This window comes from Lutibacter sp. HS1-25, assembly GCF_004121075.1.
Lineage (GTDB): Bacteria > Bacteroidota > Bacteroidia > Flavobacteriales > Flavobacteriaceae > Lutibacter.
This window is the reverse complement of the sequence record NZ_RHLN01000001.1, coordinates 288,358-337,001: the sequence shown is the minus strand read 5'-3', so window position 1 is coordinate 337,001 and position 48,644 is coordinate 288,358. Positions and strand designations below refer to the sequence as shown.

Below are 48,644 nucleotides of genomic sequence, written 5' to 3'. Positions count from 1 at the left end.
GAAGTTGACCCTGAAACAAAAAAATTACTGCAAATTACCAAAGAAAGTTTGTACGAAGGCATTCGTGAATTTAAAGCTGGAAACCGCGTTGGAGATGTAGGATATGCCATACAAAATTACTGTGAAAAACACGGTTACGGAATTGTACGCGAATTGGTTGGACACGGATTGGGAAAAACAATGCACGAAGATCCTGAAATGCCAAACTACGGCCAAAGAGGAAGAGGGAAAAAATTTGTTGAAGGAATGGTTGTTGCAATTGAACCTATGGTAAATTTAGGAACTCACCAGATAAATCAACTAAAAGATGGCTGGACCATTTTAACAAAAGATGGAAAACCAAGTGCTCATTTTGAACACGATGTTGCCATTGTTAACGGAAAACCTGAATTGCTGTCTACTTTTAAATATATTTATGAAGCTTTAGGAATTGAAAGTACTGAAGAAGACGAATTTAGACAATAGATTTTAATGCCAATTTTTAAAACTGTTTTAAACACCATACCAAGACCTTTACTTATTAAAATGAGTTATTGGGTGCGTCCTGTAATTTCATTTTATTTAAAAGGAAATACCTATACAGATCCTATTGATGGTAAAAGTTTTAAAAAGTTTTTACCTTATGGTTATGGCGAACAACGCCCAAATGTTTTGTCGCCCAGCACACTATCATTAGAACGCCATAGGTTAATTTGGTTGTATTTAAAAAATGAAACCGATTTTTTTACAGCTTCAAAAAAAGTGCTGCATATGGCACCAGAACAATGCTTTTTAAAATTGTTTAAGCAGCAACAAAACTTAGATTATATTACAGCCGATTTGTATTCTCCAATTGCAGATGTAAAAGCTGACATTTGCGATTTGCCTTTTGAAGAAAATACTTTTGACATTGTTTTTTGCAACCATGTTTTAGAACATATTGAAGATGATAAAAAAGCGATGAGCGAATTGTATCGTGTTTTAAAACCTGGCGGAATGGGCATATTTCAAATTCCGCAGGATTTGAGTTTAGACAAAACTTACGAAGATTTTACAATTACATCTAAAGAAGAGCGCAAAAAACATTTTGGGCAATACGATCACGTTCGCGTATACGGAAAAGATTATTTTGACCGTTTACGCGCTGTTGGATTTAATGTAAATGAAGTTGATTACTCTAAAACACTTTCAACAGATTTGGTTGAAAAATACTGTTTGGTTAAAGGTGAAATTTTACCTGTTTGCACTAAATAGCCTGCATTTTTAAATGAGGCGAAGTATAGGTTTTCATTTCATCATTTTCATCAACATAAATTAAAAATACTTTTAATTCTGGGTGATTTTTTAAAAACTGCAATGTTTTTTCTAAGCCCATAGCCATACAAGCTGTTGCATAACCGTCAACATCGGCACAATCAGATTTTGCAATTACCGAAGCACTTAACAAATTACTTTCAGAGGCATAACCTGTTTTGGTATTGATGGTATGTACATATTTTTTACCATCGGCTGTGGTTCTGTATTTTCTATAATTGCCTGAAGTTGCAATAGATTCGTTATTTAACTGAACAATAGATGCAAAAGAACGCGTTCCATCTTCGTTAGGATTTTCAATAGCAATGCGCCACGCTAAGTTTTTTTCGTTTACACCTCTGGCTCTTATTTCACCACCAATTTCGACCATATAATTTTCAATGTTGTATTGCTCAAAAAGTCGCCCAACCATATCAACCAAATACCCTTTTCCAATGGCATTAAAATCGAAATAAATTTCAGGATACAATTTATGCACTTTTCCGTTTTTCAAACTAACTTTATCAAAACCAACATATTTTAACAATTGATTAATTTTAAGTGAATCTAAATCTTCAATAGCTTCGCCAGGTCCAAAACCCCAGGCATTTACCAATATACCAACTGTTGGATCAAAATCGCCATTGGTTTCATTAAAAATTCTTTCAGATTTGGTAAAAACTTCTTCAAAAAAAGCATCTACTACCACTGTGGTATCTCCTTTATTTACTTTTGAAATATCAGATGTTGGAATATAGGTTGAAGTAGATTTGTTAATAGCCTTAATTAAACTATCAATTTTAGGTCTAAAATTAATATCGTCTTCATCTAAATAATGAATTGAAAAAGTAGTACCAATAGCATTACCCTGAATAACAACCAAATTACTATCCTGATTATCACAGGCATACAAAACAAATATTAAAATTAAGAATATATAATTTTTCATTAAAAAATAGATTAAATTTTATCAAATAATTAGTTTGCAAAGATAACATTAAATTATCTCTTAAAAATTTCTTAAATTAATAAATATCCATAACCAAATGAATACTTTTTTATAAATTTGGTACGCATTTAAAGCAATATAAAAATATGAGAAAAATAGCAGTAGTATTATTACTTACATCAGTGGTATTAAGTTCATGTGTTTCAAAAAAGAAATACACCGAGTTAGAAGGAAATTTTAGCCAAAAAAATCAAGAATTGGTTGACACAAAAGCAGATTTAATGAAGTGTCAAGTTGAAAACGAAAGTAAAATTTCGTCACTTAATCAACAAATTTCAAGTTTAAAAGAAGACAAAGCTAAAACTTTAGAATATGTTGATAATTTAACTGTATTGTCAAAATCAGCTTCTGACAACATTAAAGAAACCCTTGCTCAAATGGGTAAAAAAGATCAGTACATTCAGTACATCCAAAAAGCAGTTACTAAAAAAGATTCTATCAACTTAGCACTTGGATTTAAATTAAAAAGTGTGTTGAAAGATGGATTTGAAGATGACGACATTGAAGTTAATGTTGAAAAAACAGTTGTTTACATTTCTATTGCTGATAAATTATTATTTAAAAGTGGTAGTTCAACAATTTCTTCAGAAGCTAAAGCTGTGTTAGGTAAAGTTGCTGATGTAATTGCAGCACAACCTAATTTAGAAGTAATGGTTGAAGGTTATACTGACAACAAACCAATTAATACTAGCTGTATTAAAGACAACTGGGATTTAAGTGTATCTCGTGCAACTTCAGTAATTAGAGTGTTACAAAACAACTTTAAAATTGACCCAGCTCGTTTGGTTGCTGCAGGTAGAAGTGAGTATACTCCTTTAGACACTAACAACACTGTTGAAGGTAGAGCTAAAAACAGACGTACAAGAATTGTTTTGATGCCTAAATTAGATCAGTTCTTTGAATTGTTAGAGCAAAAAGTAGACTAATTCTAGTTTCAATAAAATTTAAAAGACCGTCTTTTCAGACGGTCTTTTTTTTTGATATTACTTTTAAACATTTGGTTATTTTGGAAAAATCTAAGTGGCTTTCAGAAAAATTTTAAACTTCAATCTAAAAATTTAGCACCACTATTTTAAGTTATTTAATTTTTAATAAAACAACAATTATAATTGTTAGTAAATTACCCATTGCAGTCATTAAAATATCATAAAAATCTATTGGATACCCCATAAAAAATTGAATAAATTCCCAAAGGGTTAATCCTAAAAACGAAAATAAAAAAGCAAATAGCAACCTTTTTGTCAATGAATTTTCATGAATGTAAAAAGCCCTGAAATAAACAAATGCAATTACACAAAATCCTGATCCTGCAAAAAAATTTGGCAAAGTACCTTGTAAAAAATCAAAAGTACCAGACAAATGAAGGTTTTTTGGTCTAATAATTGTTTTTATAATTACGATACCTAAAAATGATACAATTGCCCAATAGCTTAAAATTCTCATTCTAGGTTTCTCTTTTCTTTCTTTAGCTAACTGATACTTAATATTATTAAAATTCATCTATATTTTAATTAATTTCCAAACACTAAAAAAACAGGTCATTTTTAAAACCTGTAATATGTTTGTAAAATATATTAAACTTACTTTTTAACTATTTTTAAAATAACGGGCTTATCTAAATATACTTTTGAAATATAAATTCCTGTCGGATTATCTTGAAGTGACAATTGTACTTTACCAAATTCAACTGGATACATTTTAGAAGAAATTAACTGTGCCTGCATATTGTACAATTCAATTTTCACTTCTTTTTTTGAAGTTGGTAATTGGATTTCAAAATCGCCATTGGTAGGATTTGGATAAGCAATAATTTCAGTTATCAAGTCAATTTCTTTAGAAAAAACACCTTCACAAGCTACACTTGTTTTTACCTCAATCAAATCCCCGTGATTTACATTTAAAGCAAAAGAATTAAGATTGGTTTCAAAAGCCAAGTTTCCGTTTACCAATACTTCAAACGGAGCAGTTCCTTGAGCAATATCAATAACAACATCCTTCTCTTTAACAGTTGCTTTTCCAACAACTATTGTACCTGCTTCAACAGTAACATTATAACATTGCTCAAAAGTTTTATTTTCATCAGCAACAAAAACACCTATACAAAAATCATATGTTCCTGCAGGTAAATTAGAAATGGTTTGGTTGGTTATAAAACTGTAATCAACATTATGAATGGTTGTAGTATAGTTGTAATTTTTTAGCGCCGTAATTATAATTTCACCATTGTCTTTACCTGGACAAGTTTCGTCAACAGTTTTAATTTCAAAATTGTTTGCAGGCAATATAAAACAGCCCAATGCATCTACGGTATTTCCAAAAGGAGTATTTGGACATTGATCAATGTCGTTTATAACACCATCTCCGTCATCATCGTTAATATCTGTTATAATTCCACAAATTTCCAGACTCCAAGAATTGATAGTTCCTGTATCGGCTTCACCAGCATCTACAACTTTTAATTTCCAAATACCATTTGAAAAACCATTGTTTAAAAACGACAACGGAAGTTGCGGCTTATAAGTACCCGTAAAAGGTGCTGAACCATTAACAATACTAGTAGTTGCAGCATCATTAAAAATAGTGTTGGTATAATTATCACCACCACCTCCATTTTCAGCAGACAACAAAACCACAATACCTTCAGGACTAATTAACGAAATTGACAAATCTTCTACATAACTATGTGTTATATTTAAAGTAACAGACACATCTGTAATTAATTTTACATCACTTACCGAAATAGTAGAAAAAACACCAACAGAGCTATTGTCGGGTATGTCTTTTGGAATGTCTGTTGAAGTGTAAGTATTACAAATCTCATTGGCAGTTGTAAATTTAAATGGATTGCTATAACTACTTTCACCACAATTATTGATTGATTTTACCCTCCAATAATAAGAAGCATCAAGAGCCAGTAAAATTGGCTTGTAAGAATTTGTATTTACAGTAGCTTGTTCTACAATTGTTGTAAAAGAAGCATCTGTTGCCAATTGAACTGTATATGAAACCGCATTGAAATTTGCATTCCAATTTAGTGAATACGGTTTTAAATAAGCCAATTTATTATCTGTAGGAATTGTTAAAATAGGAGCTGTTAAATTCGCATCATAAACATTTAATAAAACTTCTTTTCTTTTTTCTAGTGAAGTTGTTGCAGAAGTTCCAACAATATCAAATTTATAAGCTCCAAAGTCAAGATTTGAAGTTCCGCTTACCGTTACTACCACATTGGTATTATTGGCTGTTGCGGTTGCTGGACTAAAACTTACAGTTGTTCCGGCCGGGTTTCCAGCTGCAGTAAACGTAGTAACTTCATTAAAACCTAAAAAAGTATTGTATGTAAAATTATAAACAGCATTGGTTGGCTTACAAACTTCAGAAGTTATTGAAGAAAAAGTAATGGTAAATTCTTTAGCCTGAATATTGATATTTGCTGCATTTATAGCGTAAAAAATATTACCAACACTCTCTACTTTAATTCTTGCTAAAGTTGAAGTCACATTTGGTACAACAATATTTGCAGTACCATTATTTGCAATATTTGAAGCCAAAGTATACGGATACGTATATCCACCATCTACAGACAATTTAATATTTACATTGGTACAATTTATGGGCGCAATATTGGTATTTGCAACATCCCATTTTATCTCTTTTGATTGACCCGAACTCCAAGAAACTACGGTGCTTTGCGAAGTTACCCTAAAAGGACCAGCATCTTTATTAAAAGTCAATGTGGTTTCTCTACTTGCAGATTGCCCTCCATTTACATTGTTATCCCTTACATTTACGCCAAATTTCATGGTTCTGGCAACCGACGGTAAAACTTCCCATGTATTAGATAATTGACCCGCAATAACGGTATTTAAATTGGGAAAATATCGGGTTGATGATGTACTAGGAGCATAAGATCTAAAAACCGGACCTTGAATTGCCGTTGCAACTGGCGGTGCTGTTGTTATTTGAGTATCAAGCTGCTCCCAAGTGTAGGTTAAAACATCTCCATCAGCATCACTTGCAGTTGCATTTAAAAAAAATGGCGTTGAAATTGGCAACGTATAAGTTGGCAAAACATCAACCGTTGGTGTATTGTTTCCTGTTAAAGTAATATTGGCACAATTACTAAAACCGCTGGTTATATTTGCCCACATTTCATTTACACTAACCAAATGAAAATAATCATTGGCATACGACTTAACATTTTCTGGAGCACACAAACCTGCATAAGACATAATGGTTGATCCACTGCCGGGTTCAACAGCTGTTGCATCATTTCTATTTCCACCGCCACATCCCTCTTTACTGCTATTAAAAGTATGATTGGCACCATATTGATGTCCCATTTCATGAGCCACAAAATCAATATCATACAAATCTCCAACAGGAAAGCCAGAGCCTGTAATACCTTTTGCTTTGCTTGTTGTACAAGGCGAATTGATGGTAGCCAAACCACCGCCACCAGTACTAAAAGTATGACCTATATCGTAATTAGAAAACCCAATATTGTTGTCTATTACAAACTGACTTTCGTTGATTAAAACATCGCCATTGTCGTTTGTAAAACCATCAGTTAAAGGGTCTAAAAAAATAATAGAAGCATTGTTAGCAACCAGCTGCATAGTTAAAGAAACATCGCGTTCAAAAATAGCATTTACACGCGTCATTGTTGCATTTATTGCCGAAAGTACCACTTCCTTTTTACGAGCTTCAGAGGCAGTTTCACCAATTCCGTTATAAGCCAGTTGAAATTGAGCATATTCGCCAGTTGTTGCAATCGCCAATCTAAATGTTCTTAATTTTCCATCATTTACATTTTCAGTTTTTGAAGCCAAATCAGGTAGCTTTTGCTGTAAAGTTCCAACCATCTTGTCTGCTTTACAAACAAAAGGAGCTGTATTTGGCAACTCTTTTTTAGCGTAAACGATGTATGATTTTTTATCTGAAGTATATGGATCAATAAAAACAGCTTCATCTTTAGTTTGCATAATCATAGCATGCAAACCGATATCAGAAACACTAAAACGAATGATAGTTCCTGGGTTTTCAATACTTTCTCCAACATAAGATTTTATTGAAGGAAATTGTTTTTGAAGTTGCTCATCTAAAATAGAAGATTCATAAACTTCATATTTTTCAACAAAGCCATTAGTGGTTGGAAAACTTACAATAGTAGTTGATTTTTGAAATTTACCTTTGTTTTTTGGGGCTTTTTGAAGTGATTGTTTTAAAGTATTGATGTCTAAATTATAAACTTCATACGCATTTGGAATGGATCTTCGTTTAATCTTATCAATTTCATTTATTTGAAAATCAACTTGTTGATTCCAAACTTTGTCATTTTTTTGTGCAAATAAAGAAGAAATTACGAAAAACATAAAAAGCATTAAACTATTTTTTCCCAAGCTGTTTTTCATAATTATAAATTTTACCCAATTAGCAATCTCGAACCAACAAATATAATTGATATTATTTTTCACAGCAATTTATAACTGTTTTAATTAACAGTAATGTGAGTGCTTTTAATTAAATAAAGTATTTTTGCACTTTCAAATAACCAAATACTATTTTCAACTTTGAAAATTTATAGAGATTTATCTGAATACACTTCACCTAAAAAATCATTTGTCACCATTGGCACTTTTGATGGGGTTCATTATGGACATCAAAAAGTAATCCAAAAATTAATAAATAGTGCTAAAAAAAACAATGCAACTTCGGTCTTATTGACTTTTTTCCCACATCCCAGAATGGTTTTACAAAAAGATTTAAGCATAAAACTAATTAATACTATTGATGAACGTATTGTTTTGTTAGAAAAAATGGGTCTAGATGCCTTGATAATTCAACCTTTTACCAATGAATTTTCAGAATATTCGGCATTGGATTTTGTAAAAAACATTTTAATAAACAAGCTTAATATTGCCAAATTATTTATTGGTTACGACCATCATTTCGGCAAAAATAGAGAAGGTAATTTTGAGCAACTCCAAGCTTTTGGAAACACTTTTAACTTTGAAGTACAGGAAATTTCTCAAAAAGACATTAACAACAACACGGTAAGTTCTACTAAAATTAGAGAAGCCATTGAAAATGGTTACATTGAAAAAGCGAACAGTTATTTGGGCTATTATTTTATGCTTACAGGTGAAGTTGTAAAAGGGAAAAATTTAGGTGAAAAAATAGGATTTCCAACAGCCAATATTCACATTAATGAACCTTATAAATTAATTCCGAAAACGGGTGCATATATTGTAAAATCTACCATAAATAATGAAACTGTTTTTGGAATGATGAACATTGGCTTTAGACCAACCGTGAGTGGAAAAAATCAAACTATTGAAATACATTTTTTTGATTTCAACGATAATTTATATGGTAAAAATATTCAGGTTGAAGTGCTTTCATTTTTAAGAAACGAGCAAAAATTTGACTCGGTTGAAGCCTTAAAACAACAATTAAAGTTAGACAAAGAAAAGTCGCTAAAAATAATTAGTGGCACTTTTATTGCATAAAATTTTCACTAAATTACACCTATGAAAAATATTTTAATTAGTTGTTTGCTTTTGTTAATGGCGTGTAAAACACCTCAAAAAGCAACTTCGCAGGTTTCAGCAAACAAAAACATAACAACAACAATAGACAATTGCCCTGAAAATGGCACTTGCACACTCGAATTAATTTCAAACAAAACACTTGAATTTAAAACCGATGAATTTGGAAATTTATATCCAACTATTAACGAAGGATCAAAAACCATTTTAAAATATACTTTTACAAAAAAACCGCTCGAAAATACTGCCGACAGCAATTATACTGAACTAATTTATGCCGAATTGGATTCGCCAATTATTGATGTAAATTTAACCAACGAGCAACTTCAAAACGTACAATTACATTATGGTCGTTTGTGTTTTTGCAAAGGAGAAAGCGGTTATTTTCCTATAAAAAATGGCAACTTCAGTCTTACAAAAACCAACAAAGATTCTTTAAAAATTGACCTGAATTTTTCGGTAAAAAAAATCCCTCAAATTATTTCTGAAATACACCAAACTGTTTCTTTAAAATCAAATGAAACTAATTAGCATCTTTTAACTGCAATTTCTTAAATTTGCGGACTAATTAAAGGAAAAAACAATGTTACAAGTAGCGTTTATTAGAGAAAACAAAGAAACTGTTTTAAAAGGTTTAGCAAAAAGAAATGTAAAAAATGCCGAAGAATTGGTTGCTAAAACCATTGCAGCCGATGAAGAAAGAAGAGCAACTCAAACAGCATCAGACGCTATTTTGGCCGATCTAAATAAATTAGCAAAAGACATTGGACAGTTATTTAAAGCGAAAGAAGTTCAAAAAGCCGAAGTTTTAAAGCAAAAAACAGTTGTTTTAAAAGAAAAATCGAAAGAGTTAGCCGATAAACTTCAAAACATAACAACAGAATTACAAGAGTTATTATACTTAATTCCTAATATTCCTGCGGAAATTGTTCCTGCTGGAAATTCAGCCGAAGACAATTTAAATATATTTCAAAAAGGCGAAATTCCTGTATTACACGAAGGTGCTTTACCACATTGGGAATTGGCAAAAAAATACGACATCATAGATTTTGAGTTAGGTAACAAAATTACAGGTGCTGGTTTTCCGGTTTATAAAGGAAAAGGCGCCAAATTACAACGTGCTTTAATCAATTATTTTTTAGATAAAAATACCGATGCTGGTTACGACGAAGTTCAGGTACCGCATTTTGTTAACGAAGATTCTGCTTACGGAACAGGACAATTACCTGATAAAGAAGGGCAAATGTACCACGATGCACAGGATAATTTATATTTAATTCCTACTGCTGAAGTACCAGTTACCAATATTTTTAGAGATGTTATTTTAAAAGAATCTGATTTTCCACTTTGTAAAACCGCTTACACACCTTGTTTTAGACGCGAAGCTGGTTCATACGGAGCAGATGTTCGTGGTTTGAACAGATTGCATCAATTTGACAAAGTTGAAATTGTACGTATTGAACATCCTTCTAAATCTTATGAAGCTTTAGATGGTATGGTTAATCACGTTAAAGAAATTTTAACCGAATTAAATTTACCATTTAGAATATTGCGTCTTTGTGGTGGCGATATGGGCTTTACCTCAGCTTTAACTTACGATTTTGAAGTATTTTCTACTGCACAAGATCGTTGGTTAGAAGTAAGTTCGGTTTCTAATTTTGAAACTTTTCAAGCCAATCGCTTAAAATTACGTTTTAAAAACAGCGAAGGCAAAAGCGAATTGGCACATACTTTAAACGGAAGTTCTTTAGCATTGCCACGTATTTTAGCTGGTTTGCTAGAAAACTGTCAAACACCTGAAGGTATTAAAATACCTAAAGTTTTGATACCATATTGCGGTTTTGAATTGATCAATTAACAGGCACTTGTATCATTAGTTTTTTGTAGTGATTCATTTCAATCAATGCATCAAAATAATCGTGTAATTGTCCGTTATTCATAAAGTTGAATGCTTTATTTTTAGCGTTTTCGTATTGTTTAATTAACTCTTTCATTGGGTTTGTTTTAATAGATTTATACCCGAAAGACCTTTTTCAAAGGATTTTGTTACACCTAAAGTCCTAAGAGTAATTGCTTTTATCAAAATTTTAACACTTGTTTGGTTATCTTTGAATGAATAAATAGTGAAAAATGCGCCGACTTTTAATTTTAATATTTTGTTGTTTTTCTTTGCAGTTTTATGCACAAGAACAACAATTGGCGTATCAATATTACCGAAATGGAGATTACGAAAAAGCCATTGTTATTTTTCAATCTTTACACGATAACAATCCTTATAACACTTCATACACCAACTATTTAATTGATTGTTTTCAGCAATTAGAAAAATTTGAAGAAGCCAATGCTGTTATCAATAAATTATTAAAAGCATATCCTAATCAAGATTATTTGTATGTAGATTTAGGCTATAATTTTCAATTACAACACCAGCAAGATAAAGCCGAAACCTATTACAACAAAGCCATTTTAAGTATCGAAAAAACTCCTAATTTGGGTTATTTGGTTGGAAAAACTTTTCAAGAAAACCATTTGTTAGATTATGCACTTTTGGCTTATAAAAAGGCAATGGAAGTAAATGCTGCTGCAAATTACAATATGCAAATTGCCGAAATTTATGGTGAAAAAGGGGATGTTTTAAATATGTTTAACACCTATTTAAATATGGTTGAAGTAAATGAAAAATACACCTCAACCATTAAAAATTACCTTGCAAAATATGTTACCAATGATGCTGAAAATGAAAACAATATTCTATTAAAAAAACAATTGTTAAAACGCAATCAAAACAACCCGCAAGATAGTTGGAACAATTTGTTGAGTTGGTTGTATTTACAACAATTAGACTATGAAAAAGCATTGATTCAAGAAAAAGCATTGTACAAACGCAATGCAACAGATTTACTACCAATAACTGATATTGGTAAAATGGCATTCGATAAAAAATCATACGAATCGGCTAAAAACTGCTTCAATTTTGTATTACAAAACACAAAAGATGTAAATGCCGAATTAACAGCTAAACTATATTTGCTTCAAATTGATATGGATACAAATGCTTCTGTAGAAAATATTCAATCACAATTTGACCAATTATTTAATCAATACGGAAAAAAAACGACAACTGTTGGCATACAGGTTATTTATGCTGAATTTTTAGCCTTCAAAAAAAACGAATCTAAAGAGGCTATCTTATCATTAAAAGAAACGCTAAAATTGCCATTAAACGAATTTGAAAAAGGGTATATAAAAACAAAATTGGCAGATGTATTGGTGTTTAACAATCAGTTTAGTACTGCGTTGATTTATTATACACAGGTTCAAAACGATTTAAAAAATCACGAAATTGGACAAGCAGCACGTTTTAAAATTGCGCAAACATCGTACTTTAAAGGCGATTTTGATTGGGCGCAATCGCAATTGAAAGTATTGAAAAATTCCACATCACAATTAATTTCAAACGATGCTTTGGCATTGAATTTGCTGATTACAGACAATGAGGTAAAAGACAGTTTAAAAATTGCTTTAAAAAAGTATGCAACTGCTGATTTACTGGCATTTCAAAATAAAAACAAGGAAGCTATTGACACTTTACAAACAATTTTAGTTGCATATAAAGGACATCCTATTGAAGATGAAACGCTTTTTAAACAAGCACAACTCCTTGAAAAAACAGCTGATTTTGAACAAGCCGAACAAAATTATTTACAAATAATAGCTTTAAAAAATGACGATATTTTAGCCGATGATGCAACGTATTATTTAGCTGAACTATATTTAAATAAATTAAATAACCGAGAAAAAGCTTCTCAATATTATCAAAAAATTATTTTCGAATATCCTTCAAGTATTTATTTGGTTGATGCTCGAAAAAAGTTCAGAATGCTAAGAGGAGATGAAATATATTAACCAATTACGATTTTAGAATTTGAAAGTTTGGGATTTTAAATAATAAAAAAAAGATAAGTAACCCTTAGTATATTAATTTTTAACTTTACCCATTCAAATTTGAACCTTTAAACCTTTAAACCAAAAATGTACATATACAACGTAACCACAAATGTAGACGAAACTGTCCACCAACAATGGCTCACTTGGATGAAACAAAAACACATTCCGGCTATGCTCGCAACGGGTAAATTTACCAAAGCAAAAATGTGTCAAGTTTTAGTAGATGAAGAAATGGGAGGTGTTACCTATGCTGTGCAATACACAACTGAAAGTAAGGAAGCTTTAGAAACATATTACAACAACTACGCTACAAAATTACGTGAAGAAGCAATGCAATTATTTGGAACTAAAATCTTATCTTTTAGAACCGAATTAAAAGTAATTTCAGAACAGTTTAGCATGAGTCTTAAAAACTAATTTTATGAGTGTAAAAGCAAAAAAACACCTTGGTCAACATTTTTTAACTGATGAATTAATAGCACAACAAATTGCTGATACTTTAACCCAAAACGGTTATAAAAATGTGTTGGAAATTGGTCCGGGAATGGGTGTTTTAACCAAATATTTGCTAAAAAAACCACTCACAACCCATGTAATTGAAATTGATACTGAATCTGTTGAATATTTACAAGCACATTATTTAAATTTAGCTGAAAGAATTATTTCAAAAGATTTTTTAAAAATTGATTTAAAAGATTTTTTTGGCGATGAGCAAGTTGCTATTATTGGTAATTTTCCGTACAATATTTCTACACAAATTGTTTTTAAAACCCTTGAAAACCGCCATCAAATACCTGAGTTTTCTGGTATGTTTCAAAAAGAAGTTGCACAACGTATTGCCGAAAAAGAAGGTAGCAAAGTCTACGGTATTTTATCAGTTTTAACACAAGCATTTTACAATGTTGAGTATTTATTTACGGTACCTCCAACAGTTTTTAATCCGCCTCCAAAGGTTGATTCGGGTGTCATTCGATTCATTAGAAAAGAAAATTACACACTACCTGTTAATGAAAAATTATTTTATAAAGTTGTAAAAACTGCCTTTCAACAACGTAGAAAAACTTTGCGAAATAGTTTAAAAACCTTGAATTTATCGGATAGTTTGCGTGAAGATAGTATCTTTGACAAACGCCCCGAACAATTATCTGTTCAAGAATTTATCAATCTTACTTCTAAAATAGAAAAAGATGCAATTTGAAATTACAAAAGAATCTATTCAAGAAATTCAACAACTTATTGCTGAAAACAACAATGCTGCCCTTTTAAATTTATTAGAAGAAGTGCATCATGCTGACATCGCTGAAATTATTGAAGAAATTGAAATTAATGAAGCCATCTTTTTAATTAAATTACTTGAAAGTGATGTTACTTCGGAAGTTATTGCCGAATTAGACGAAGACACGCGTGAAAAGATTTTAAGAGGACTTTCATCTAAAGAAATTGCTGAAGAAATTGATGAGTTAGATACTGATGATGCTGCTGATATTATTTCTGAACTTTCTGAACAACAAAAGAAAGAAGTAATTTCTCATCTAGAAGATGAGGAACACGCCAAAGAAATTGTAGAACTTTTACGCTATGATGAAGACACTGCGGGTGGTTTAATGGCAAAGGAATTGGTAAAAGTGAATGAAAACTGGAATGTACTTACTTGTGTTAAAGAAATGCGTGCTCAGGCCGAAGAAGTTTCACGCGTACACTCTATTTATGTAGTTGATGACAATGACATTTTAAAGGGTCGTTTATCATTAAAAGATTTATTGACAACTTCAACTAAAACAGCTATTAAAGACGTTTTTATCAAAAAAGTAGATTCGGTAAATGTAAATGATGATGCTGAAGATGTTGCTAAAATTATGCAGAAATACGATTTAGAAGCCATTCCTGTGGTTGATGAATTGGGCCGATTGGTAGGAAGAATCACCATTGATGATATTGTAGACGTAATTAAAGAAGAAGCTGAAAAAGATTACCAAATGGCGGCAGGTATTTCGCAAGATGTTGAAGCCGATGATACCATTTGGGAATTGACAAAAGCCCGTTTACCATGGTTAATTTTAGCTTTGTTTGGAGGCTTTGTGAGTGTGTCTATTTTAGGAGGGTTTTCTTCAGCAATGATTAATTATCCTGTCTTATTCTTTTTTACACCATTAATTGCAGCTATGGCAGGAAATGTTGGTGTACAATCTTCAGCTATTATTGTGCAAGGTTTGGCAAACGATAGCTTACGTGGCTCTTATTGGAAACGATTGGTTAAAGAAGTTACTCAAAGTTTAGTCAATGGTTTTGTGCTGGCTGCACTATTAATGTCGGCAGGTATGTTCTTTTTAGGATTTGAATTAAAAGTAGGTATTACTGTTGCAGTTTCATTGGTAAGCGTAATTATTATTGCATCAATTATAGGAACCTTTGTTCCCATTTTTTTAGATAAAAGAGGTATAGATCCTGCTTTGGCAACAGGTCCTTTTATTACAACAAGCAATGATATTTTAGGTATTTTGATTTACTTTTCTATCGCAAAATTAATTTTAGGATTTTAGTTTATTTGTAAACTAAATGCTGTTAACGTGGTGTTTGTATTTAATATCTGATACTAGTACTGAAACTTTTTAAACAAATCCCATAAAACAATTCCGGCACTTACCGATATATTTAAAGAATGTTTGGTACCCAATTGTGGAATTTCAACACAATAATCAGATGCCGAAACTACTTTTTGTTGTACTCCTTTAACTTCGTTTCCAAAAACTACGGCGTATTTTTGATTTGCTTCAATTTTAAAATCTTGTAACATGGTACTATTTTCAGCTTGTTCAATTGAAGCTACAATTACACCTTCAGCTTTCAATTTTTCGACCAAAGCAACTGTGTCTTCAACATATTCCCAATCTACAGATTCAGTAGCACCTAAAGCAGTTTTATGAATGTCTTTATGTGGCGGTTGTGCTGTGATACCACACAAGTAAATTTTTTCAATTATAAAAGCATCACTAGTTCTAAATACAGAGCCTATATTGTTTAAACTTCTAATATTATCCAACACCACTATCAACGGAATTTTAGCAGTATCTTTAAATTCTTCAACATTTAACCTACCAAGTTCACTATTTTTTAATTTCCTCATAAAATAATTCTTAAAACAAATATAATTTTTTAGCTCAACTTACCAACTAAAACAATTAATAATACCCATACTTTTATCAAATTCAATTACAATTATCTTCAAAATAACTTCACCCTAAATAATTCCAAAAAACAATATTAATTCCAAAAATTGGAATAAAAAAAACCATATTATACTTTGAAAATCACCATTTTAAACGTACTTTAGAGTGAATTTACATTTTGGCACAAAATTAGGTTATAATTTAAAAATAAAATATACCTAATGAAAAAAGTAACAACCATAATTGAACCCCCTATGAAAAATCTGAAATTTACCCTATTAACAATAAGCGTTCTATTTTTAACGTTTATTTCATGTACTAAAGAAACAGTTACAGACGAGAAAGAACCTGAAGCAGAAGTTAGTCAATTAGAAATTGAAAACATAAACATCCCAAAAGGTTTTGACTTTAGCACACAACAAAAAGTAAAAGTTACTATTAACGATCGCAAAAGCAATGTAAAATACGATGTATATGCTTATTCTGATGAAAAATACTTTGCTGGAAATGAAACCTATGAAAATGAAGAAGGTGTAACCGTTACCGAACCAATTTATAAATCTGATGTTTTAAATAAATTGATTTTTACAGGTGTACCTTACAATGGTAAATTAAGCCAAACCCTAACTTTACCAAAGTACTATACTCAAATATATATTCGACGAAATGACAATCTAAAATTTTCTTCTTCTATTGAAAACATCAATAACAATGAAGTAAATTTTACTTATACTTCTGTTGCTAGCAAATCTACTTCTGCTGGGGTTAAAGTTGATGATTATTTATACTGTGTAAACGGTAGTGCCGAATTATTTCAGGTTGACCCTGTTACAGGTGCATATACTTATTTATCTGATATGCCAATGGGTAGTTACACTTGCGCAATAGACCAAGCAAATAAAGAATTATATTCTATTGGTAAAAGCAGTCCTTACCCTTTAATGAAATATTCTATAGAAAAAAATTCTTGGGAAACTGTTGCTAATGTAGTTGCAGGAGGTCCTAGACTGGATTACAATTATAGAGATGGGTTATTGTATTTTTCATCTGGAGCAACTTTATACACCTATGACCCAACAAATGGAAAAACATTAGGTACATGGAAAATTAATGGTTTGCACAATACCGGAGGTGGAGATTTAGCTTTTGCTAATGATGGTACACTTTTTATGTGTACTTTTTCTGGATTGTACAAACTTCAGTTAAACAAAAATAATGAATATGATAGTACACGCATAAGTGCAGATAATTTACCGTTTCAACCAACATCTATGACTTTTGATTCTAATCAAGAATTATGGCTTGCCAATAATGCAAATAGTTCAGATTTAATTGTTATGGATACACAAACTGGCGGTTGGCAATACAATTATGGCATTAGTGCCAATAACAATACAGACTATGGAAGAACTATCAATGATTTAACAACTTTTAGAGTTTATACTGAAACAGTAGAGGATCCAGATACTGACGGTGATGGAATTATAGATAGAGATGATGAATATCCTGAAGATGCAAACAAAGCATTTGAAATTTTTACACCAAGTAAATACGGTTGGGGAACTATTGCTTTTGAAGATTTATGGCCAGCTACTGGCGATTATGACTTTAACGATGTTGCATTAAACTATAAAGTTATTGCGGTATTAAACTCTCAAAATTTAGCAGTTCAATTAGATTTTATATACAACGTAAAAGCAGATGGCGCTAGCTATATTAATGGATTTGGCCTTGAAATTGAAAATTTCTCACCATCGCTAATTGAAAGTGTTACAGGAGCCGTTTTAACACAAAACTACATTAATGTTGATGCTAATGGTACAGAAATTGGCCAAGAAAATGCGGTCATCATTTTATTTGACAATATGCATACTATGAAAGGTAAAGAAACTACCCTCTCTATCAAATTTAAAGAACCTGTAAGTACCGATAAATTAGGTACAGCCCCATTTAATCCGTTTATGATTATAAATAAAATACGTGAAAAAGAAGTGCATTTACCTAATGGACATACAACATCTTTAGGTAAAAAAAGTTTTGAGATTGATGGTATAAACAGAGATAAAGATGGAGACTATTTAACTGATAGAGGATTGCCTTGGGCCATAAATATTGTTCACGATTTTAAAGTTCCTAAAGAAAAAGTGACCATAAATACAGCTTACAATTATTTTATTCAATGGGCAACTTCTGGCGGCACTACTTATGCCGATTGGTATAAGGACAGTACTGGATACCGAAACGAACAATACATAAATAATTAATCAAAAATTTACAATCTATAAAAAGGTTCATCTTTAAAAAGGTGAACCTTTTATGTTTGTAATACTAATAGTAATTCTATAACTTCGCTTGCACTAAATTTAAAACCATCTTTCCTTGAAAAAAGTTCAAAAAGTCACTCCATTAATGAAACAATACAATGCAATTAAGGTTAAATATCCAGATGCCATGTTGCTATTTAGAGTGGGCGATTTTTACGAAACTTTTGGTGAAGATGCTAAAAGGGCTTCAAAAGTTTTAGGTATTATTTTAACTAAACGCGGCGCTGGTAGTGAAACCGAAACGGCCTTGGCTGGGTTTCCTCATCATTCGTTAAACACTTATCTACCAAAATTGGTAAAAGCCGGAATGCGTGTTGCCATTTGCGATCAGCTGGAAGATCCAAAAATGACAAAAACCATTGTAAAACGTGGTGTTACAGAATTGGTAACTCCTGGTGTTGCTTTAAATGATGAAGTTTTACAATCCAATACCAATAATTTTTTAGCTGCTGTTCACTTTGGAAAAAAGCAATTAGGCGTATCTTTTTTAGATGTTTCTACAGGCGAATTTTTAACAGCGCAAGGCAATAGCGAATACATTGACAAGTTGTTACAGAATTTTAACCCAAGTGAAGTTTTGGTTCAAAAGCAACATAAAAATAAATTTAAAGAATTATTTGGCGACAGATTTTATAATTTTTATTTAGAAGACTGGATTTTTCAATCTGAATATGCTTTGGAAACTTTAACCAATCATTTTAAAGTAAAAACATTGAAAGGTTTTGGAGTCGACGATTTAAATGAAGGTATTATTTCTTCAGGTGCAATTTTATTTTATTTATCTGAAACACAACACAATAAGTTAGAACACATACAGGTTATTAACCGTATTTTAGAAGACCATTATGTTTGGATGGATCGATTTACAATTCGAAATTTAGAATTATACAATTCAACCTCCGTAAATGCGGTTACCTTATTAGACGTTATCGACAAAACCATTTCGCCAATGGGTGGACGCTTGTTAAAACGTTGGTTGGCTTTACCGCTAAAAGACATCAACCGAATTAAAAAACGCCACGATATTGTAAAATATTTGATTGATAACGACAACTTTTTTGAGTTAACTACCTATCAAATTAAACAAATTAGCGACATTGAACGCTTGGTTTCAAAAGTAGCAACTGGCAAAGTAAATCCGCGTGAAGTGGTTTTGCTAAAAAATTCTTTGAATGCCATTATACCTATCAAAGAAGCTGCTGAAAAAAGTGACAACGAATCGTTAAAAATGATTGGAGAGCAGTTGCAAAATTGCAATGCGCTTCGCGAAAAAATTACCAAAACATTAAACGAAGATGCGCCTGTAAATATCAACAAAGGAAATTCAATTGCTGAAGGTGTTTCAACAGAATTAGACGATTTAAGAGCCATTTCAACCAAAGGAAAAGACTACTTAGACGCTATGTTGGCACGTGAAATTGAACGCTCTGGCATTACATCATTAAAAATAGCATTTAACAACGTTTTTGGTTATTATATTGAAGTTAGAAATACGCACAAAGACAAAGTACCTGCCGAGTGGATTCGCAAACAAACTTTGGTAAATGCCGAACGTTATATTACCGAAGAATTAAAAGAATACGAAACCAAAATTTTAGGTGCCGAAGAAAAAATTAGCAAATTAGAACATGATTTATTTGCTGAATTGATTAGCAGTTTGTTAGATTATATTCAGCCAATACAGTTAAACGCGCAGTTAATAGCGCAAATAGATTGTTTGTGTTCTTTCGCTGAAATTGCAAAAAACAACAATTATGTGCGTCCGCAATTGGATGAAAGTACCGATTTAGAAATTAAAAATGGTCGTCACCCAGTTATAGAAAAACAATTGCCAATTGGCGAAGAATACATTGCAAATGATGTGGTTTTAAACACCCATTTACAGCAAATTATTATGATTACCGGGCCCAATATGAGTGGTAAATCGGCCATTTTACGTCAAACTGCATTGATTGTTTTATTGGCGCAAATGGGAAGTTATGTTCCTGCTCAAAATGCCCGAATTGGAATTGTAGATAAAATATTTACACGAGTTGGTGCCAGTGATAATATTTCGATGGGCGAATCTACTTTTATGGTAGAAATGAATGAAACTGCCAGTATTTTGAACAATCTTTCAGACCGAAGTTTGGTTTTGTTAGATGAAATTGGACGCGGTACAAGTACGTACGATGGTATTTCTATTGCTTGGGCAATTGCTGAATATTTACACGAACATCCTTCAAAAGCAAAAACACTTTTTGCCACACATTACCACGAATTAAATGATATGACCAATACATTTGATCGTATTAAAAACTTCAACGTTTCGGTAAAAGAATTAAAAGACAAAGTTATTTTTTTACGCAAACTAGTTGCTGGAGGCAGTGAACATAGTTTTGGTATTTATGTTGCTAAATTAGCCGGAATGCCAAGTTCTGTTGTGCATAGAGCTACAAAAATGCTAAAGCAATTAGAAAAAAATCACACCAATACAGAGGTAAAAGAAACACTGAAAAATGCGCAGGAAGAAGAAATGCAATTGAGCTTTTTTAAGTTAGACGACCCTTTGTTGGAAAATATTAAAGAAGAAATTTTATCAACAAATATTGATACACTTACCCCTATTGAAGCTTTGATGAAATTGAATGAAATTAAAAGAATGCTAACCAAAAAAAATGGTAAATAATTTAGAACAAGGATTTTTTGGAATCGGTATTCAAAACGGAAAAACACCTGAAAATTTAGGCGTTTTATGGCGTTCAGCGCAAAATATGGGTGCTAGTTTTATTTTCACCATTGGCAATCGCTATGCAAAACAAGCTTGTGACACACACAAAGCAACGGGTGCTATGCCCTATTTTCATTATGAAAACTTTACCGAATTTTATAAAAATTTACCAAAAGGAGCGCAACTGGTTGGTGTAGAATTAAATGAAAAAGCAGTGCCTTTAGAAACTTTTACCCATCCACGACGCTGTGTTTATTTATTAGGTGCCGAAGACCATGGCTTGTCTAAAACAGCGATAGAAAAATCGCATTTTTTGGTAAAATTTAAATCTACTTTAAGTTTAAATGTTTCTGTTGCAGGAAGTATTATTATGTACGACAGACAAGCAAAATTAACATTTTAGTAGGTTAAATTATATTTCCTTTTTTGCCTATATCATATCTAATGTATGTTTTTTAATTAGTGCTCACAAAATTAAAGAATCCAAATACTTCATGTTTATATTTCAACACTCTTTTAATACCGTAGCATTTTCATTTCTTAATTTGATAAAACAAAGCTCTTCAGAATTTTATTTAATATTGATGATATCACCCTCCTTCATTTAAAATTATTTTAAATCAAAAAGTGTAAAAATTAGTTGTGCTTTAGAAATAAATAATTACTTTCGTGTAATCGATTACATTTAAGTAAAATATTTAATCCAAACAATTATAAATTGCCCCAATTATGAAGACACTTTTACGCTATTTATTTATTTTATTATCATCTACGACATTATGGTCACAATCTGTTACAATTAATGAAGCTGCTGGTTGGTTAGAATCAGCTTATGTAAAATGGCAGCCAGTAACAGGAGCAACTAGTTACAATGTTTATTATACAGGAGAAGGAAATACCAATCAAAAAATTGACAATCAGCTTATACGTAGCTATGGCACCTATTTTCGAGCAGATGTGCTAGGCTTAAAAGCTGGAACGTACACAATTACAGTGAAAGCTTTAATTTCAGGTATTGAAGAAGTATCTGGCACAACAACAAGTTCAATAACTGTATTAGCTCAAGATCGTACAGGATTTGCATTTTCAAACGGACGCGTTCCTGGTGCATATAACACTGATGGCACTACTAAAGCTGGAGCTGTTATTATATACATAACTGAAAATACAAAAAACACAGTGTCTATGAACGTAACAGGAGCCAACTCTAATCCTTGTATAGGATTACAAACAATCCTAGACGGTTTTAAAAAAGGAAATGACACACGCCCATTAATTATAAGACTAATAGGACAAATTACAGACTTTGACTATATGCTTAACGGCGATATTGTAATTGAAAATAAACAAAATGCCAATAGCCACATAACTTTTGAAGGTGTTGGTGAAGATACTGTTGCTGATGGTTGGGGTATTCGTATTAAAAATGCATCAAATATAGAAATCCGAAATATTGGTACTATGAATTGTAATAGTGGTGAAGGTGACAATATAGGATTACAACAAGACAATGATTACATATGGGTGCATAACGTTGATTTCTTTTATGGCGATGCAGGAGGCGATGCAGATCAAGCAAAAGGAGATGGTGCTTTAGATTGTAAAAAATCAACCTATGTTACATTTTCATATAATCACTTTTGGGATTCAGGAAAAAGTAATCTTCTAGGATTAAGTGAAGACACAACAACTGGTTTATATATAACTTACCATCATAATTGGTATGATCATTCTGATTCTCGCCATCCACGTGTACGTTTTTATTCAGCGCATGTTTACAATAATTATTATGATGGTAATGCAAAATATGGCATAGGGTCAACTTTAGGTTCTTCAGTATTTTCAGAGGCCAATTATTATAGAAATTGTAAATTTCCAATGCTAACTTCTATGCAAGGTTCAGATGTATATGAGTCAAGTACCGGACAAAATGACCCAGCTAATAATGCTACTTTTTCTAAAGAAGATGGAGGTGTTATAAAATCATTTAACAATTATATGATAGGTCAAAATCGTTTTGTTGCATATGGAGATTCAAATCCTGCTTACAATACTATTTATATTAGTTCAATATCAGATTTTGATGCCTATGTAGCAACAACAAGAGGAGAGCAAATTCCTTCATCTGTAGTTTCAAAACTGGGTAGCAATACTTATAACAACTTTGATACTGACCCAACATTGTATGTTAAAAATTTAGTTGTTGACACACCTGATGCTGCAAAAAATAAAGTAATACAATATTCTGGTCGTATGCATGGTGGAGACTTTAGTTGGACATTTAACAATGCTATTGATGACACTGCATACGCAGTAAATGCACCATTAAAAACAGCGCTTGTAAATTACAAAACATCTTTAGTTTACGTACAAGGTGAGCCTGTGCCAAGTTCACACTTGCTTACTGTAAGTACAAGTAATGCCAACCAAACCATCATTGAAGGCAACACCTTAGAAACAATTATTTTAACTTGGGGTGGAGACGCTACAGATGCAACTGTTAACGGATTACCTTCATCTGGTCTTAGCTATGTAAAAAATAGTTCTACTAAAACTATCACCATTACAGGAACTCCTACAACAGATGTTTCCTATACTGTTACTACAGTTGGAACAGGAATTCCGGTTTCTGAATCTGGTACTATCACAGTTATTCCTATTGGAAGCCCTCCAACAGGTGATGAAATTCATAATTTTACAGAGTCAGACTTAAATAATACTTTTTATAGTATCTCAGGAAATCTTTCAACAAGCAAAGGAACGGTTATATATGATGGTTTAACCCTAACTCAATGCATGAAAATGGAAAGTAGCGCAGGTGTTGTTACTTTTACAACAAGTCAAGTTGGAACATTGACACTAGTTATGAATGTTAGTTCAACCAATGCAACTGCCTATGCAAAAATTGACGGAACAAATTATACCGATGCTTCAGGAGTAATTACGGTATCTATCCCTGCAGGAAACCATACAATTTCAAAATCAAGTACATCAAACCTTTTTTATATAAAAACATCATTTGGAACTTTAGGTTTAGACGATATAAAATCAGTTAAATTAGACTTATATCCAAATCCAGTAATTGATAGCTTTAGCATTTCAACCAAAGTTGAAATTGAAAATGTAACTATTTACAATATGCTAGGAGAAATTGTAAAAAGTTTTGAAAAAAACACAAATAATTTTGATATTAGCTACTTAAATACAGGGAGCTATTTAGTAAAAATACAGTCTAATAAAGGAAGTATTCATAAAATAATAATTAAAAATTAAGTTTATATAATGACTCATATTTTTAAAAAGAGACTTCTAAATTTGAGGTCTCTTTTATTTGTAAAATATAGCAGCTTAAAACCCATTTAAAATATTGTTTTAGGTTTAAAATTCTTCTATTTTGAAGTCTTAATATTAAAAACAGACAAGCAAAATTAACATTTTAGTAGCATTAATTGTATTATCTTTGTTACCTAAAAATATATTTACTATGTATCTTTTTATTAGTGGTGCCGAAATTTTTGTTGTGCTTGTTATTGCAGTAATGCTTTTTGGGGCAGATAAAATTCCTGAAATTGCTCGCGGTTTAGGTCAGGGAATGCGTCAGATTAAAGACGCTACTAATGATATTAAACGAGAAATTACACAAAGTGCCGAGAAAAATAATTTGGATATTGATGTGGTTTCAAAAATTAAAAACGAAGTACATAAAGTAACAGATAATATTGAAGATTTTTCTAAACCAGTACAAAAAATAAAAGATACTGTTATTGATGAAATAACAGGATCTATTAAAAGAAATAAATAAAATATTTTATCTGTAATTTAACCTAAAATTTATAAACCAGCTTTTTTAGGTACACACATTTATTTTTATAATCTATAATTGCTTTGCCTTTTTCTAAAATATCGGCACCAATTATCCCGTCAACAGCTTTGGCATTGTGTTCTGTTAAAGCAGTATTTACGTGTGTTAAATCTAACAAAACCATTGTACAGTTTTTAAATTCCCATTTTTTTAATTGCAATTTATTTTGAGAAGCAATTTTGGTTTCCATTCCTATAGCACCTGCACCTGCAGCTTTGGTATTAGAATCTTCAACTTGTAATTTAAACGTTGAAGCCAAACTTATATCCACACAAGAATTAGAAGCTCCTGTATCTAAAATAAAACGTCCTTTAATACCATTTAATTTGGCTTTGATCTCAAAATGATTGGTGTTTATCTTTTTGAGTTTTATTTTTTGATATCCTTTTCTTAAAAGAATGCGCTTTAAATTCATAGGTAAAATATTTGTGCCAAAACTAAGGTTTTTTTCACAAGAAATTAAAAATGATATTGATTAAAAAACAAAGGCTAAAAAGTTTCCACCAACTTTTTAGCCTTTAAAAATCTACTCTACCATAAATGTAATGGGTAACGAGTATTTTACATTTACAGGCTTTCCTCGTTGTTTTCCTGGCTCCATTTTTGGCAACAATTCTATTACCCTAATGGCTTCTTCCTGCAATCTTTTATGAGGTGCTCTTGCTTGTATTTCAACAATATCTCCTTTATTATCTATTTTAAACAAAACAAATATGCGTTGAACTCCAGGTGATAAACCCAATTCTGATGCAAGACCAGCATTGAATTTTTTACCAATAAATTTTGAAATCTGATTTGTAAAACAAGCTTTCATTTCATCTTTTGTACCAGTACAACCCGGAAAAACAGGTGCATTTTCTAAACTAACAAAAGGTACATCTTCAATAATATCATCGTCTATTAAAGGCACATCAATTATTTTTGAAACTTCTACTGGTGCTTCAGTGTCAACAGGATCAATAATACTTTCAATAGCATCAATAGCATCATCAATCTTTTTAATGTCCTGTAAATTTATTTTTTTAATAGCAGGTTGCACTTTAGGTGGCTCAACCTGATATTCAATTATTGGTTCTAAATTATCGCGAATATCAAGTCCTGTATGCTTTAAAATAGCCAATTTATTGTCGTATGTTTTATTTTGAATTAAAACATAAACAATACCTAGGGTTAAAACTAGCCCCAATTGTATAAATAATTTACTGTAATTCTCTAAATTTGCTTTTGGATGTTTTTTGGATTTCATAGTATTGTGTTTTATGTTATCCTAGATTTTAGTTATTTTCAAAAAAGTATTTGAGTGGAATTGACTACTTATTTGTGTTGCTAAAAATCGCCGATAACTGTTAATATTATGTTAATTACAAAAAACATACCAAAAAAGAAGCCGGCTAAAATTTAGTCGGCTTTATCTTTTAATCTTATAAAAAAATCAAATTGAAATTAACTTCGAAAAGTTTTTATAATTTTCAATTCGATTGCAAAAAACATCAATAATTTTATCGTAAATAGCATCACCTAAAACCATATCCTCAACACCATCATCAATATTTGGATTGTCATTTACTTCAATTACATACACTTTTCCATCAACCATTTTTAAATCAACACCATATAGTCCATCACCTATTAATGCGGTTGCTTTTAATGCAGTATCAAGTACAATTTTAGGAACTTCGCTAATTGGCATTGTATCGTGATCTCCTTCAATTTCTTCACCTTTACCATCCCAATTATAAATTTGCCAATGTCCTTTAGACATATAGTATTTACAGGCAAAAAGCGGTTCATTGTCAATAACTCCAACGCGCCAATCAAAATCTGAATACAAATATTCCTGTAAAATAACCATATCCGATTTTTTAAATAAATCATTCAATGCAAGCAAAGCTTCCTCTTTATTTTCAACCTTTATAACACCTATTGAAAATGCGCTATCTGGCTGTTTAATAACCATCGGGTAATTAAGGTTATCCAATTCTGAATTGGAAAAAAAATTCTTTGTTAAAACAGTAGTTTGTGGTGTTAAAACTTTATTTTTTTTGAAGGTTTCATTTTGAAAAATTTTATTAGAACATTTTAAAATAGACCAAGGATCGTCAATTACTACCAAACCTTCAGAATAAGCCATTCTAGAAAATTCATAAGTATGATCAATAACACTTGTTGTTTCTCTTATAAAAAGCCCATCAAACTCGTTAATTCTATCAAAATCAGATTTTGTAATAAATTCTAAATAAACATCTCTTTTATTAGCAGCCATTTTAAACTTTTGCAATGCTTTTGGACAAGACGGAGGTGTTTTTTCTTTTGGGTCTACTAAAATTGCAATATCATATTTATATGTTTTTGAAAGCGATTTTTTGAATATTTTTTTTTCAAAATACTTTTTTGTAAACTCATTTACATCTACAAATTCTTCTTCCGAAAATTTATTTAAATTAAGTACTTTGATACTTTTAATCAACCAAACTTCATGCTTTATAAAATGCACTTTAAAAAAAGGCGTTTCAAATAACTGATGTAATTTTTTAGCCAATTTATCAAACCCACGAGTAGCTGTTTGCCCAAAATAAATGTGAAGTGTAAAACTTTCTCCTTTTATTTTTTTTAATGATGTTGCTATTAATTCTTCAATTTCATTTGTTACAGAACGTATAATGTCTAAACTTCTAAAATCTCTAATAGTAGTAATACTTGGAAATGCATGTTGCCCACGAGCCGAAGCTAATAAAGACACATAATAACCATAAGTTTGATATTTGTACGAGCTACAAAGGTTAAAAATTCTATAATCTGAATTTGAATGGTAAATAGGATTGTTAATATACTCTTTGGCAGTAATTACTTTTGCATTGATGTTATGAAATGTCCATTTTTGTGGCAAATTGATAACAATAATGTTTCTATATTTATTTTCCGATTCCTTTTTAGGCAACATAAATTCCATTTTTAAAGCATTTTTTCCTTTTTCATAATAATCTTCAATAACATGCAACGGTTTAAAACCTCTTGCTTTGTACCAATCTATTAGCTTGGTATTTTCAGTATAAACCTCAAGAATAACACGTTCGTAATTTTGTTGTTTTGCAAGTTCAATAGCGTGGTTTAACAAATAGTTTCCAGTACCCTTGTGTTGATACGCTGGCAATACCGAAATAGAATAAATACGCAAAGCTTTTTTGTATTTAAACAAAACCAACACTCCTATTGATTGAGGAATATCGTCTTCTGTCTCTAAAATATAAAACTCCTGAAATTCACTTTTGATGCTTTTTGAAATACTTTCTTTTGAACTTCTTTGAAAAATTTCAAAAGAAACCTCTTCCATTTCTTGCAAAAAAACCAGATCAGTTTTTAAAGCCAACCTAATTTTCATATACTGTAAAAATAAGTTTAAACAACAATTTTGTTTTCATTAAAAATACTAATTATACACCAAATGTATATATTTAACTGCAATAATTTAATTTTTAAGCTTTAAAATTTAAATTACTTTTGCAAAATGCAAATTACTGATACACACACCCATTTATACAGCGAGCAATTTAACGAAGACCGAAATGAAATGGTGCAAAGAGCTATAGATTTAGGCGTTTCTCGCTTTTTTATTCCTGCCATAGACTCTAATTATTTAGATGCTATGTTAAATTTAGAAAAAGATTTTCCTGAAAATATTTTTTTAATGATGGGGTTACACCCAACACATGTAAATGAAAACTTTGAAGAAGAATTGGCTTTTGTTAAAAAATGGCTCGATACCAGAAAGTTTTATGCCGTTGGCGAAATTGGCATAGACTTGTATTGGGATAAAACCTTTTTAAAACAGCAACAACTAGCATTTAAAACCCAAATACAGTGGGCAAAAGAGAAAAATTTACCTATTGTAATTCACTGTAGAGATGCTTTTGATGAGATTTTCGAAATTTTAGAAGAAGTAAAAGATGATCAGTTATTCGGAATTTTCCATTGCTTTTCGGGCACTTTAGAACAAGCTAAAAAAGCCATTTCATACAACATGAAACTGGGAATTGGCGGTGTGGTTACTTTTAAAAATGGAAAAATAGATCAGTTTTTAGGTGAAATTGCTATTGAACATATTGTACTTGAAACAGACTCTCCTTATTTGGCGCCAACACCTTTTAGAGGAAAAAGAAATGAAAGTAGCTATATTACCAAAGTTTTAGACAAACTGGTTGATATTTATAAACTTACACCCGATGAAATTGCAAAAATAACAACTCAAAATTCAAAAGACGTTTTTGGAATTTAATTTAACAGCATATTACAAAACACCCATTGGTATTGCTAAAATAGTTGGCGATAAAAATGGTTTACAAGCTATTACTGTTTTAGATGAAGCTATTGAAATTACAGAAGAAATTCCTGAAATTTTAAAAGATTGCACACAACAATTAGACGAATATTTTAAAGGAACACGCACAAGCTTCGACTTAAAATTAAATCCACAAGGAACCGATTTTCAACAAAAAGTATGGGCCGAATTGTTAAATATTCCATTTGGAAAAACATGTACTTACTTAGAACAATCAAAAAAATTAGGCAATGTAAAAGCCATTAGAGCCGTAGCTTCCGCCAACGGAAAAAATCCGTTATGGATAGTAATTCCTTGTCATAGAATTATTGGAAGTGATGGCTCATTAACAGGATATGCAGGCGGAATATGGCGTAAAAAATGGTTGTTAAAACACGAAAATCCTTCAACACAACAATCGTTATTTTAAACTATTTTTACCATTACAACGTTAGTTAAATAATGAAAAACGGTTTACTTGTACTTATTTTATTTATTAGTTTCCAAATTAAGGCTCAAATACAGTCTAAAAATCTGCATTTGAAACATTTTTTGGTTAAAAATGATAGCGTTCAAATAGATACGGTAAGCATTAGTCCTGTTAATTTTAAAGTTTATAATATTGAAAATAATGAAATAGACACTTCAAAATACAGTATCAATTTTACAAATTCAATATTGGTTTTTAAAAACGAAAACAACGAACATTTTAAGGAAGTTACCATTCAATACACTTCGTACCCGAATTTTTTAACTAAAAATTATTTCAACCTTAACAAAAAATTAATTGTTCCCAGTGCCAGCAACCAATCGCAACTTTACAGCTTAACAACCAATCAACAAAAAACACCTTACCAACCTTTTGATGGGTTAGATGCAGCAGGTAGCATAACCCGAGGTGTTACGGTTGGCAACAATCAAAATGCGGTAACAAATGCCATGTTAGATTTACAAATAGCTGGAAAACTATCGGACAAAGTTACTTTAAAAGCCTCTATTATAGACACCAATTTACCAATTCAGGAAAACGGAAACACCTATAAATTAAATGAGTTTGATCGTGTTTTTATTGAGTTGTATAGCGATGATTGGAGCATTAATGCTGGTGATGTTTATTTAAACAACAACGAAACTGAGTTTTTAAGATTTAACAAAAAAATTACAGGTTTGGCCGTTGATGCCCGCATTAAAAACAGCAATTCTAAAACAGATGCATCGGTATCTGGAGGTATTGTAAGAGGTAAATACAATAAATTACAATTTACAGGAAAAGAAGGCAATCAGGGACCTTATAGAATTTCCGATTTTGGTGCTAACAACTATGTGCTGATTTTATCGGGAACTGAGCAAATTTATGTAAACGGACAATTGCTAAAACGTGGTGAAGACAATGATTATGTGATTGATTATAACAATGGACAAGTAACCTTTAACACTACTTTTCCTATAACAGGAAATATGCGAATTTCAGCCGAATATCAATATACAGACCGCGCATACAATCGTTTTATAACTTACGACAAGGTACATTTCAAAAAAGACAAATTTAGTGTTGGAAGCTATTATTACAATGAAAGTGACTTAAAAAATCAATCGTTAGAACCCGAACTAACCGATGAACAAGCACAAATTTTAGCCAACGCAGGTAATGATCAATTAAAAATGATTTCGCCATCAGCTTACAAAACAGACTACGCTGAAAATGCCATTTTGTATATAAAAACCCAACAAGGAATTGCTGATATTTTTGAACATTCAACCAATGAAAATGACGAATTGTACAATGTAACTTTTTCGTTTGTTGGAAAAAATATGGGAGCCTATGCCGTAAAAGAAATTATTGCAACCGGTGTTATTTACCAATATGTTGGCGAAAATTTAGGAAACTACTCACCTGTAATTGAGTTGATTGCACCCAAAAAATTACAAGTTGTGGTTTTTACAGGCGCTTACAATCCTTCTGAAAAAACAATTGTAAATGCTGAGGCAGCTTTTAGCAATAACAATCAAAATTTATTTTCGAATATAGACAATGAAAATAATGATGGTATAGCTACAAAAGCAGTTTGGGATCAGGTTATTTTTGATAAAGCATGGAAACTAAAAAGCAGCTTAAAATACGATTATATTGGCAAAGATTTTAAAACCGTACAACGAATTCAGAATATAGAATTTGATAGAGATTGGAATATCGTTCGCACCTATGGAAATCAACAATTGATAAGAGCAGCATTAAACCTTTCGAACAGCAAAAACAGTTATTTTGAATATGGTTTTTCAAATTTAAAATTTGGAGACAATTACAATGGTTACAACCATAATTTAGCAGGTAATTACAGTAAAAATAAACTGAGTTTGAATTTTACCAGCAGTTTATTAAACAACACTTCAACTTTAGAAAATGGAGATTTTTTAAGATATCAAGTAAATGCAAAATACAACTTAAAAAAAGGTTTGATTGGCACAAATTTAAGTGGAGAAAACAACAAACTTACCAATAATCAAACTTCAAAATTAAATAGTATAAGTCATAAATTTAATGAATATGAAGCTTTTATTGCTTTTGGAGATTCAACAAAATTATTTACGCAGGCTGGTGTAATTTTAAGAACCACAGATAGCGTTCAAAATTTTGTATTTCAACAAGTTAACAACTCCAAAACCTATTATTTAAAATCTAATTTTGTAAACACAAAATCTACCAAGCTTGCTGTTTATATTAATTATAGAGATGTGCAAAATGCCAACTTTGCCAATGAAGCCTCTTTAAATTCGAAAGTGGTTTTTAAACAACAAATTTGGCATCAGTTTGTAAGTTTTAATACCACTTATGAAACGCGTTCGGGAACAATGGCTTTGCAAGATTACACCTATACAGAAACCGAACCCGGACAAGGTTTTTATATGTGGATTGATTATAATGAAAATGGAATTAAAGAGTTAGATGAATTTGAAATTGCTCAATTTCCAGATCAGGCGCGCTATTTAAGAATATTGTTGCCAACCATTAATTATGCACCTACTTATCAAAATATTTTTAGTCAAAATTTAATTATCAACCCGCAACAATGGACAAAACAAGGCGGTGTAAAAAATGTATTATCTCATTTTTACAACCAAACTAGTATGTTAATTAATGGCAAACAACAAAAAGAAAGCAAGGCATTAAATTTAAATCCGTTTGATATTAACAACAAAAATTTATTAGGACTTATCTATAACTTCAACAATAGTTTTTATTTTAACAAAGGAAAAAAAGATTTTTCAACCACTTATAAATATTTAAAATCACAAAACAAAAACACCACAAGTTATGATGATTTTGAAAATATTATACAGTTACATCAATTGCTTTTTGAGCATAATTTAAGTCAGTTTTGGCTGCTTAATTTCGACATAGGAAAAGGAAAAAACCAATCAATATCAGTAAGTTACGCTAATAAAAACTTCAAACTAAACAGTTATAATTTACAACCAAAATTGTCGTACGTTTTAAACAAAGATGTGTTTTTTGCAGCTTATTATGAATTTAAAAACAAAGAAAATACAATAGGTAATTTTGAAAAACTGGCCGCCAATAAAATTGGTTTTTCGGCAAATTATGTACATAAAGAACGATCACAATTAAAAGCCGAAATTAATTTATTTAACAACAAATTTACGGGCAACAGCAACTCACCTGTTGCCTTTCAAATGCTTGAAGGTTTACAACCTGGTAAAAATTATACATGGACGTTATTATTTCAACGCAACTTATTTTCATTTCTAAAACTGAATATCAATTATTTAGGTCGAAAAAGTGAGACTTCAAAAACCATTCATACAGGATCGGTTGAACTGAAAGCTCATTTTTAATTTTTTACCATTATTGATTCATTATTATGTTTAAATTTGGGTTGAATTTAAAATAAAAAATTGATGAAAAAATTATTTTGTGTAGCCTCATTTTTACTGATTGGCTTTTATACTTTCGCCCAAGAAAGTACAACTTTAGAAACTACTTCAACCCAAACAAAAACTGTTAAAAACAACTCGGAAGGAAACAATGAAATTAAGTTAAACGTAGCATACCTTTTAGGTGGAATTCCTGAAATTGGCTATGCTTATTTGATCAATGATGAGTCGAGTGTTGGTCTGGATGTTTTATTTGCAATTGATGATGAATTAGACATTAAATTTGCGTTAACACCTTATTATAGAGTCTATTTTGGCAATAAAAAAGCAACAGGTTTTTTTGTTGAAGGTTTTGGTATGTTGAATGTAGTTAATAACGAATATTATTACGATCCTTTTTATTATGACTACAACAATGATATTAATTACCCTAACAGTTCATATGACCCTAAAAATGAAACTGATTTTGCATTGGGAGTTTCTGTTGGTGGAAAATTTATGACAAACAGTGGGTTTGTTTTTGAGGTTTATGGTGGTGCTGGTAGAAATTTATTTAGCAATAATTCAGACGATTTTGTACCTCGCTTTGGTTTGACTTTTGGAAAACGATTTTAATAAAATTTAATATAAAAATGAAAAAATTAATATTTGCATTCACAATTTTAGCGTGTACACTTAGTCAGGCTCAAAATGAAGTTAAAATTGATTTGTTTGATGGTTTAATTTTAAAATCTATTGAAGTTTCATACGAACATTTTTTAAATGAAGAATCTTCGTTAGGAATTTCAGCTTTTTTTAACCTTGATGAAGGTGCAAGTTTTAGCTACAACGAAAAAACAATGTTTACACCATATTTTCGCCACCATTTTCAGTCAAGAACAAATTGGAGGTTTTTTGGAGAAGTATTTATAGGTGTTAATAGTGGTGAAAAAGAAATTAAAATTAAGGATGCGCCTAACACCTTTAAAAATTATACCGATGGCGCATTGGGTATTGCTGTTGGTACAAAATATGTATCGCCAAAAGGATTTGTAATTGATATTTTTGGAGGAATAGGTAGAAATTTATTTAATTCAAATGCACCTTCAATTGTACCTAGAGCAGGAATTAATATTGGTTATAGAATTAATTAAAAAAATTTCATAAAAAAAGGCTCTCTAAAAACTAAGTATCCATCATTCCGAATTTGTTTCAGAATCTCATCACATTGATCATTTATCAATTAGAACCTAAATCAAGTTCAGGTAGACGAGTTTTAATACTTTTTAGAGAGCCCTTTTTTATGCTTTTTAATAAAAAAATTACATTTTCATTAACCAGTTTTTAACATCAACTTCTTCTTTAATAATTGCTTTTAAATCGGCAATTTTAACACGTTTTTGATCCATAGTATCTCTGTAACGAATGGTAACAGCATCGTCTGTTAAAGTTTCGTGATCTACCGTAATACAAAACGGTGTTCCGTTTGCATCTTGTCTTCTATAACGTCTTCCAACGGCATCTTTTTCATCGTAAGCAACATTGAAATCCCATTTCAAATCTTCTACAATTTTACGCGCAACTTCAGGTAAACCATCTTTTTTAACCAATGGTAAAATAGCTGCTTTTACAGGTGCTAAAACTGCTGGTAATTTTAAAACTGTACGTGTTGTTCCATTTTCTAATTCTTCATCTTGCAAAGCGTGAGAGAAAACAGCCAAAAACATACGGTCTAAACCAATAGAAGTTTCAACCACATAAGGAATATAATGTTCGTTTATTTCTGGATCAAAATAGTTTAATTTTTTACCTGAATATTTTTCGTGACTAGATAAATCAAAATCTGTACGCGAATGAATTCCTTCTAATTCTTTAAAACCAAATGGGAATTTAAATTCAATATCAGCAGCAGCATCAGCATAATGTGCTAATTTTTCGTGGTCATGAAAACGATAATTATCAGCTCCCATTCCTAAAGAAAGGTGCCATTTTAAACGCGTTTCTTTCCACTGTTCGTACCATTCTTTTTGAGTTCCAGGACGTACAAAAAATTGCATTTCCATTTGTTCAAATTCACGCATACGGAAAATAAACTGACGCGCAACTATTTCATTTCTAAATGCTTTACCCGTTTGAGCAATTCCAAACGGAATTTTCATTCTACCTGTTTTTTGCACATTTAAAAAGTTAACAAAAATACCTTGAGCAGTTTCAGGACGTAAATACAAGTCCATTGCAGTATCTGCAGATGCACCTAATTTAGTACCAAACATAAGGTTGAATTGCTTAACATCTGTCCAGTTTTTTGAACCTGAAAGCGGACAGCCAATTTCCAATTCTTCAATCAATGCTTTAACATCAGCCAAATCTTCTTTTTCTAAAGATTGTCCCATGCGTTTTAAAATAGCATTGCCTTGATTTTTATATTCTACAACGCGAGCATTGGTAGCCAAAAATTGTTCTTTATCAAAAGATGCTCCAAAACGTTTAGCAGCTTTTTCAACTTCTTTTTCAATTTTAGCATCTAGTTTTCCAACGTAATCTTCAATAAGTACATCGGCTCTATATCTTTTTTTAGAATCTTTATTGTCAATTAAAGGATCATTGAAGGCATCTACGTGACCCGAAGCTTTCCAAGTGGTTGGATGCATAAAAATTGCAGCATCTAAGCCAACAATATTTTCGTGCATTTGAACCATTGCTTTCCACCAATAGTCTCTAATATTTTTCTTTAATTCTACACCGTTTTGAGCATAGTCATATACTGCACTCAAACCATCGTAAATTTCACTAGATTGAAATACGTATCCGTATTCTTTTGCGTGTGAAACTACTTTTTTAAATTGATCTTCTTGATTTGCCATCTTGCAAAAATAGTAAAGGTTTTAATTCTAAAAAATAAAAAAGTGGAAATAGCTTAAACTATTTCCACTCAATTAACATTAAATAATTTTAATTGGGATTTTGTAGATTACTTTAAAGTAACTGTACCAACACCGCTATTAACATCATCAACATATATATTAACAGTGTATACACCTGATTCTAAAGCGTCTCTGTTAACTTCAACTAATGAAATTACAGACACATCTTGATTTAAATAATCAATAATAGTTCTATCACTATAAGTTACAGTTGTACCATCAACAAGCATTAATTCACCAGCGTTTCCAATAGTATTTCCTTTAGGATCAATAATTTGAATATAAACTTCTCTTTCTCCTTGCTCAGCAATTGCATTGTTAGCTACTGTAAAATTAATTCTAAAAGCATCTGTATTTTTAGACCTTTCAGTTTCTACTAACTTTCCGTTAGATTTCTCACGCATTGACAATACTTTAATAGTATTTACCTTTAAAATAGAACCAATAGCAACTTTTTCACTTAAATCAACATTTTTAATTGTTAAAGTATCGTTTATTGCTCTTTGGGTTGAAATTGTTGTATTTGCACTATCTAAACCTTTAAGTAGCAATTTATTTTTCTTATTTAACTCTTCATTCATAGCAAACAACTCTTTATTAGATGCTTCTAATTTTTCAATTTGTTTTCTGTAACGACTAATTAAACTATAATTAACTGCTTTTAAATTTTTAACTGAGTCTCTTAATGCAATAATTTTATCGCGCTCAATTGCTAATTCATCTGCCATTGCAGTATTTTCTCCAATAGCATTTTCATATTTAACAATCATGCTATCTAAATTTAACTCAATCTCAGATTTTTCAGCTTCAATTGCGTTGGTAATTTCTTTGTGTTCTTTATTTAAATAGAATGTATAACCCAAAACACCCGCCAATAATATAGCTAATGCAATGATTATAAGTTTACTATTTGATTTTTTATTTTCTTCCATGATATAAATTTTATGTATTTAATAATTCAACGCAAATTACGTAAATAAATTACATAATATATAATAAATATTTTTTGGGGTTACATTTAAAAAGCAGAGATAAATTTAACCATTCTTTTATTAATTTCATATTTTTTTATGGTTTGTTTCAAAAAATTCATCATTTTTATTTTAAATTGTGAAACAAAAATGGTGTTGCTATGAATATTTTAAAAGACATCTACGCTATATTTTATCCTGATGTATGCTTATGCTGCCATAAACAGCTAACTTCTAACGAACTAATAGTTTGTATTGAATGCAGACACGATTTACCATTAACCAATTTTAGTAATGAAAAAGACAATGCCATTGAGCAGTCTTTTTACGGTAGAATTCCTGTTAAAAATGCAACTGCTTTGTTCTATTTTTTCAAAAAAGGGAACGTTCAAGAATTGATTCATGCGCTTAAATATAAAAATCAACAACAAGTTGGAACCTTTTTAGGTAATTGGCTTGGAAATGAGATCTTTGAAAGTAGTAGATTTTTAAATATTGACTATATTATACCTGTGCCTCTTCATCCTAAAAAAATGAAAACAAGGGGTTACAACCAAGTAACAACATTTGGCAAAAGTTTGTCTAAAAAATTAGACATTCCGTTTAATGAAACAATTTTAAAAAGAAACTTATTTACAAATACACAATCTAAAAAAATACGATTGAGCAGATGGCAAAATGTTTCAAATCAATTTATTATTGAAGATGATTTAGCTTTAGAAAACAAGCATATTTTGTTAATTGATGATATTATTACAACAGGTGCTACACTTGAAGCTTGTTGCAAAGCATTTGAAAAAACCAAAAACATTAAAATTAGTATTGCTTGTATGGCATACACTAAATAAATAAATTGTTATTTTGCACTAAATTTTTTTTATGAATTTTAGTTTTAATAAAATTTTAATCTTACTAGCCGTTATTTTTACATTTGTAAATTGCGCAAAAAGAGGTCGACCAACTGGAGGTGAAAAAGACCTTACAGCTCCTATTTTAATTAGCGCTAGTCCAAGTCAGGAAAGTACACAATTTAGTGCTAAAAAAATTAAAATCTATTTTGATGAATTTATAAAGTTAAAAGATGTTAACAAACAATTAATAGTATCACCACCACTTAAAAGCACGCTAGATATTATACCTGTTGGTACAGCAAGTAAAATATTAACCATTAAAATAACAGATACTTTAAAAGAAAACACCACTTATACCATTAATTTTGGAAATAGTGTAGTTGATAATAACGAAGGAAATCAATTAAAAAGTTTTAAATACGTTTTTTCCACAGGTTCTTATATAGATTCGCTAAAACTTAAAGGAAGTGTTTATGATGCCCTTAGCCAAAAAACGGATGAAGATGTTATAGTAATGTTATATGAAATTGATTCAACTTTTAAAGATTCAATTATATACAAAGAAAAACCAATGTACGTAACTAGTACACTAGATAGCACCAATTTTGAATTGACAAACCTTAAAGAAGGTAAATATTTGGCATTGGCTTTAAAACAAAATAACAAAAATTACATTTACAATCCTAAACAAGATAAAATAGGTTTTTTAAAAGACCCCATTACTTTACCAACCGATACGGTTTTAAATATTCCAATTTTTAAAGAAGAAATTCCGTTTAAATTTATCAAAGCCATTCAAACTTCAAAAGGACACATCTATTTTGGTTATGAAGGAGATGGTAAAGATTTTAAAATTAAATTATTAGATGAAATTTCAAACGACTCTATAACAACCCAAACAGTTTTTGAAAAAGACAAGGATACGCTTAGTTTTTGGCACAAACCTTTTGAAATAGACTCTTTGCAATTTGAAGTTCGCAATTTAAATTTTATTGATACGGTTACTGTAAGAACAAAATCGACCAAACAAGATACTTTAATTTTAAAAAGTAATTATAGCACTTTAAATCCGCTAGATACTTTTGCAATCAATGCAAATATCCCAATTCAAAAAATTGATATTTCAAAAATTACGGTTTTCAATAAAGATTCTATTGCGGTTCCTTTTACTACTGAAATCGACTCGTACAAAAAAAATCTTTCGCTTTTATTTAAAAATGAATTCGACAATCAATATAAAATTAATTTACTCCCTGAAACTATTTATGATGTATTTGGAAACACAAACGACACCTTAGTTTACTCAGTAAAAACAAAAAAAATTGAAGATTTTGGTGCTATTAATTTTCAGGTTTCAAATGTAAATTCACCTGTAATAATTCAACTAATTACAGACAAAGAAGAAGTCGTGGTTTTTGAACGCATTAGCCAAGACCAAACCGTTTCATTTAAATATTTACAACCAAAAAAATACAGAGTTAGAGCTATATTTGATGACAACAACAATGGCATTTGGGATACAGGAAATTATTTATTAAAACGCTATCCCGAAAAAATTCTTTATCTAGATACAGTGTTTGAATTAAGGGCAAATTGGGATTTAAATGAAAATTTTACATTTAAATAAATCGAATTAAACTGAGCTTGTAAATATTATGATAGAATTTATTACTTTTGCAAACACAAAATCGACCTATTGAATCGTTTATTTAAAATAATTAACCCCCTAATCTTTTGCTTTTTAATAGCAACTACACACGCTCAAGACAAAAGCAGTCATGAAATAGGCTTTATTTTTGGCTCCGCATCATTTACAACAGATTATGGTGAAAGATATGATTTTCAGTCAAACGTAGGTGGAAATGTAGGTCCTGGATTTGGTCTTGTTTATTATTTAAATTTTACAGACTACCGATATAAATGGAACCAAAGAACCAATTATTTTCAAGAACATTTTAGATTGCGATCTGAGTTGTCATATATGCAATCAAATTTAGAACACTATGGTATTTATGCCGAGACACCATCCTATGCAGGTGAACAATTAAGAGCTATGCATGGTAAAACACAAGTTTTTAATGTAGGTGCTCAACTCGAATTTCATATTGTAGATATTGTAGATTTTGCAACACGACATTATGCTAAGTTAAATTTCTCACCTTATGTTAGCTTAGGTTTAATGGCCGATTTTTACAACCCCTCTTTAAAATCTGATTTAGGAGATTGGAGAGAAGATCCAAGCGTATTGTATCCTAAATGGGCTGTTCCTGGAGCTGTTGATGTTTCAGCAGGCATTACAGGTTCTTTAACTTGGGGAGCTGGAACGAGATTAAGATTGGGTGAATATTCCGATTTATTATTAGAGGCACGCTGGCAATACTTTTTCTCTAACTGGGTTGATGGTTTAAATGCCAAACCCGATCCGGCTAATAAATACAACGACTGGTTGCTTTTTGTGCATTTTGGCTATGTATACTATCTAAATTAGCACTCCCCTTAATGTGTTAAACCAATTTTTTAAGTTGAAGTACAACGCCTAAGTGAATTCCTTCGTGAAATAAATTAAAATCAATAGCATCTTCAATAGATGTTAATGTTATATTTACACTTGTAGTATATTCAGTATAATTTTTAAAAATTCCATTACTGTAATCTTCATCTAATTTAACAGGTAATTGCAACAATTGCGCTTTAATAATAGCAAACTCATCATCAGAAATATGATAATTAGGAGCTGTCTCCTTCTTAAAATTTTCAATCATTTCATCAGAAACCATACAATCTAAACCCGATAATTTATAACACAATAATTGTTGCGTTACAACCAAATGTGCCACATTCCAAGCAATATTGTTTTTAAAACCTGTTGGTATTTTATTTATTTGTTCGTTGGTAAGAGGTGCTATTACCTTAAGTAGCATTTCTCTGGTTTTTAATAGGGTATCAAATCTTTTTTGCATGTTTAATGAATTTTTATTTTGAGTTTCCAAATTTAATATAAAAAGGTTTTAATTTTACTTCAATTATAAATTATAAAAATGAAAAAAATATACTACCTAAAAACCTGTGATACTTGTGTTAAAATTTTAAAAGAAATGGACACTTCTGAATACGTTTTACAAGAAATAAAAACAACACCAATTACGGTAAAACAATTGGATGAATTGTTTGAAATGACCAAAAGTTACGAAGTGCTGTTTAGCCGAAGAGCAAAAAAATACCAGCAAATGGATTTAAAAAATCAAACTTTAACCGAAAAAGATTACCGACAACTAATTTTAGATGAATACACCTTTTTAAAACGTCCTGTAATTATAAACAACACCGAAGTTTACGTTGGAAACACAAAAAAAAGAGTTGACAATATTTGATAATTAAGTAATTATCTAATAAAAAAACAATTTCATAATCTATAATCTATATAAATTAGCATAAAAAATTCTTTTTTTAATAAATAAAGTTATTTTTACAATACTAAACTTTAATTATATATAATTATGAAATTCAAATTATTATTATTTGTCATTGCATTTTTTACACTCAATGCTACTTTCGCTCAATTCTATGTATCAGCCAGTGGAGGCTATAGCATAGGTTCTGCAGGAATTTTAACGGGAACTTCTTTAAACACCGCTCAAGACAAAGCTACTAACCACTATGGTAGCTACGGTGAAGGTTTTAACGCACAACTTAGAGGTGGTTATTTTTTTAACAAAATGTTTGGCCTTGAATTAGCACTAGGTTACTTAGGTGGGTCTGATCAAAATATTTCTTCTTATTTAAAAAAGGACAATGGTGACATTAAAGAATATACTGAAGGACAGGCACATGCTGAGGCTTTTGGAATTAACTTGGCACTTGCGTACAATTTTAACGAAAACTTTTACGGAAAAATTGGTGTAGTCTCTAAATTAGGCGGAAAAACAGAAGCTACATTTACAAAAACAACACCTACTCCTTTTGGTCCAATTGTCGCTAATGGTATTAACGATTTTCACGGTAGACCACCATTAGGATTTACTGCTGCTTTTGGTTACAAATACAAATTAACAAACAACTTAAACTTGTTTGCTGAATTAGAATATTTAGGAATTAACGTTACTAGAGATACTTCTGAATTTAGTGAATTGACAATTGATTATCCTGCGGTACCTCAAGGTTCATTAGGAGGTGGGCAACCTGCAGCTACAATACCTTCAGGTACATGGAATTTAGGTGATGCACCTTTAAACCACCCTGTTTATGGAATTATTTACGCACCTTCAGAGATAGATTATGTAGATTCATTACCTGAGCCAAATACAGACCCTTCAAAATCATTATCATCTGTAGCACCTTATTCTTCATTTGGAATAAACATTGGTATTACGTATACTTTTTCAAAAAAGGAAGCTAAATAAGCCACTTTTTAACTAAACAAAAAAGCCTTTTCAAATGTTGAAAAGGCTTTTTTTATGCGTAAAATATTATCTCCAATACTTTTCAACCCAAGGTGCTGGTTGCACGTAACGATACCATTTACCGCGTCCGCCTTTTACCGCTTTATGCGGATTTATTTCACCGTGAAAAATAATAATTTTTGCACCTGGAGGTATGGTTGGTTTTTTCCAAACTGAAATAGGAAAACGCGAATTGCAATCGTATTTATAACTTGGACACCACTCTTTTGGCCAATATTGTAATTTTCCTTTATCGTTAATAGCGTGGGTTAAATACTCCTGTTCGTTTCTGTGTTTTTTTAAAACCGCGTCAGAACCCGCAATAAAATCGTCAAAAACATAACCGTGCTTACCAATATCAAATCTATAAACCGATGAGTTTCCTGTAATTCTCCAACTTCTCCAGCCGTGGTCTTTTATAATTCTAAATTCACCTTCAACTTCAAAAAAACAATCAATATTGTCTACAATTACAATGTCTAAATCTAAAAACAAAGCACGCCCTTGTAAACCATATAAATCTTCTTTTAATGTGGTTAATTTTTTCCACATACGTTCAGGAAGATTGGAATCTAAATTAATTTCTGGAATAGGAAAGCATTGCACATCATCAATAATTCCCGTAGTATCATCAGTAAAACAAACCATTTTAAAAGGGTAAGTTAAATTGCGATTTACCATAGAATATAATCTGTTTACATACTCGGCACCATATAAAGTACCCCATTTCATACAAAAAATATAATTAGTGTTTTCTGAATTATTCTCCATGCTTTTCTAATATATGTAAATATTCAACTGTTTCAGTTGCTTTGTGATTTCTGTTTTCGGTCTTATCAGCCTTAAATCGCTGATATTTTGTTGTTTTCAGACTGTAATTTCCGTAGGCTTTCATAATTGTTTTCACCTCATTTTCAGTCATTAAACCTTCATTATTATAACTTAAAAAAATGTATTTAAAGTTAGCGTTTTTTATCAATTCATCGAAAGATTTTTTGACTTGATTTTTTTTGCAATAAGCCGAACGATAATAGTCTCGCAAACCTGTTTTACCTTTTGGTATAAACGCATCGTACTTGGCAATTGTTGTAAGCAAATGATAATTTGAACCATATTGCCTGGCATTGTATGGCGGATCTAAGTATAAAATATCTCCTTTTATTTTATGAATTAGCTCATTGCCATCTTCATTAAAAACTTGATTTATATTTTTTGAAATTTCAAATATTGCTGGCTCAAGTATCATTTTTTTTTGAGCAGATTTCTTTAGTTTTTTTAAATATGCACCGTAAACTGAAGCTGTATTTGCCACTTTATCGGCACTTTCAATTAAACTGGCTAATAAAAAAAAGTATTCATTTTTAGTAATATCTTTTGAAATTTTCCAGGCTTCAATTTGCATTCTAATAGCATCAATTTTTTGACCATTTTCAGCCGAAAAATACAACCTATCTGCACTCCCATTTTCACAATAATTTTCAAAAATAAAACCTTTAACGCCTTCTAAATTATTTAAAAAATCGAAATATTTTTCAGAATCTAAAGCGACCGAATTGCCAATATAATTACAATTTAAAACATAACTGTAAAACTCAACATCATTTGCTATTACTTGCTTTACCAACAATTTAAAATTACGCCCAACAATGCCAGTACCCGCAAACAAATCGCAAAAAACCAACTCAGACAAATCTGCTTTAACAGTTTCCTGAATTGCCTTTTTAAGAAATGATGATAATTTATGTTTGGAACCTATATAATTCAATGTTAGTTTAATTTTATTTACTTACAATTTGGCTTTGACTTTAGACTTTAACTTTGACCTAGACTTTGACTTTTGACTTTTGACTTTTGACTGAGTTCTGGCTTCGACTACGCTCAGCCACCAGAACTTTAACTTTGACTCTGACTTTTGACTTTAAACTTTAAACTTTAAACTTTAGACTTTGACTTTAGACTTTAAACTTTATTATCTCATTTAATTGCCCAAATAACATCAGCAAATACTGTTTTATTTTCAAAAGTAAATGTTTGTAGTTTTGAGCGGTCAAAATTACTTAAATAAGTTGAGATTATTTTTTTTAACCAAAGTATTTCGGCTTTTAATTTCCAATGTTCCGTTTGATGCTCAAAATCAATAAGCACAACAAAAATTCTGTTTTTAAAGTGCTTTCTTTGTTCTGCACTTTGATTGTTGTACAACCATTCAATTAATTCCATTTTATGATTAATAGCATAGGGAATTGATTTTTTAAATCCTTTTGGAAATACCGTCGTTTTATGGTCTAACGGAATGTTTTCAATATAAAAATCAATGTATTTGTCTTTTAAATTTGGATTTTGTTTTACAATTTTAGCTTCACAAAAAATACTTTCAACCGCTTTTGCAGACCAAAAATTATACCACCTATTTAAAGCATAGTTTTGTAAATCGTCAAAATTTTGATTGTTTTTAAATGCACTTTCAATGGTATTTAAAAGTGTTTCAAAATCAGGTATTTTGTAAATAAAATTAGTTTGCTTGTCAAATAAATCTATTTGTTTTCTTCCCCAAAAATAGTTGTAATTCAACCGTTTTTTAAGTTCAATTTCAAGCAATTCAAAATTCATTTTTTATAAAAATGAAAGTTTTACAACTTTACCATTCACATCAAAATTCACGTGTCTACCTAAAATCAATCCACGATTGTCTTTTATATGTCCCGCAGGAAAATTAAAAGCTACCGGAAAATTGTATTCAGCAACAATATCTGAAATAATTTGATAGGCATTTTTACCAAACGGAACCGTATTGTCGTGCATATCTGTCATACTACCAACAACCAAACCTTTTAAATTATCAAAATAACCATTGCGTTTCAAATTCATCATCATTCGATCTATGTGGTATAAATATTCGTCCAAATCTTCAATAAACAATATTTTGCCAACGGTTTTTAAAGATGAATCACTACCTAGCAAACTATATAAAATAGATAAATTTCCACCTATAAACTCGCCACGGGTATTTCCTTTTCTATTTATTTCAGAAGTAGGAATTTCATAAGAAATAGCGTTGCTAAACAAGCATTTTTTTAAAGATTTTATGGCCTTTTCTGTACTTTTTGAAATGTCTATAGGCATTAATGCATGCAGTGTTTCAATACCAAAACTGTGAATTTGATTGTGCAAAACGGTAATATCAGAATAGCCAATAACCCATTTAGGTTGCTTTTTAAATTGCGTAAAATCTAGCGATTCTACAATTCGCACAGTTCCGTAACCGCCGCGTGCACACCAAATGGCTTTTATTGTAGGATTGTCTAGCATTTGCTGAAAATCGGCAGCACGTTGCGCGTCGGTTCCTGCAAACTGATTGTCTTCTAATCCAATTGTATCGCCAATAATTACTTTTAAACCCCAACTTTCTAATAAACTAATGGCTGGTTGAATTTCTTTTAAGGTGATTTTTCGAGCCGTAGATACAATAGCAACGGTATCTTTTGGCTGTAAATAGTTAGGCTGAATCATATATATTAAAAATAAATCTTATTGCAAAATACGAAAACAGTTTCAACTATTCAATTTTCTAATAAACAATCCTTATTTTTGCACTTTCTTAAACAAATTTTGATGAGCAATTCACAAAGATATACCATTACAGCAGCGCTACCTTATACTAACGGACCAGTACATATTGGGCATTTAGCAGGGGTTTATGTACCTGCTGATATTTATGCACGTTTTTTACGTGCCACCGGAAACGATGTAATTTACATTTGCGGATCAGACGAGCATGGTGTGCCAATTACCATAAAAGCTAAAAAAGAAGGTGTTTCTCCACAAGATATTGTAGATAAATACAATGCTATTATAAAAAAGTCTTTTGAAGATTTTGGAATTTCTTTTGATAATTATTCGCGTACTTCAGCTGAAATTCATCATAAAACAGCTTCAGAATTTTTTAAAAAATTATACGACGAAGATAAATTTATTGAAGAATCTACCGAGCAATTATACGATGAGGAAGCCAATCAGTTTTTAGCCGATCGTTTTGTAATTGGAACTTGCCCTAAATGTGGCAACGAAGAAAGTTATGGCGACCAATGCGAAAAATGTGGAACCAGCCACAATGCAACAGATCTAATCAATCCAAAATCTGCCATTACAGGAAACGTTCCTACTATGAAAGTGACCAAACACTGGTATTTACCTTTAGATAAATACGAGCAATGGTTAAGAGAATGGATTGTTGAAGGTCATAAAAACGACTGGAAAACAAATGTATTAGGACAAGTAAAATCGTGGTTAGACGATGGTTTAAAACCTAGAGCAGTAACACGCGATTTAGACTGGGGAATTCCTGTACCTGTTGAAGGTGGAGAAGGCAAAGTTTTATACGTTTGGTTTGATGCGCCTATTGGCTATATTTCATCTACCAAAGAATGGGCCGCGCGCGAAGGAAAAGATTGGGAACCTTATTGGAAAGATAAGGACACTAAATTGATTCACTTTATTGGAAAAGACAATATTGTTTTTCATTGTATTATTTTTCCGGCAATGTTAAAAGCCGAAGGAAGTTATATTTTACCTGAAAATGTACCAGCCAACGAATTTTTAAATTTAGAGGGCGATAAAATTTCAACTTCAAAAAATTGGGCGGTTTGGTTGCACGAATATTTAGAAGATTTTCCAAATCAGCAAGATGTTTTACGCTATGCCTTAACAGCCAATGCACCTGAAACTAAAGACAATGATTTTACTTGGAAAGATTTTCAGGCAAGAAACAACAACGAGTTGGTTGCCATTTTTGGAAACTTTATCAACAGAGTTGTTGTGCTGACCAATAAATATTACGAAGGTGTTGTTCCTGAACCAAATGAGTTGAGCGATGTGGACAATGAAACCTTAGAAAAATTACAAAAATACCCATCAATAATAGCCAATTCTATAGACCGTTACCGTTTTAGAGAAGCTTCGCAAGAATTGATGAATTTAGCCCGTTTAGGAAATAAATATTTGGCTGATGAAGAGCCTTGGAAATTGATAAAAACAGATCCAGAACGTGTAAAAACAATTATGTATGTTGCTTTGCAAATTGCAACAGGACTTTCAATTGTATGCGAGCCATTTTTACCTTTTACTTCAACAAAATTAAAAGGTATTTTAAATATTGCTGAAAGTGTTAAATGGGATGATATTGCTGAAGCTGATACTTTAATTGCCACAAATCACAAAATAGGTCAGGCTGAGTTGTTATTTGCTAAAATTGAAGATGAAGAAATTCAAAAACAATTGGATAAACTAGAAGCTACAAAACAAGCCAATGAAGCAGAAAATAAAACAGTTGAACCGCAAAAAGAAACCATACAATTTGACGATTTTACCAAATTAGATATGCGTGTTGGTACCATTTTAGAAGCTGTAAAAGTGCCTAAAACTAAAAAATTACTACAACTAAAAGTAGATGTAGGAATTGATGTTAGAACCATTGTTTCTGGTATTGCTGAAAGTTTTGAACCTTCAGCAATTATAGGTCAAAAAGTAACTGTTTTGGTAAATTTAGCACCGCGTGTTTTAAAAGGTATTGAAAGTCAGGGAATGATTTTAATGACCAACACTCCTGATGGAAAACTAGCTTTTATTGAGCCTCAAAACGGTTCGGTTACCAATGGTGAACAAATAAGTTAAAATAAAAAGATTCAAATTAAACCCTTCTATATAGTTAATTTATTAAACTATTTAGAAGGGTTTTTTGTTTGTACAATTTTCAAAAAAAAAACATACACTTCAGAAAAAAATTGTAATTTTAAAAATCAAAACCCCATTTTATTAAAATATTGAAAAATAATAATATCTACCGCCCAAACCTCATATTAAACGATGCCTTTTAAAAATTTACCTAAGTAGCTACCTTCATTTAAATTTAACAAATCAATTGTTATATTTAATTTGTTAAAACAAGTTAAGTACTTGTAGGTAAAAAATATCGTTTAAATAAAATTCAACAAATAATTAAGGGCAACTGAATATTAGCATAATTTTAAAAAACACATTATGAAACCAATTGACTTTACCCCATTAAATTATAATATTCTTTTAGTTGAAGATAATAAAACCAATCAAATATTAACTAAAACCCGATTGGAAATGTGGAATTGTAAAGTTGATATTGCCGAAAATGGTATAGAAGCAATTGAGAAAACTCAAAACAACTTATACAATGTAGTTTTAATGGATGTAGAAATGCCTGTGATGAATGGTTGTGATGCTACCAAAATTATTAGAAATAATATTTCTACAGCAGTTTCAAAAATTCCAATTATAGGGATGTCTGGACACGATTCAATTGATGAAATCAAAAAAATGAAGGATGCTGGAATGGATGACTGTATAATTAAACCCTTTAAAACGGAAGCATTTTATAACATTCTATTAAAATATGCTTT

42 protein-coding genes (1 of these 42 running past the window's edge) are annotated in these 48,644 nt (G+C 30.9%); 27 read left to right on the top strand and 15 right to left on the bottom strand.

Going from position 1 to position 48,644, the window contains the following annotated elements:
• Together EC396_RS01425 and EC396_RS01420 are read left to right on the top strand one after the other, a co-directional pair.
• Window positions 1-465, top strand: a 465-nt coding sequence (locus EC396_RS01425) for a M24 family metallopeptidase (RefSeq protein WP_129364909.1), incomplete at its 5' end; no start/stop codon positions are given.
• Between the two features lie 6 nt (window positions 466-471).
• Window positions 472-1,233: a class I SAM-dependent methyltransferase gene (locus tag EC396_RS01420; protein ID WP_129364908.1), complete on the top strand. Its 762-nt coding sequence runs from the start codon at window positions 472-474 to the stop codon at window positions 1,231-1,233.
• Here the strand turns inward: EC396_RS01420 and EC396_RS01415 are convergent.
• Window positions 1,226-2,221, bottom strand: a complete 996-nt coding sequence (locus tag EC396_RS01415; RefSeq protein WP_129364907.1) for an FAD:protein FMN transferase — start codon at window positions 2,219-2,221, stop codon at window positions 1,226-1,228. The genes EC396_RS01420 and EC396_RS01415 overlap by 8 nt on opposite strands.
• 146 nt (window positions 2,222-2,367) lie before the next feature.
• Between EC396_RS01415 and EC396_RS01410 the strand changes: the two genes are divergently transcribed.
• The gene (locus tag EC396_RS01410; RefSeq protein WP_129364906.1) at window positions 2,368-3,207 is read left to right on the top strand and encodes an OmpA family protein; all 840 of its coding nucleotides are present in this window, start codon (window positions 2,368-2,370) and stop codon (window positions 3,205-3,207) included.
• Between the two features lie 151 nt (window positions 3,208-3,358).
• On the opposite strand, the gene EC396_RS01405 is transcribed toward EC396_RS01410, so the two are convergent.
• Entirely contained in the window at window positions 3,359-3,781 is a 423-nt protein-coding gene (locus tag EC396_RS01405; protein ID WP_129364905.1) for a hypothetical protein, read from the bottom strand.
• Between the two features lie 80 nt (window positions 3,782-3,861).
• Window positions 3,862-7,695 carry a reprolysin-like metallopeptidase gene (locus EC396_RS01400; RefSeq protein ID WP_129364904.1) on the bottom strand — a complete coding sequence of 1,278 codons (3,834 nt, stop codon included), beginning with the start codon at window positions 7,693-7,695 and terminating at the stop codon, window positions 3,862-3,864.
• 159 nt (window positions 7,696-7,854) lie between these two features.
• On the opposite strand from EC396_RS01400, the gene EC396_RS01395 reads away from it, so the two are divergent.
• From EC396_RS01395 to serS, 3 genes are read left to right on the top strand one after another with little or no spacing between them, the layout of a single operon-like run.
• Window positions 7,855-8,793: a bifunctional riboflavin kinase/FAD synthetase gene (locus EC396_RS01395; RefSeq protein ID WP_129364903.1), complete on the top strand. Its 939-nt coding sequence runs from the start codon at window positions 7,855-7,857 to the stop codon at window positions 8,791-8,793.
• A gap of 21 nt (window positions 8,794-8,814) precedes the next feature.
• Window positions 8,815-9,363 (top strand): hypothetical protein, encoded by a 549-nt coding sequence (locus EC396_RS01390; RefSeq protein ID WP_129364902.1) that lies wholly within the window; start codon window positions 8,815-8,817, stop codon window positions 9,361-9,363.
• Window positions 9,364-9,415: 52 nt separating this feature from the next.
• On the top strand, window positions 9,416-10,690 hold the full coding sequence (serS, locus tag EC396_RS01385; RefSeq protein WP_129364901.1) for a serine--tRNA ligase: 1,275 nt from the start codon (window positions 9,416-9,418) through the stop codon (window positions 10,688-10,690).
• Here the strand turns inward: serS and EC396_RS17800 are convergent.
• A complete protein-coding gene (locus tag EC396_RS17800) occupies window positions 10,683-10,826 on the bottom strand; it encodes a hypothetical protein (RefSeq protein WP_164975177.1) in 144 nt (47 codons plus the stop codon). The two genes, serS and EC396_RS17800, sit on opposite strands and share 8 nt — an antisense overlap.
• A 136-nt stretch (window positions 10,827-10,962) precedes the next feature.
• Between EC396_RS17800 and EC396_RS01380 the strand changes: the two genes are divergently transcribed.
• The 4 genes from EC396_RS01380 (at window position 10,963) to mgtE (ending at window position 15,320) form a co-directional block, all read left to right on the top strand.
• Window positions 10,963-12,738: a tetratricopeptide repeat protein gene (locus tag EC396_RS01380; protein ID WP_129364900.1), complete on the top strand. Its 1,776-nt coding sequence runs from the start codon at window positions 10,963-10,965 to the stop codon at window positions 12,736-12,738.
• A gap of 126 nt (window positions 12,739-12,864) precedes the next feature.
• Window positions 12,865-13,197, top strand: a complete 333-nt coding sequence (locus EC396_RS01375) for a DUF4286 family protein (protein ID WP_129364899.1) — start codon at window positions 12,865-12,867, stop codon at window positions 13,195-13,197.
• 4 nt (window positions 13,198-13,201) lie between these two features.
• Window positions 13,202-13,978 (top strand): 16S rRNA (adenine(1518)-N(6)/adenine(1519)-N(6))-dimethyltransferase RsmA, encoded by a 777-nt coding sequence (gene rsmA, locus EC396_RS01370; RefSeq protein WP_129364898.1) that lies wholly within the window; start codon window positions 13,202-13,204, stop codon window positions 13,976-13,978.
• Window positions 13,968-15,320, top strand: a complete 1,353-nt coding sequence (gene mgtE, locus EC396_RS01365) for a magnesium transporter (protein WP_129364897.1) — start codon at window positions 13,968-13,970, stop codon at window positions 15,318-15,320. Before rsmA ends, mgtE begins: the two co-directional genes overlap by 11 nt.
• A 53-nt stretch (window positions 15,321-15,373) precedes the next feature.
• Here the strand turns inward: mgtE and EC396_RS01360 are convergent, their stop codons facing one another.
• Window positions 15,374-15,904, bottom strand: coding sequence for an RNA methyltransferase (locus EC396_RS01360; RefSeq protein WP_129364896.1), 531 nt, complete (start codon window positions 15,902-15,904; stop codon window positions 15,374-15,376).
• A 264-nt stretch (window positions 15,905-16,168) separates the two neighbouring features.
• On the opposite strand from EC396_RS01360, the gene EC396_RS01355 reads away from it, so the two are divergent.
• From EC396_RS01355 to EC396_RS01335, 5 genes are all read left to right on the top strand, one after another.
• Complete coding sequence (locus tag EC396_RS01355; RefSeq protein WP_129364895.1) at window positions 16,169-18,211, top strand: LruC domain-containing protein; 2,043 nt, start codon at window positions 16,169-16,171, stop codon at window positions 18,209-18,211.
• A 145-nt stretch (window positions 18,212-18,356) separates the two neighbouring features.
• A complete protein-coding gene (mutS, locus tag EC396_RS01350; RefSeq protein ID WP_129364894.1) occupies window positions 18,357-20,939 on the top strand; it encodes a DNA mismatch repair protein MutS in 2,583 nt (860 codons plus the stop codon).
• Window positions 20,929-21,384: an RNA methyltransferase gene (locus tag EC396_RS01345; RefSeq protein ID WP_129364893.1), complete on the top strand. Its 456-nt coding sequence runs from the start codon at window positions 20,929-20,931 to the stop codon at window positions 21,382-21,384. Before mutS ends, EC396_RS01345 begins: the two co-directional genes overlap by 11 nt.
• A 326-nt stretch (window positions 21,385-21,710) precedes the next feature.
• Entirely contained in the window at window positions 21,711-24,254 is a 2,544-nt protein-coding gene (locus tag EC396_RS01340) for a T9SS type A sorting domain-containing protein (protein ID WP_129364892.1), read from the top strand.
• 211 nt (window positions 24,255-24,465) lie between these two features.
• Entirely contained in the window at window positions 24,466-24,783 is a 318-nt protein-coding gene (locus tag EC396_RS01335; RefSeq protein WP_129364891.1) for a twin-arginine translocase TatA/TatE family subunit, read from the top strand.
• 22 nt (window positions 24,784-24,805) lie between these two features.
• Here the strand turns inward: EC396_RS01335 and EC396_RS01330 are convergent, their stop codons facing one another.
• From EC396_RS01330 to EC396_RS01320, 3 genes are all read right to left on the bottom strand, one after another.
• Entirely contained in the window at window positions 24,806-25,258 is a 453-nt protein-coding gene (locus EC396_RS01330) for a retropepsin-like aspartic protease (protein WP_129364890.1), read from the bottom strand.
• Between the two features lie 111 nt (window positions 25,259-25,369).
• Window positions 25,370-26,089, bottom strand: a complete 720-nt coding sequence (locus EC396_RS01325; protein ID WP_129364889.1) for an energy transducer TonB — start codon at window positions 26,087-26,089, stop codon at window positions 25,370-25,372.
• Window positions 26,090-26,275: 186 nt separating this feature from the next.
• Window positions 26,276-28,222 carry a GNAT family N-acetyltransferase gene (locus EC396_RS01320; protein WP_129364888.1) on the bottom strand — a complete coding sequence of 649 codons (1,947 nt, stop codon included), beginning with the start codon at window positions 28,220-28,222 and terminating at the stop codon, window positions 26,276-26,278.
• 126 nt (window positions 28,223-28,348) lie between these two features.
• Between EC396_RS01320 and EC396_RS01315 the strand changes: the two genes are divergently transcribed.
• The 5 genes from EC396_RS01315 (at window position 28,349) to EC396_RS01295 (ending at window position 34,185) form a co-directional block, all read left to right on the top strand.
• Window positions 28,349-29,116 (top strand): TatD family hydrolase, encoded by a 768-nt coding sequence (locus EC396_RS01315; RefSeq protein WP_129364887.1) that lies wholly within the window; start codon window positions 28,349-28,351, stop codon window positions 29,114-29,116.
• Entirely contained in the window at window positions 29,106-29,588 is a 483-nt protein-coding gene (locus EC396_RS01310; protein WP_129364886.1) for a methylated-DNA--[protein]-cysteine S-methyltransferase, read from the top strand. The genes EC396_RS01315 and EC396_RS01310 overlap by 11 nt, the downstream gene beginning before the upstream one ends.
• A gap of 110 nt (window positions 29,589-29,698) precedes the next feature.
• On the top strand, window positions 29,699-33,013 hold the full coding sequence (locus EC396_RS01305) for a hypothetical protein (protein WP_129364885.1): 3,315 nt from the start codon (window positions 29,699-29,701) through the stop codon (window positions 33,011-33,013).
• Between the two features lie 63 nt (window positions 33,014-33,076).
• Window positions 33,077-33,667: a DUF3575 domain-containing protein gene (locus EC396_RS01300; protein WP_129364884.1), complete on the top strand. Its 591-nt coding sequence runs from the start codon at window positions 33,077-33,079 to the stop codon at window positions 33,665-33,667.
• Window positions 33,668-33,684: 17 nt separating this feature from the next.
• Window positions 33,685-34,185: a hypothetical protein gene (locus EC396_RS01295; protein ID WP_129364883.1), complete on the top strand. Its 501-nt coding sequence runs from the start codon at window positions 33,685-33,687 to the stop codon at window positions 34,183-34,185.
• A 168-nt stretch (window positions 34,186-34,353) separates the two neighbouring features.
• Here EC396_RS01295 and EC396_RS01290 read toward each other — a convergent pair whose 3' ends face one another.
• The gene (locus EC396_RS01290) at window positions 34,354-35,895 is read right to left on the bottom strand and encodes a glycine--tRNA ligase (RefSeq protein WP_129364882.1); all 1,542 of its coding nucleotides are present in this window, start codon (window positions 35,893-35,895) and stop codon (window positions 34,354-34,356) included.
• A gap of 107 nt (window positions 35,896-36,002) precedes the next feature.
• Window positions 36,003-36,887 carry a hypothetical protein gene (locus EC396_RS01285; RefSeq protein ID WP_129364881.1) on the bottom strand — a complete coding sequence of 295 codons (885 nt, stop codon included), beginning with the start codon at window positions 36,885-36,887 and terminating at the stop codon, window positions 36,003-36,005.
• A gap of 200 nt (window positions 36,888-37,087) precedes the next feature.
• Here EC396_RS01285 and EC396_RS01280 point away from each other — a divergent pair, with 200 nt between their 5' ends.
• From EC396_RS01280 to EC396_RS01270, 3 genes are all read left to right on the top strand, one after another.
• Window positions 37,088-37,774 carry a ComF family protein gene (locus tag EC396_RS01280; RefSeq protein WP_129364880.1) on the top strand — a complete coding sequence of 229 codons (687 nt, stop codon included), beginning with the start codon at window positions 37,088-37,090 and terminating at the stop codon, window positions 37,772-37,774.
• A gap of 31 nt (window positions 37,775-37,805) precedes the next feature.
• Window positions 37,806-39,404, top strand: coding sequence for an Ig-like domain-containing protein (locus tag EC396_RS01275; protein WP_129364879.1), 1,599 nt, complete (start codon window positions 37,806-37,808; stop codon window positions 39,402-39,404).
• Between the two features lie 69 nt (window positions 39,405-39,473).
• Window positions 39,474-40,265 (top strand): glutamate dehydrogenase, encoded by a 792-nt coding sequence (locus EC396_RS01270; RefSeq protein WP_129364878.1) that lies wholly within the window; start codon window positions 39,474-39,476, stop codon window positions 40,263-40,265.
• Between the two features lie 16 nt (window positions 40,266-40,281).
• On the opposite strand, the gene EC396_RS01265 is transcribed toward EC396_RS01270, so the two are convergent.
• A complete protein-coding gene (locus tag EC396_RS01265; RefSeq protein ID WP_129364877.1) occupies window positions 40,282-40,737 on the bottom strand; it encodes a DinB family protein in 456 nt (151 codons plus the stop codon).
• Window positions 40,738-40,815: 78 nt separating this feature from the next.
• Between EC396_RS01265 and EC396_RS01260 the strand changes: the two genes are divergently transcribed.
• Both EC396_RS01260 and EC396_RS01255 read left to right on the top strand, forming a co-directional pair.
• Window positions 40,816-41,148: an arsenate reductase family protein gene (locus EC396_RS01260; RefSeq protein ID WP_129364876.1), complete on the top strand. Its 333-nt coding sequence runs from the start codon at window positions 40,816-40,818 to the stop codon at window positions 41,146-41,148.
• Between the two features lie 126 nt (window positions 41,149-41,274).
• Entirely contained in the window at window positions 41,275-42,177 is a 903-nt protein-coding gene (locus tag EC396_RS01255) for an outer membrane beta-barrel protein (protein ID WP_129364875.1), read from the top strand.
• A 66-nt stretch (window positions 42,178-42,243) separates the two neighbouring features.
• On the opposite strand, the gene EC396_RS01250 is transcribed toward EC396_RS01255, so the two are convergent.
• From EC396_RS01250 to EC396_RS01235, 4 genes are all read right to left on the bottom strand, one after another.
• Window positions 42,244-42,987 carry a glycosyltransferase gene (locus EC396_RS01250; RefSeq protein ID WP_129364874.1) on the bottom strand — a complete coding sequence of 248 codons (744 nt, stop codon included), beginning with the start codon at window positions 42,985-42,987 and terminating at the stop codon, window positions 42,244-42,246.
• A complete protein-coding gene (locus EC396_RS01245) occupies window positions 42,977-43,981 on the bottom strand; it encodes a DNA adenine methylase (RefSeq protein WP_129364873.1) in 1,005 nt (334 codons plus the stop codon). The genes EC396_RS01250 and EC396_RS01245 overlap by 11 nt, the downstream gene beginning before the upstream one ends.
• A 209-nt stretch (window positions 43,982-44,190) precedes the next feature.
• Entirely contained in the window at window positions 44,191-44,826 is a 636-nt protein-coding gene (locus EC396_RS01240; protein ID WP_129364872.1) for a hypothetical protein, read from the bottom strand.
• 3 nt (window positions 44,827-44,829) lie between these two features.
• A complete protein-coding gene (locus EC396_RS01235; protein ID WP_129364871.1) occupies window positions 44,830-45,726 on the bottom strand; it encodes an LD-carboxypeptidase in 897 nt (298 codons plus the stop codon).
• A 102-nt stretch (window positions 45,727-45,828) separates the two neighbouring features.
• Here EC396_RS01235 and metG point away from each other — a divergent pair, with 102 nt between their 5' ends.
• On the top strand, window positions 45,829-47,886 hold the full coding sequence (metG, locus tag EC396_RS01230) for a methionine--tRNA ligase (protein ID WP_205757893.1): 2,058 nt from the start codon (window positions 45,829-45,831) through the stop codon (window positions 47,884-47,886).
• Window positions 47,887-48,252: 366 nt separating this feature from the next.
• On the top strand, window positions 48,253-48,644 hold the 5' portion of the coding sequence (locus EC396_RS01225; RefSeq protein WP_129364870.1) for a response regulator. Its footprint extends 13 nt past the window's final position; 392 of the gene's 405 nt are visible here — the first part of the coding sequence; its start codon is at window positions 48,253-48,255; the stop codon falls past the right edge of the window.

Coding starts and splice junctions, on each gene's coding strand:
- EC396_RS01420 (WP_129364908.1), top strand. CDS start 472: ATGCCAATTTTTAAAACTGTTTTAAACACCATACCAAGACCTTTACTT.
- EC396_RS01300 (WP_129364884.1), top strand. CDS start 33,077: ATGAAAAAATTATTTTGTGTAGCCTCATTTTTACTGATTGGCTTTTAT.
- EC396_RS01405 (WP_129364905.1), bottom strand. CDS start 3,781: ATGAATTTTAATAATATTAAGTATCAGTTAGCTAAAGAAAGAAAAGAG.
- EC396_RS01375 (WP_129364899.1), top strand. CDS start 12,865: ATGTACATATACAACGTAACCACAAATGTAGACGAAACTGTCCACCAA.
- EC396_RS01345 (WP_129364893.1), top strand. CDS start 20,929: ATGGTAAATAATTTAGAACAAGGATTTTTTGGAATCGGTATTCAAAAC.
- EC396_RS01320 (WP_129364888.1), bottom strand. CDS start 28,222: ATGAAAATTAGGTTGGCTTTAAAAACTGATCTGGTTTTTTTGCAAGAA.
- EC396_RS01355 (WP_129364895.1), top strand. CDS start 16,169: ATGAAAAAAGTAACAACCATAATTGAACCCCCTATGAAAAATCTGAAA.
- EC396_RS01415 (WP_129364907.1), bottom strand. CDS start 2,221: ATGAAAAATTATATATTCTTAATTTTAATATTTGTTTTGTATGCCTGT.
- EC396_RS01410 (WP_129364906.1), top strand. CDS start 2,368: ATGAGAAAAATAGCAGTAGTATTATTACTTACATCAGTGGTATTAAGT.
- EC396_RS01280 (WP_129364880.1), top strand. CDS start 37,088: ATGAATATTTTAAAAGACATCTACGCTATATTTTATCCTGATGTATGC.
- EC396_RS01340 (WP_129364892.1), top strand. CDS start 21,711: ATGAAGACACTTTTACGCTATTTATTTATTTTATTATCATCTACGACA.
- EC396_RS01285 (WP_129364881.1), bottom strand. CDS start 36,887: ATGGAAGAAAATAAAAAATCAAATAGTAAACTTATAATCATTGCATTA.
- EC396_RS01360 (WP_129364896.1), bottom strand. CDS start 15,904: ATGAGGAAATTAAAAAATAGTGAACTTGGTAGGTTAAATGTTGAAGAA.
- EC396_RS01295 (WP_129364883.1), top strand. CDS start 33,685: ATGAAAAAATTAATATTTGCATTCACAATTTTAGCGTGTACACTTAGT.
- EC396_RS01315 (WP_129364887.1), top strand. CDS start 28,349: ATGCAAATTACTGATACACACACCCATTTATACAGCGAGCAATTTAAC.
- rsmA (WP_129364898.1), top strand. CDS start 13,202: ATGAGTGTAAAAGCAAAAAAACACCTTGGTCAACATTTTTTAACTGAT.
- serS (WP_129364901.1), top strand. CDS start 9,416: ATGTTACAAGTAGCGTTTATTAGAGAAAACAAAGAAACTGTTTTAAAA.
- EC396_RS01400 (WP_129364904.1), bottom strand. CDS start 7,695: ATGAAAAACAGCTTGGGAAAAAATAGTTTAATGCTTTTTATGTTTTTC.
- EC396_RS01390 (WP_129364902.1), top strand. CDS start 8,815: ATGAAAAATATTTTAATTAGTTGTTTGCTTTTGTTAATGGCGTGTAAA.
- EC396_RS01290 (WP_129364882.1), bottom strand. CDS start 35,895: ATGGCAAATCAAGAAGATCAATTTAAAAAAGTAGTTTCACACGCAAAA.
- EC396_RS01250 (WP_129364874.1), bottom strand. CDS start 42,987: ATGGAGAATAATTCAGAAAACACTAATTATATTTTTTGTATGAAATGG.
- EC396_RS01235 (WP_129364871.1), bottom strand. CDS start 45,726: ATGATTCAGCCTAACTATTTACAGCCAAAAGATACCGTTGCTATTGTA.
- mgtE (WP_129364897.1), top strand. CDS start 13,968: ATGCAATTTGAAATTACAAAAGAATCTATTCAAGAAATTCAACAACTT.
- EC396_RS01265 (WP_129364877.1), bottom strand. CDS start 40,737: ATGCAAAAAAGATTTGATACCCTATTAAAAACCAGAGAAATGCTACTT.
- EC396_RS01240 (WP_129364872.1), bottom strand. CDS start 44,826: ATGAATTTTGAATTGCTTGAAATTGAACTTAAAAAACGGTTGAATTAC.
- EC396_RS01260 (WP_129364876.1), top strand. CDS start 40,816: ATGAAAAAAATATACTACCTAAAAACCTGTGATACTTGTGTTAAAATT.
- EC396_RS01380 (WP_129364900.1), top strand. CDS start 10,963: ATGCGCCGACTTTTAATTTTAATATTTTGTTGTTTTTCTTTGCAGTTT.
- EC396_RS01255 (WP_129364875.1), top strand. CDS start 41,275: ATGAAATTCAAATTATTATTATTTGTCATTGCATTTTTTACACTCAAT.
- EC396_RS01335 (WP_129364891.1), top strand. CDS start 24,466: ATGTATCTTTTTATTAGTGGTGCCGAAATTTTTGTTGTGCTTGTTATT.
- EC396_RS01275 (WP_129364879.1), top strand. CDS start 37,806: ATGAATTTTAGTTTTAATAAAATTTTAATCTTACTAGCCGTTATTTTT.
- metG (WP_205757893.1), top strand. CDS start 45,829: ATGAGCAATTCACAAAGATATACCATTACAGCAGCGCTACCTTATACT.
- EC396_RS01325 (WP_129364889.1), bottom strand. CDS start 26,089: ATGAAATCCAAAAAACATCCAAAAGCAAATTTAGAGAATTACAGTAAA.
- EC396_RS17800 (WP_164975177.1), bottom strand. CDS start 10,826: ATGAAAGAGTTAATTAAACAATACGAAAACGCTAAAAATAAAGCATTC.
- EC396_RS01330 (WP_129364890.1), bottom strand. CDS start 25,258: ATGAATTTAAAGCGCATTCTTTTAAGAAAAGGATATCAAAAAATAAAA.
- mutS (WP_129364894.1), top strand. CDS start 18,357: ATGAAACAATACAATGCAATTAAGGTTAAATATCCAGATGCCATGTTG.